The following is a 56,724-nucleotide window of genomic DNA, read 5'->3' on the forward strand; positions in this document are numbered from 1 at the left end:
TTTGTCGAGCGGCTGGAGAACCCGCCGGAGTTTCCGGATGTGGACCCGGCCGGGGGGCTGAAAGCCTTGGTATTCCGTCAGACCTGAGGTTGCCAGTACCGGCCCTATCGCCGGCAAGCCAGCTCCCACAGGGCTCAGCACAACCCTGAATGTTGTGGGGGCCTGTGGGAGCTGGCTTGCCGGCGATAGGGCCGGTGCTGACAGCATCAAGCCCCCAGGGCCTGCAGCGGCAGCGGGTACACCTGGGCAAAACTCACGTTGTCGGTCTGGTCCACCCGCTTCTTCAGCCGCTCGTTGAACGCTCGGCTCACCGCATATTGCCCGCCGGAGATGGTGCGGAACTGCGCCGTCAGCACAAACCCGTTCAAGTCCATGCGGTCCACCCCGAACACTTGCAGCGGCCCTTGCAGGTTGATGCGCAGCAGCGGGTCTTCGCTGATCGACTTGCCCACCTCATGGATCAGCGCCAGTGACGCATCCACATCACTGTCGTAGGTGAACTGCACCGAGAAGAACGCATAGGCGAACTGCCGCGACTGGTTGGTAACCGCCTTGATCTGGCCGAACGGCACCGAGTGCACAAAGCCTTTGCCATCGCGCAGGCGCAAGGTACGGATCGTCAGGCTTTCGACGGTACCGGCATGGCCGGAATCAAGCACCACCCAGTCGCCGATTGAAATGGTGTCCTCGATCAGGATGAACAGCCCGGTAATCACATCCTGCACCAGTTGCTGCGAGCCAAAGCCGATGGCCAGGCCGATCACTCCGGCACCGGCCAGCAGTGGCGCGACGTTGATGCCCAGGTTGGCCATGGTGGTGATGGTGCAGATGACGATCAGGATCACTTTGATCGCATTGCGCAGCATCGGCAGGATGGTCCGTACCCGGGTGCTCGGCTGGCGTGCGCTGCGGCGGCCCACGGGTGGCTTGAGTGCTTCCTGGATGGCCGTGTCGAGTACCACCCACAGCAGCCAGGTGACCAGCAGGATCAGGCCAATGCTCGACAGCGAATTGCTGATCGCCTGGCCCAGGCTGTTGCTCAGGGCGAAATCGACCACCGAGAAGCCCCAGATGCGCCCCAGCAGTTCGATGAACGTCACCGCCATGGCGATGCGCAGTAGCGCATGGGCGAGGCTACGCAGCAGCTCCTTGTAAGGGCGTACCCGCTGTGCCGGGTCGGTTTCGCGCTGGGCCAGCAAGTGTTGCAGCAAGGTGCTGAGGAACACGGTACAGACCAGCAGTACAGTGGTCAGCAAGGCTTTCTGCAGGGCCTTCTGGCTTTCTTCGCCGGCGCCGATCAGGTGAATGGCCGACACCAGGATCATCAGCAGGATCGGCAGATACCACAGCACCGAAAAGATCCGCAGGGTCTCCTGCACGGCGCGATGCTGCACGCGGTCCTTGAAGGCGCGGTTGCGGATCAGGTGCGCCACCGGGCGGCGCAGGCGGATCACCAGGCTGGCGAAGATGAAGGTGGCAATCAGGCCGGTGGCCACCGCGATGCTGGCGGTGATGTTGCCGCCCAGCTGGCGGGCGATCTGTGGGCTGGTCAGGGCGTCGCTCCAGGCCGCGAGGAAGCCGATCATGAACAGCGGACGGGGGGCCAGGCGTTTGATGACCGCCACGGCGTCGCGTTTGTGCCCGGCATCGAACAGGGTCACCAGGCAGAGGATGATCGAAGTCGAGAACAGGCCGCTGCTGGTGGCGTAAGCCAGGCTCAGGCCCAGGGCGCGGGCCACTGACGGGTCGAGAAAGCGGCTGGCGTACAGCGTCAGCGGCAAGCTGGCCAGGGCCGGCAGGGTGTAGGGCAGCAGGTAACCGAGCAGGCTGCTGGCGCGTTTGCGTTCGCGTAGCCAGGGCGTGCCGGAAGTGCGCTTGGCGACCCAGCGGCCGAGGCTGGTGAGTGCCGCGAAGCTGGCGGCCCAGGTCAGGGTGAGCAGGAGGAAGTTGCCGACCAGTTGCAGCGAATCGTCGGACGAGTGCCGGTCGACCAGGCGCTCGACTTCCTTGGCGGCGCGGTCGGTGCGCAGGCGCCAGGCATCGACCAGATGGGCATCGAGGTCGAGCTCCTGGGCGGCGCTGTCCAGGCCGTCGGCCAGGGCCCCAAGCAGTCCGCCTTGCAATACCGGTTCGGGTTCGGCGGGTTGTTCTTCGGCGGGGGTGGGGTCAGCGGCCAGCAGGTGGGTGCTCAGCAGGCAGCCGAGCAGCAGGGTAGAGAGAAAACGCAGCACTGGAGTACTCCTTGGGCCGGGGTGAGCGGGCAGGGTTACTCAAGGAACTGATTGCAGGTTGATGGAGAAAGTTCGAAGAGGTGTGTCAAAACCACTGGCGCTATCGCCGGCAAGCCAGCTCCCACAGGTACTGCACACGCCTAATGGATTGTGCAGTACCTGCCTGCATCAGTTACTGACCGGTATAGATCTGGTCAAACACCCCACCATCGTTGAAGTGGGTCTTCTGCACGGTGCGCCAGTCACCAAAGGTTTTCTCCACTGACAGGAAGTCCACTTTCGGGAAGCGGTCAGTGTACTTGGCCAGTACTGCTGCATCACGCGGGCGCAGGTAGTTGTTGGCGGCGATCTCCTGCGCTTCAGGCGACCACAGGTACTTCAGGTATTCCTCGGCCACAGCCTGGGTACCTTTCTTCGCCACGACCTTGTCGACCACGCTGACAGGGGGTTCGGCTTCGGCCGACACGCTTGGGTAAACCACTTCGAACTGGTCGCGGCCGAACTCGCGGGCGATCATCTCGGCTTCGTTCTCGAAGGTGACCAGCACATCACCAATCTGGTTGGTCATGAAGGTGGTGGTGGCGGCACGGCCACCGGTGTCCAGCACCGGGGCCTGCTTGAACAGCTTGCCGACGAAATCGCGGGCCTTGGTCTCGTCACCGCCTTGCTTGAGCACATAGCCCCAGGCCGACAGGTACGTGTAGCGCCCGTTACCCGACGTTTTCGGGTTGGGCACGATCACTTGCACGCCGTCCTTGAGCAGGTCGGGCCAGTCTTTCAGGGCTTTCGGGTTGCCCTTGCGCACGATGAACACAGTGGCCGAGGTGAACGGCGCGCTGTTGTTCGGCAGGCGGGTTACCCAGTTGTCCGGCACCAGCTTGCCATTGTCGACCAGGGCGTTGATGTCGGTGGCCATGTTCATGGTGATGACATCGGCCGGCAGGCCATCGATCACTGCACGCGCCTGTTTGCTCGAACCGCCGAAGGACATCTGCACGTTGACCTTCTCTTTGTGCTCGGCTTCCCAGTGCTTCTGGAAGGCCGGGTTGTAGTCCTTGTAGAAGTCGCGCATCACGTCGTAGGAAACGTTCAGCAGGGTAGGGGCGGCCTGGGCGAGGTTGCCCAGGGCCAGGCCTGCGGCGAGCAGCGAGGCGGTGAAGAGTTTTTTCACGTTGCTTCCTTGTTATCGAGGTGTTGGCATTTTGCCTGCGACTATAGCGGGTGGGTTTGTGGCGGTTAAAGAACAAAAATGACTTTGGTTATGCCGTCGCCTGTGCTGGCCCTTTCGCGGGTAAACCCGCTCCCACAGGGACCGCGCACTGCCAAGGCCTGTGGTGATCCTGTGGGAGCGGGTTCACCCGCGAAAGGGCCGGCACAGGCAGCATCATTGCTTGGGAAACAACCCATTTCCACAGCGCGAACAGAACGCCGCGCCATGCTCATGCGTCTTTTTGTGACACGTCGGGCAATCATGCTGCAACTGCTCCCCGCGCATGGCATTGGCCAGTTCGGCGGTAAAGATGCCGGTCGGCACGGCAATGATCGAGTAACCGGTAATCATCACCAGCGACGACAGCACCTGCCCAAGCGGCGTCTTTGGCACGATGTCGCCAAAGCCCACCGTGGTCAGGGTAACGATGGCCCAATAAATACCTTTGGGGATGCTGGTAAAGCCATGTTCCGGGCCTTCGATCACGTACATCAGCGTGCCGAACACCGTTACCAGGGTCGATACGCTGACCAGGAACACGATGATCTTCTGCTTGCTACCGCGCAGCGCCTCCATCAGGTAGTTGGCCTGCTTGAGGTACGGGCTGAGCTTGAGCACGCGGAAGATCCGCAGCATCCGTATCACCCGGATGATCAGCAGGTACTGGGCGTCGCTGTAGTACAGGGCGATGATCCCAGGGACGATCGCCAGCAGGTCGACCAGGCCATAAAAACTGAAGGCATAGCGCAAGGGCTTGGGCGAGCAGTACAGGCGGGTGATGTACTCGGCCAGGAATATCGCGGTGAAGCCCCACTCGATGCCGGCCAGCAGGCCGGCGTAGCCTTGGTGCACTTCGTCGATGCTGTCGAGGATGACGGTGACCAAGCTGGCCAGGATTATCAGCAGGAGGATTTTGTCGAAGCGTCTTCCTGCCACGGTATCGGACTGGAAGACGATGACGAAGAGCCGCTCGCGCAGGCTCGCAGGATTATTCATTGGCTCATTCCAAAAAAGCGATGGGCTGAGCCTAGGGGTTGCATTTCAGCTGTGCAAGCGGCTGGCGTTGCGCTGCCTGGGCTGAGCCAGGTGGCTGCCCAGGTGCATCAGCCAGCAGGCGGCGACGAAGGGCGCGGTCAGGCCCGGCACGGGCAGCAGCTTGAACAGCGGTTGCAGCAACAGGGCCAGGGCGATGGCCAGCAGCGTCACCCAGGGTTTTTCACCTTGCCTGCTGAAGGCCACTGCCGCCAGCGCGGCGTTGAAACCATACAAACCCAGCCATGCTGCCTGCGCCTGGTCGGCAATCAACGCCACGCCTCCACCGATCGCCGAGCCGATCACCGCCCACATTGCCGCATAAGGGTTGGCGATGAACATGCCGACGATGATCAGCAAGCCGGCCAGTGGCTGGTCGAGCAGGAAGATCTGGCCTACGCCGCGGGCCAATGCGTACAGCGGGTCAACTTCGACGAAGGCGCTGGGCGAAGGGCTGACGACTAGCAGGGTGCCCCAGCCCAACAGCACGAATGGCGCGGTGTAGGCGACCAGCAACTTGCCGCCGCGCTTGCGCCACTGGTGGGTGATGATGCTGGACAGGCCGCCGGCGGCGATGATCAGGGGGGGCAATATGGCCGACCAGGGCAGCACGGCGCTGATCAGGATGCCGATCAGCACGCCGTTGTAGCAGTACAGCCCGGCCTGGCGGTCGGCGCGGTCGTAGCCACGGGCCTGGGCGGTGAGCAGGCCGGCCAGGGCGCCGAGCAGGGCGCCGCCGACCAGGTTGGGCGCGGTCAGCAGAATGGCCAGCAGGCAGCACAGGCCGCACAGGGGGTTGCGCAGCAGCAGCACCTGGCTGAAGCCGTTGAGTAACGCCGTGGCCCAGTCCGGGCACGGGTTGACGAAATTTTTGGTGTACATGGGGCAGTCAGTGAGGTTGATGGGGGAGCGGTGGGCCTCTTTGGGCCTCGGTTTTCCGCAGTGCAGGTAGATCGGTGTACGGGGAGGGCTGCGCCCTCCATTCGCAGCACAAGGCTGCTCCTACAAAGGAATCGCGAGCTTCTCAGGCTACGCGGTCCCTGTAGGAGCAGCCTTGTGCTGCGAATGGGGCGCAAAGCGCCCCCGGCAATCTCAGATCAAAGTCTCGATCCGCAGCGTGTTAGTCGACCCTGGTTTGCCGAAAGGCACACCGGCGGTGATCAGCAGCGTGTCGCCACGGCTGGCCATGCCTTGCGCCTGGGCAATCTCCAAGGCAGTGGAAACCACCTCGTCCACCTGGCGCAGGCGGTCGTTGACCACCGAATGCACGCCCCAGGCCACGCTCAGGCGGCGCGCGGTGTTCAGGTTCGGCGTCAGGTTGAGGATCGGTGCCCGTGGCCGCTCGCGTGCAGCGCGCAGGGTCGAGGCGCCCGACTCGCTGTAGTTGACCAGCACCGCCACCGGCAGGATGCCGCTGATGCGGCGGATGGCGCAGCTGATGGCGTCCGACACGGTGGCCTCGGCCTTCGGCCGGCCAACGTCGAGCTGGGCCTGGTAGTCAGGGCCGTTTTCCACCTGGCGGATGATCTTGCTCATCATCTGCACGGCTTCCAGCGGGTAGTCACCCGAGGCAGTCTCGGCCGACAACATGACCGCGTCGGCACCTTCGGCCACGGCGTTGGCCACGTCAGTGACTTCGGCACGGGTCGGCGCCGGCGAGAAGCGCATCGACTCGAGCATCTGCGTGGCAACCACCACCGGTTTGCCCAGCTGGCGGCAGGTGTTGATGATGCGCTTCTGGATTTGCGGCACGCTTTCGGCCGGCACTTCCACGCCGAGGTCACCACGCGCCACCATGATCGCGTCTGCCAGTTCGGCAATGGCTTGCAGTTGTTCGACCGCCGAGGGTTTCTCGATCTTGGCCATCAGGTAGGCGCGATCGCCAATCAGCTGGCGCGCTTCGACGATGTCCTCAGGGCGCTGTACAAACGACAGGGCCACCCAGTCCACGCCCAGTTCCAGGCCAAAGGCCAGGTCGCGGCGATCTTTTTCGGTGAGCGGGGAGAGGTCGAGTACCGCTTGCGGTACGTTGACACCCTTGCGGTCGGAAAGCTCGCCACCGTTCAGCACTTCTGTGTCGATGGCGTCGTTGTGCTTGGCGGTGACGCGCAGGCGCAGCTTGCCATCGTCCAGCAGCAGGTCCATGCCGGGCTCGAGGGCTGCGATGATTTCAGGGTGTGGCAGGTTGACCCGGCGGCTGTCGCCCGGGGTCTTGGCCAGGTCCAGGCGCAGCGCCTGGCCGCGTTGCAACTGCACCTTGCCTTCGGCAAAGCGGCCCACGCGCAGCTTCGGCCCTTGCAGGTCCATGAGAATGCCCAGCGGGTAGTTCAGTTGCTGCTCCACTTCGCGGATCCACTGGTAGCGCAGGGCGTGGTCAGCGTGTTCGCCGTGGCTGAAGTTGAGGCGGAAGATGTTCACCCCGGCTTCGACCAGCTGGCGGATGTCGTCGATGCCGTTGATCGCAGGGCCGAGGGTGGCGAGGATCTTTACTTTTTTATCAGGCGTCATGGTTGGGCAGTCTCGAGGATCAGGATGGCGCGGAAGTCGTTGACGTTGGTGCGGGTTGGCTCGGTGACGATCAGCGCATCCAGCGCGGCGAAATAGCCATAGCCGTTGTTGTTGTCCAGCTCGTCGCTGGCCGACAGGCCCAGGGCCTCGGCACGGGCGTAGCTGCCCGGGGTCATGAAGGCACCGGCGTTTTCTTCCGAGCCGTCGATGCCGTCGGTGTCGCCGGCCAGCGCGTATACGCCCGGCAGGCCTTTCAGGCTTTCAGTGAGGCTGAGCAGGAACTCGGCGTTGCGCCCGCCACGGCCATTGCCGCGTACGGTCACGGTGGTTTCGCCGCCGGACAGGATCACGCAGGGTGCCTTCAATGGCTGGCCGTGCTGGACGATCTGCCGGGCAATACCGGCGTGTACCTTGGCCACTTCGCGCGACTCGCCTTCCAGGTCGCCGAGAATCAGCGGGCTGAAACCAGCCTGTCGCGCTTTGACTGCGGCGGCCTCGAGCGACTGCTGGGGTTTGGCGATCAGCTGGAAGTGGCTGCGGGCCAGGGCCGGGTCATCGGCCTTGACGGTTTCCGAGGCCGGGTTGTTCAGCCACTCGATGACTGCTTTGGGCGCTTCGATGTTGTAGCGTTTCAGAATGGCCAGGGCATCAGCCGACGTGCTCGGGTCGGCCACGGTGGGGCCGGAGGCGATCACGGTGGCGAGGTCGCCCGGCACATCGGAAATGGCATAGGTGTAGACCGTGGCCGGCCAGCAGGCCTTGGCCAGGCGGCCGCCCTTGATCGCCGAGAGGTGCTTGCGCACGCAGTTCATCTCGCCGATGGTGGCGCCGGACTTGAGCAGTGCCTTGTTGATATGTTGCTTGTCGGCCAGGGTCAGGCCCTCGGCCGGCAGCGCCAGCAGGGCGGAACCACCGCCAGACAGCAGGAAAATGACGCGGTCGTCTTCATTGAGGTTGCTGACCAGTTCCAGCACGCGCTTGGCCACGGCCAGGCCGGCGGCATCCGGTACCGGGTGGGCGGCTTCGACCACTTCGATTTTCTGGCAGTTGGCGCCGTGGCCGTAACGGGTCACGACCAGGCCGGAAACTTCGCCCTGCCAGCTTTTCTCGACCACTTCGGCCATGGCGGCTGCGGCCTTGCCGGCGCCGATGACAATGACCCGGCCGCTACGGTCGGCGGGCAGGTAGGGTTCGAGGACTTGGCGGGGGTGGGCGGCAGCGATGGCTGTGTCGAACAGCTCGCGGAGAATTTTTTGCGGATCGACCGACATGGCAGGCTCCCAGTTATTGTTGTTCTGCAAAACCAAAAACGCCCCTGGAACTGCCTCCGTGCAGGCCGAACCAGGGGCGGGTGTTGCTCGGTGCTACCGCTGAACCTGTGGTCGCAGGTTCAGCGGTGTTGGCTTCTTCGCGCCGAACCGCCGCGAAGAGGCCGGTAAGGTCTACTACTTACTTGTCGCCGCGGATCGAGAAGTTGGCCATGTGTTCCAGGCCTTTGATCAGCGCCGAGTGGTCCCAGTTGCCGCCACCCAGGGCCTGGCAGGTGTTGAACACTTGCTGGGCATTGGAGGTGTTGGGCAGGTTGATGCCCAGTTCCTTGGCGCCTTGCAGGGCCAGGTTCAGGTCTTTCTGGTGCAGGTTGATGCGGAAGCCTGGGTCGAAGGTGCCCTTGATCATGCGCTCGGCGTGTACTTCGAGGATTTTCGACGAAGCAAAGCCGCCCATCAGTGCTTCACGCACCTTGGCCGGGTCGGCGCCGTTCTTGGCGGCGAACAGCAGTGCTTCGCTGACGGCCTGGATGTTCAGGGCGACGATGATCTGGTTGGCGACCTTGGCGGTCTGGCCGTCACCGTTGCCACCCACGCGGGTGATGTTCTTGCCCATGGCTTCGAACAGCGGCAGGGTGCGCTCGAAGGCTTTAGGGCAGCCACCGACCATGATGCTCAGGGTCGCGGCCTTGGCGCCGACTTCACCACCGGACACCGGGGCGTCCAGGTAGGCTGCGCCGGTTGCCTTGATTTTTTCAGCGAACGCTTTGGTGGCGGTAGGCGAGATCGAACTCATGTCGATCACGATCTTGTTCGGGCCTACGCCCTCAGCCACGCCGTTTTCACCGAACAGTACGGCTTCCACCTGCGGGGTGTCCGGCACCATGACGATGATGAATTCGGCTTCCTGGGCAACCTCTTTCGGGTTGGCCAGGGCCACTGCACCGGCGGCGATCAGGTCAGCTGGCGCGGCGTCGTGGTGGGTGGAAACGAACAGGCTGTGACCTGCTTTTTGCAGGTTTTGGGCCATGGGCTTGCCCATGATGCCGGTGCCGATGAAACCGATTTTAGCCATGAGAATGTGCCTCTTTGTATTTGTGATGTCTCAAGCAAGCCGCGGCCCCTGTGGGAGCGGGCATGCCCGCGAAACAGGCGACTCGGTGGATGGCACCGGCTATGCCGGTGTTCGCGGGCATGCCCGCTCCCACAGGGTCCCGAGTTGTTCCTCAGATTGCGTTGTGGGTTTTCAGCCAGCCCAGACCCGCCTCGGTGGTGGTCTTGGGCTTGTACTCCGCGCCCACCCAGCCCTGGTAGCCAATGCGGTCCAGGTGCTCGAACAGGAAGCGGTAGTTGATCTCGCCAGTACCAGGCTCGTTACGGCCGGGGTTGTCGGCCAGCTGGATGTGGTTGATCAGCTGCAGGTTGGTTTCCATGGTGCGAGCCAGGTCACCTTCCATGATCTGCATGTGGTAGATGTCGTACTGCAGGAACAGGTTGTCACTGCCCACTTCGGCCTGGATTTCCAGGGCCTGCTGGGTGGTGTTCAGGTAAAAGCCCGGGATGTCGCGGGTGTTGATCATTTCCATGACCAGGCGGATACCGGCGGCCTTGAGCTTGTCGGCGGCGTAGCGAAGGTTCTCCACGAAGGTCTTGCGCACGGTGGCGCAGTCCGGGCCTTGTGGGCGAATGCCGGCCAGGGCGTTGACCTGGGTGTTGCCCAGCACCTTGGCGTACTCGATGGCCTTGTCGACACCGGCGCGGAATTCTTCGATACGGTCGGGGTGGCAGGTGATACCGCGCTCACCTTTGGCCCAGTCGCCAGCAGGCAGGTTGAACAGCACCTGGGTCAGGCCGTTGGCTTCCAGCTGCTGCTTGATTTCTGCAGCGCTGAAGTCGTAGGGGAACAGGTATTCGACGCCACTGAAACCGGCGTCGGCGGCAGCCTTGAAGCGGGCCAGGAAGTCCTGTTCGGTGAACAGCATGGACAGGTTGGCAGCGAAGCGAGGCATGAGTTGTCTCCTTGCGATGAAGGCCCCCAAGGCGTGCCTGGGGGCGTCAGGCGATCAGTCCAGCATCGAGATGGCGGTTGGCGCGTCGTTGCCGACCAGCGCCAGGTCTTCGAACTCGTTGACCGCGTTGATCTCGGTGCCCATGGAAATGTTGGTCACACGCTCGAGAATCACTTCGACCACCACCGGCACGCGGAACTCTTCGGCCATCTTCTGCGCCTTGAGCAGGGCTGGGGCGATCTCGGCCGGTTCGAACACGCGAATGGCTTTGCAGCCCAGGCCTTCGACCACTGCAACGTGGTCGACACCGTAGGTGGCGGCGTCGGTCGAGTTGATGTTCTCGAACGCCAGTTGTACACAGTAATCCATGTCGAAGCCACGCTGCGCCTGACGGATCAGGCCCAGGTAGGCGTTGTTCACCAGCACGTGGACGTACGGCAGGTTGAACTGCGCACCCACTGCCAGTTCTTCAATCATGAACTGGAAGTCGTAGTCACCCGACAGCGCCACAACCTTGCGTTTAGGGTCTGCTTTGACAACACCCAGTGCGGCAGGGATGGTCCAGCCCAGCGGGCCGGCCTGGCCGCAGTTGATCCAGTGGCGTGGCTTGTACACGTGCAGGAACTGCGCGCCGGCAATCTGCGACAGGCCGATGGTGCTGACGTAGGTGGTGTCCTTGCCGAATACCTGGTTCATTTCTTCGTATACGCGCTGCGGCTTGACCGGCACGTTGTCGAAGTGGGTCTTGCGCTGCAGGGTGGCTTTGCGCTGTTGGCAATCTTCCAGCCAGGCAGCACGGTCTTTCAGCTTGCCAGCGGCTTTCCACTCGCGGGCCACTTCCAGGAACACGTCCAGTGCCTTGCCGGCGTCTGAAACGATACCCAGGTCCGGGGTGAATACGCGGCCGATCTGGGTCGGTTCGATGTCGACGTGCACGAACTTGCGGCCTTCGGTGTAGACATCGACGGAGCCGGTGTGGCGGTTGGCCCAGCGGTTACCGATACCGAACACCAGGTCGGATTTCAGCAGGGTGGCGTTGCCGTAGCGGTGCGAAGTCTGCAGGCCGACCATGCCGACCATTTGGGCGTGGTCGTCCGGGATGGTGCCCCAGCCCATCAGGGTCGGGATTACCGGCACGCCGGTCAGTTCGGCGAACTCGACCAGCTTGTCGCTGGCATCGGCGTTGATGATGCCGCCACCGGCGACCAGCAGCGGGCGCTCGGCGTCGTTGAGCAGGGCCAGGGCTTTTTCAGCCTGTACGCGAGTGGCGGACGGCTTGTTGACGGCCAGCGGCTCGTAGGCGTCGATGTCGAATTCGATTTCGGCCATCTGTACGTCGAACGGCAGGTCGATCAGTACCGGGCCTGGGCGGCCGGTGCGCATTTCATAGAAGGCCTTCTGGAAGGCGTAAGGCACCTGGCCTGGCTCCAGAACGGTGGTCGCCCACTTGGTCACCGGCTTGACGATGCTGGTGATGTCGACGGCCTGGAAGTCTTCTTTGTGCAGGCGTGCACGCGGGGCCTGGCCGGTGATGCAGAGGATCGGGATGGAGTCGGCCGAGGCGCTGTACAGGCCGGTGACCATGTCGGTGCCGGCTGGGCCGGAAGTGCCGATGCACACGCCGATGTTGCCCGGGTTGGCACGGGTGTAGCCCTCGGCCATGTGCGAGGCACCTTCGACGTGGCGAGCGAGGACGTGATCGATGCCACCGACTTTCTTCAGGGCCGAGTACAACGGGTTGATGGCAGCCCCTGGGATGCCGAACGCGGTATCTACACCTTCACGGCGCATGACCAGAACGGCTGCATCGATTGCTCTCATTTTGCTCATGGGTTGTGCCTCATCGATTTTGTAATTGTATACAACTTGCTTTGCGACAGAGTGTATTCACGGCTGGCGGCTCAGGTCAATGGGTTTTCATCGGGTAGGCCGGGTTTCGTCAAAGCGGCCGTGAAAACGGCTATTTGCGCCATCGCATACGATCGTTTCAAAATATTGTATACAAAAGTGCCTTTCGTTGTGTTCTATTTGCCCTATCAGTTTTCAACTGCCCTCAGGGCTTCTCACAACAAGAAGAGGACCTTTCCATGAACGTCTTGAACCTGAAAGTCGCTGTCAGCCTGGTAAATGCCGCACTGGCGGCGGGCCGCAACATCAATGCCGCGCCACTGACCGTGGCGGTGCTGGATGCCGGCGGGCATCTGCTGGCGCTACAGCGTGAGGATGGCGCAAGCCTTATCCGCCCTGAGGTTGCCACTGGCAAAGCCTGGGGCGCGATTGCCCTGGGCAAGGGATCGCGGCTGCTGGCGCTGGACGCGCAGCAGCGTCCGGCGTTTTTTGCCGCGTTGAACGGGATGGGTGAACGGCCGGTGGTGCCGGCACCGGGTGGTGTGCTGATCCGTGATCAGGACGGCAAGGTGCTGGGTGCGGTGGGGATCAGCGGCGATACGTCGGATATCGACGAGCAGTGTGCGATCAGTGCGATCGAGGAGGTGGGGTTGAAGGCGGATGCCGGGGTAGCGGCGTAACGCTCAAGATAGCCGGGGCCGCTTTGCGGCCCATTCGCGGCACAAGGCCGCTCCTACAGGGGATCGCGTTTGACCTGCGATCGCGATGTCCTGTAGGCGCGGCCTTGTGCCGCGAATGGGCTGCGAAGCAGCCCTACCGGCCCTGTCAGGCTGCTTCAGGCTCACAGCCTTTCAAGACCATGCGAATGATGGTCTCGGCCGCCGCGTCATAATCGCTGTCGGCCAGCTTGGCCTTGCCGGTCACCGCAGAAATCTGCCAGTCAAAGTCGGCATACGTCTGGGTCGCCGCCCAGATGCTGAACATCAGGTGATGCGCGTCCACATGGGCAATCTGCCCACGGTCGATCCAGCGCTGGATGCATTCGATGTTGTGCCGGGCCTGCTCGTTCAGCTGCTCCACCTGGTTGGGCGACAGGTGCGGGGCGCCGTGCATGATCTCGCTGGCAAACACCTTGGAGGCGTGCGGCAGGTCGCGCGAAATGCGGATCTTCGAACGAATGTACGCACTCAGCACTTCCTTGGGGTCGCCGTCGGCATTGAATGGCGTCGACGCCTGCATGATTGGCGCGATGATGCTTTCCAGGACTTCGCGGTAGAGGTTGTCCTTGGACTTGAAGTAGTAATACACGTTCGGCTTGGGCAGGCCGGCCTTGGCCGCGATATCGCTGGTCTTGGTGGCGGCGAAGCCCTTGTCGGCGAATTCCTCGCTGGCCGCGCGCAGGATCAATTCCTTGTTGCGCTCGCGAATGGTGCTCATGGTCAGGGATCTTCCTCGTGTCTGGCCACCTCTAAGAGGGATCGGGCATGGTAGCACCGCGCTCGACGGGCGCTCAAGGCAGCGGCTTTGGGCTAGAATCCGTGGCACACACCTATCTGGATACAGGCAAACATGGCAGGAAGCAGTCTACTGGTACTGATCGACGACATCGCCACGGTGCTTGATGACGTCTCGCTAATGACCAAGGTCGCGGCAAAAAAAACAGCAGGTGTGCTGGGCGATGACCTGGCGCTGAACGCCCAGCAGGTTACCGGTGTGCGTGCCGAGCGCGAAATACCGGTGGTGTGGGCGGTGGCCAAGGGGTCGTTCGTCAACAAGGCAATCCTGGTGCCGGCAGCGCTGCTGATCAGTGCGTTCATTCCGTGGGCGGTTACGCCATTGTTGATGATCGGTGGCGCCTACCTGTGTTTCGAAGGCTTCGAGAAGCTGGCGCACAAGTTCCTGCACAGCAAGGAAGAGGACGACGCGCAGCACAATGCCCGTAAGGAAGCCGTGGCTGACGCCAATGTCGACCTGGTGGCGTTCGAGAAAACCAAGATCAAGGGCGCGGTGCGCACCGACTTCATCCTGTCAGCGGAAATCATCGCCATCACCTTGGGTACCGTGGCCGATGCGCCGCTGAGCCAGCAGATCATCGTGCTGTCGGGCATCGCCATCGTCATGACCATTGGCGTTTACGGGCTGGTGGCGGGCATCGTCAAGCTCGATGATCTGGGGTTGTGGATGACCCAAAAGGCATCGAGCCTGACCCAGGCCGTCGGCAACGGCATCCTGCGGGCTGCGCCCTACATGATGAAGAGCCTGTCGGTGATCGGCACGGCGGCGATGTTTCTGGTCGGTGGCGGCATTCTGGTGCATGGCATCGAGCCGCTGCATCATGCCATCGAGGCGTTCAGCGAGGGGCGTGGCGGGGCGTTGACCGGGGCACTGCTCAATGGCGTAGCCGGGGTGCTGGCCGGTGGCGTGGTGCTGGCGGTGGTGGCGGTTGCCGGCAAATTGTGGCGGGCGATCCGGCCTGCCACATAAGGTTGCATGGCCGGGGCTTTGCCCCGGTTTGCGTAGGAAACGGTGATCATTGTGGGAGCGGGCTTGTCCCGCGAAGGGGGCCTCGCGGTGCATGGCACCGGCTGCGCCGGTGTTCGCGGGACAAGCCCGCTCCCACGGGGCCTGCTTAGGTCAGAAGTGAACCTTGACCAGGAAACTCATGGTGTTCTGGTCAGTCGTAAAGGCATCGCTGTCCTTGATGCCGTACTTGTTCTTCCAGTAGTCGTACTCCACACCCACATACAGCTGCTTCTCGCCCAGGTGCAATGCCTTGCCCAGGTCATACTTGATCTGCGGGTTGAAGTGCAGGTTGGCGTGGTAGGTGCCGCGGCGGTTCTCGTCGTTGTCCACCACCCAGTCCATGAAGCCGTCGATCAGCACGTCGGAATCGCCCACCGGGATGGTGTACGACCATACCGGGGTGATCTGCCATACGTTGTCGCCGGCGCGGCTGCCGTCGGTGGTGCGGTTGTAGAAGTTCAGCTGGAAGTAGTCGAAGCCGGGAATGGCCAGGTCGAACCCTGGGCCGATCAGGTACGACTCGGTGTCACCCTCGCCAAACTCGTAGGTCATCGCCAGCAGCACGTCCTTGACCGGGCCGAACTCCACCTTCTGATCGAAGATCTTGTTGAACGACAGGCGTGGGCTGATTTCACCGTAATAGGTATTCGGGCCATTGCCGGCGTCTTTCTGGCCTTGGTAGAAGATCTTGTCGACGAAGACGAAGTTGTCGCCGTACTTCCAGCCATCGGCGTGTTCAAACGTGACGGTTTGCTGAATCGCCGGGTTGACCTTGAAGTTCTTGCCCCACAGGTAGGTCAGGCTGTTGTTCTGCCATTGCAGCAGGTCGTCGGCGTAGGTCGTGCCACAGGCCAGCAGGCCGCCGGCGAGGATCAGGCTGTTGATGGTACGCATTGCGAGTGTCGCTCCCTTGATTGATCTGTTGTCAGCGCTCGGTATTGGCGCTTTTTTGTTGTCTTGCGAGTCAGCTTTTTTCGATAGGCCACAGCTGTTTGGCAAGGGTTGAGCCAACTTTTCCGGGTTGGCAAAACCTTCCTGCTCGACTTCGTTCTGAACGGATGAAAAGGGTCTTTCAGGCTGGCAACACGTTGGCCAACCGCCCGTATTCATTGACTGAGCGGTCAGTAAACGCAGGCAGAATCCGTTCTGCCCTGATCGAGGGGGCGCGCAGATTACTGGCTTGCGCGCCGCGCCTCAAGTGCTCCGTCCTGGAGCGGGGTGGTTCAAACTTGTGCGTTTGGTCAGTTTCTTAGAAATGCACTTTGATCAGGGCACTGGCGACGCTCTGGTTGCTTTCCAGGTTGCCGCGGCTGTCGATGCCGTATTTGTCCTTCCAGTAGCTGTACTCAAAGCCCACGTAGAGCTGCTTGGCGCCCAGGTTCAGCGCCTTGCCCAAGTCGTATTTGACCTGCGGGTTGAAGTGCAGGTTGGCGTGATAGGTGCCACGGCGGGTCTGGTCGTTGTCGGGGACCCAGTCCATGTAACCGTCGATCAGAATGTCAGACCTGCCCACGGGGATGGTGTACGACCAGCCAGGGGTGATCTGCCAGACGTTGTCACCGGGGCGGCTGCCCTCGGTGTTGCGCACGTAGAAGTTGAGGGTGAAATAGTTGAAGCCGGGGATGTTCAGGTCAAAGCCGGGGCCGATCAGGTAGGCTTCGTTGTCGCCTTCGCCACGCTCGTAGGTCATGGCCAGCAGCACGTCCTTGATAGGGCCGAAGGCAAGCTTCTGGTCGAAGATCTTGCCGAACGACAGGCGCGGGCTGAACTCGCCGTAGTAGGTGGTCACGCCTTTGCTGGCGTCGGCCTTGCCGTTGTAGAAGATCTTGTCGACGAACATGAAGGTGTCGCCGTACTTCCATTTGTTGGCGTGCTCGAACGTGATGGTCTGCTGGATATCAGGGTTGACCTTGAAGTCCTTGCCATACAGGTAGGTCAGGCTTTCGCCATGCCATTGCAGCCATTCGCCTGCATGCGAGGGTAGGGTGGCCAGCAGGCTGCTGCCCAACAACAGGGACGTGGTGATGCGCTTCATGTTGTGATTCCCGGACTTATTGTTTTTGTTGGCGGTTTTTTTGGCGCGCAGGCGCCCCGGGCGACCCATTCCGGCGGGTCGACGGCGTAGCGGTTACTGCAGATGTGAGTAAGGGGCGGCAATGCGCCGCCCCGTTTGGCTCAATGCTGGTGACACGCGTCGTTGTGCACCGCGCGGTCGGCGCCACCAAGGATGTTGAACAGCACGTTCAACACCAGGGCACTGACCGTGGCCATGGCGATACCACTGTGGGTGATGGGTTCCATCCACTGCGGCATCTGGGCAAAGAACTCCGGACGCACCACGGGGATCAACCCGAAGCCGACGCTCACCGCCACCAGCAGCTGGTTGCGGCGGTCGCCGATGTCCGCCTCCTGAAGAATCTTGATCCCGGTGGCGGTGACCATGCCGAACATGGCAATGGACGCGCCGCCCAGTACTGCAGGCGGGATCGAGGCAATCAGGAAGGCCGCCTTGGGCAGCAGGCTCAGCAGGATCAGCAGTGCACCGGCCACGATGGTGACAAAGCGGCAGCGCACCCCGGTCATCTGCACCAGGCCGATGTTCTGGGCGAACGAGGAGTGGGTAAAGGTGTTGAAGAAGCCGGCAATGAACGATGCACCGGCATCGCACAGCAGGCCGCGACGCAGCATCCCTGGCGTAACTTCGCGATCAGTCACCTTGCCCAGGGCCAGGAACATGCCGGTGGACTCGACGAAGATGATCACCACCACCAGGCACATGGACAGGATCGGCGCCAGGCTGAAGGTCGGCATGCCGAAGTGCAGTGGGGTTACCACCTGCAACCACGGCGCGTCTTTCAGGCCAGACAGGTCGACCATGCCGATGGAGCCGGCCAGGATGTAGCCAAGGCCCATGCCCACCAGCACCGATACGTTGACCCAGAAGCCACGCATGAAGCGGTTGATCAGCAGGATGACCGCCAGCACCAGGCCGGCCACCAGCAGGTAGATCGGCGAGCCGAAGGTTTCAGCTTCATGGCCGCCACCGGCCCAGTTGACCGCCACCGGGAACAGCGACAGGCCAATCGAGGTGATCACCGTACCGGTGACCAGCGGCGGGAAGAAACGTACGACCTTGGACATGAACGGCGCGATCAGCATGCCGAAGAACCCGGCGGCGATGGTCGCCCCGAAGATCCCCTGCAGGCCCACGCCGGGCATGCCGGCCATGGCCACCATGCTGCCGACGGCAGCGAAACTGGCACCCATCATCACCGGCATGCGGATGCCCACCGGGCCGATACCGAACGACTGGATGATGGTGGCGACGCCAGCGACCAGCAGGTCGGCGTTGATCAGGAAAGCGACTTCTTCACGGGACAACCCAGCGGCCTGGCCGATGATCAACGGCACGGCAATCGCGCCACCGTACATCAGCAGAACGTGTTGCAGGCCAACCAGGATCAGTTGGAACAAGGGCAAGGGTTCGCGCGGCGGCGCAATGGGGATATACGCCTTGCGTGACTCGGACATGCAGCACCTCGAGTTTTGTTTTTATTCTCGGATCCAAGCGGCAAGCTCCAAGCGGCAGTTTCTCGGTGAAGAGAGACCGGGGTTCCCGCTTGCAGTTGAACGCTCGATGCTTGCTTGTTGCGTGAATCTTCAAGTTTGAGGCCGGGTTAACCGGCCTCTTCGCGGCGCAAGGCCGCTCCTACAGGGGACTCAGTCGCCTTGTAGGAGGGTGTTTCAATTGACCTGGGCACCTTTGGCGATCCAGTCGCCGACGAGCTTGCGCTCTTCGGTGGTCATCTGGGTGATGTTGCCCAGCGGCATGATCTGGCTGGCGACCGCTTGCGCCTGGATGCGCGCGGCCTGGGCCTGGATCTGCTGCGGGGTGTCGAACATCACGCCGGCAGGGGCGGCGCTGAACAGTGGGCTGGTCGGCTTGGACGAGTGGCACACGGTGCAGCGTTCCTGGATGACATTGTGGATCTTGTCGAAGTCGCCACCGCCGGCCTGGGCAGCGGCCTGGGCCGGTGCTTGCGCGGGTGCAGCCGGCGCTTCGGCAGCCTTGGCGGCGTCCTCGGCGCGCTGCTCGGCAGCGGTCTTGCCACCGACGGCAGTCGCAGGCAGCGGCTGGTACTCGACCTTCGCTGCCGCTTGCTCAGGGCTTACGGCCATCGGTTTCGGACCGGTGACGTAGGCCAGGCAGATCATCGCCAAGGCGCCGACCGGCAGGGTCCAGGCGTACTTGTTGCTGTCGTGGCGGGTGTTGAAGTAGTGGCGGATCAGAACCGCGGCTACTGCGATACCGGCCAGGATCAGCCAGTTGTACTGGCTACCGTAGGTGCTCGGGAAATGGTTGCTGATCATGATGAACAGCACCGGCAGGGTGAAGTAGTTGTTGTGGCGCGAGCGCAGCAGGCCCTTGGCCGGCAGCACCGGGTCGGGCGTCTGGTTGTTCTCGATCGCCGCCACCAGCTGGCGCTGGGCCGGCATGATGATGCGGAACACGTTACCGACCATGATGGTGCCGATGATCGCGCCGGTGTGCAGGTATGCACCACGGCCGCTGAACACCAGGCTGAAGCCCCAGCAGGCGGCGATGATCAGCACGAACAGTACACCGCCGAGCAGCGCTGGCTTCTTGCCCAGGGGCGAGTCGCACAGGAAGTCGTAGATGAACCAGCCAGCGATCAGCGAGCCGATACCGATGGCCACGCCTTCGGCACCGCTCAGGCTGCTGCCAGGGGCCAGCAGGTACAGCGCCGGGTTCCAGTAGAACACCACGCACAGCAGGGCGATACCGGACATCCAGGTGAAGTAGGCTTCCCATTTGAACCAGTGCAGGTTCTCGGGCATTTTCGGGGGTGCGAGCTTGTATTTCTCCAGGTGGTAGATACCACCGCCGTGAATTGCCCAGAGATCACCCGACAACCCATCGCGCGGGTTGCTTCGGTTCAGGTGGTTCTCCAGCCAGACGAAGTAGAACGATGCACCGATCCAGGCGACACCGGTGATCATGTGAACCCAGCGAATGCTCAGGTTCAGCCATTCGTGAAGGTGTGCTTCCACAGTATGTACCTCTGCCGATCACCTAACGATGATCGACCTTTTCTTATTGGTGGGGATTGAGGATCAGCATCTGTTCCTCGGTGAAGTAATGCTCATCGCAGTTGTTGCCAGAACCACTGCGATCAACCACCAGGAAATCATCCCGCTTTTCGATCGTGAGCACCGGGTGGTGCCAAACGCCGCGATGGTAATTGATGCCCTGCCTGCCATTACTGCGGAAGGCGCGGACCAAGCCTGATACAGGTGCATCGCCAACGGGCGCGACCACGATCAGAAAGGGGTTGCCGAGCAGCGGGATGAAAGCCTGGCTGCCCAGCGGATGGCGTTCCAGCATGCGTACGGTCAGCGGCATGTCCAGCGCGTCGGCGCGGAAGATGCTGATGATCGCCTTGTCTTCGGGCTCGGCGGTCTCGACCGTGGCGAGCTTGTGGAAGCGCATGGTCGAGCCGTTGTTGATCATGAAGTGGTCGCTGCCGTCGGTTTCGATCACGTCTCCGAACTGGGCGAAGGCTTCTTTGGTCAGGGGCTCGATCATCAGGGTGCGCATGCGGGTCTCTCTTATATGTTCGTTGTACTGAAAAAGGTTCGGCTGTCGCTTACAACTGCAGCAGGCGGAACAGGGCGATCAGGTTGATCTGCGCCAGGGCTTCCTTGAATTCGGCATCTGCATCGTTGTGGATGCGCTTTTCAAAGGCGGCGAGGATCTGGTGCCGGTTGCTGCCCTTGACCGCCATGATGAACGGGAACTGGAACTTGGCTTTGTAGGCGTCGTTCAGCTCGGTGAAGCGGGCGAACTCTTCGGCGGTGCACTGGTGGATACCGGCGCCGGCTTGTTCGTTGGTGCTCGATTCGGTCAGCTCGCCCTGGATGGCGGCCTTGCCGGCCAGGTCCGGGTGAGCATTGATCAGCGCCAGCTGGTCGGCGTGGTTGGCGCTAAGCAGGATGTCGCTCATGCGCTGGTGCAGCGCCTCGATCTCGTCCAGCTCGCCCAACTGGCCCAGGTCGTAGGCTTTTTCGGCAACCCACGGCGAGTGCTCGTAGATGTCGGCGAAGGCCTCGACGAAGGCGTCACGGCTCAGGGCGGAGGGCTTGAGGGTGTTGAAGGCGGTCATCAGGCGTTCTCTTTCTTGTACGGGTGGGTGGCGTGCCAGTGGCGGGCGATATCCACGCGACGGGCGAACCAGACCTGGTCATGGCTTTTTGCGTAATCGACGAAGCGCTTGAGTGCAGCCAGCCGTGCCGGGCGGCCGACCAGGCGGCAGTGCAGGCCGATGGAGAGCATTTTCGGCGCTTCGGCGCCTTCGGCGTACAGCACATCAAAGGCGTCTTTCAGGTACTGGAAGAACTGCTCGCCGCAGTTGAAACCCTGTACCTGGGTGAAACGCATGTCGTTGGTGTCCAGGGTGTAGGGGATCACCAGGTGCGGCTTGCCGGTGGGGTTGTTCGGCTCCCAGTAGGGCAGGTCGTCGTCGTAGGTGTCGCTGTCGTACAGGAACCCGCCTTCTTCCATCACCAGGCGGCGGGTGTTCGGGCCGGTGCGGCCGGTGTACCAGCCCACCGGCCGCTCGCCGGTGAGTTCGGTGAGGATGCGGATGGCTTCGAGCATGTGCTCGCGCTCCTGGGCCTCGTCCATGTTCTGGTAGTCGATCCAGCGGTAGCCGTGGCTGCAAATCTCGTGGCCGGCTTCGGCCATGGCGCGGATCACGTCGGGGTGGCGCTGGGCGGCCATGGCCACGGCGAAGACGGTCAATGGCACGCCGCTGTCCTTGAACAGCTTCAGCAGGCGCCACACGCCAGCACGGCTGCCGTATTCGTAGAGTGACTCCATGCTCATGTTGCGCTGGCCCTGCAGCGGCTGGGCAGCGACCATCTCGGACAGGAAGGCTTCGGACTCTTTGTCACCGTGCAGGATGTTGCGTTCGCCGCCTTCCTCGTAATTGAGGACGAAAGACAGCGCGATGCGAGCGTTGCCCGGCCATTGCGGGTGAGGAGGGTTGTTGCCGTAACCGATCAGGTCGCGAGGGTAGTCAGCGCTCACTGCAGTCTTCCTTCTTGTGCGTTAGTGCGGGTGGTGGGCGGGCCGCGTCGGTATGTCGCACCACCGGATGGGCTGATTGTATACAACTTCTGAAATCTTTTGTAAGCCTGTTTTTCCGCATTTCTTCCCTTTTGTCGCCGCGCGGCGACCTGGAAATACAGTGCAAGAAACCTGCCTGATTGGTCAGCTAATGACGTTTGCCTCGTTATGCTGCCTGTATTTGCGACCGATGGGTCGTTTAGGGGCAGGAAATGCCGGGTGCGACAGATGGGTTTAAAAAATTGTGTACAATCCGGCGATGGAATGTCTTAATGGCGTCATTCCCGCCTGCCGCAGGCGCTATGCTGGTGCGATGGCTGAGTATTTTTTGCCCACAGATTGAACAAGAGGCGACACGCAATGGGACGTTTGACCACACACGTACTGGATGCCGCGCATGGCTGTCCGGGCAGCTCGATCAAGGTCGAGCTGTACCGCGTCGAAGGCCAGCAGCTGGAGCTGGTGAACACCGCCCTGACCAACAGCGATGGCCGTGTCGACGCGCCGCTGCTGCAGGGTGACGACTACCGCACCGGTGTTTACCAGTTGCAGTTCAGCGCTGGCGATTACTACCGCGCCCGTGGCGTGCAGTTGCCGGCCCAGGCGTTTCTGGATGTTGTTGTGCTGCGCTTTGGCATCGACGAGTCGCAGGAGCACTACCACGTGCCGCTGCTGATCTCGCCGTACAGCTATTCGACCTATCGTGGAAGCTAGTTGGTCGCTAGAAGAATCTTCGTAGGTCCTTTGGCCCGCTCTCACACTGGCGGGCTTTTTTTCGTCTGCAGGAAAGTGGTGGGTGATGCGGGGTGTTCGGCGTGGGTTTTATAGCCGAAATGAAATCGAGCGCCGCTCGCGCGGCGCTCGATCTCGAACACACTAAAACTCTATAGCCAGGCTACCGGTGCTTAGAGGAACACGAACTTGGCAATGAAGATGGCGCACAGCACCCACAGGCTGGCCGAGATTTCCTTGTACTTGCCGGTGCCTGCCTTCAACGCGACGTAGGTGATGAAACCCAGCGCGATACCATCGGCAACGGAGAAGGTCAGCGGCATCATGATGACCGTGACAATCGCCGGAATGCTGTCGGTGGCTTCGTCCCAATGGATGTGCGCCATGCTGCCCATCATCAGCATTGCCACGTAGATCAACGCACCCGCCGTTGCGTAGGCCGGAATCATCCCGGCCAGTGGGGCGAAGAACATCGCGGCGATGAACAGCAGGCCAACCACCACCGCAGTGAGGCCGGTACGACCACCTGCGGCCACACCTGCGGCACTCTCCACATAACTGGTCACTGGAGGCACGCCGACCACAGCACCGAATACGCTGGAAGCACTGTCGGCCTTCAATGCGCGTGACAGGCCTTCGATACGCCCGTCCGGCGCTACCAGGTTCGCTCGCTGGGCAACCCCCATCAGCGTGCCAGCGGTGTCGAACATGTGCACGAACAGGAACGCCAGTACCACGCTGATCATGCTGACGTTGAACACCCCGGCCACGTCCATGGCCATCCAGGTCGGTGCCAGGCTTGGCGGCATCGACATCACCCCGCCAAACTTGACCAGGCCCAGGCCCCAACCCGCCAGGGTGACGCCAATGATGCTGATCAGGATCGCGCCAAATACCCGCTTGTAGCTGAGGATGGCAATCAGCAGGAAGCACACGGCCGCCAGCAGCGGCCCCGGCTCATGCAGCGAGCCCAGCTTGATCAGGGTGGCGGGGCTGTCGACGATGATGCCTGCCGTTTTCAGGCCGATCAGCCCGAGAAACAATCCGACGCCGGCCCCCATGGCATGGCGCAGGCTGACCGGGATGCTGTTGAGCAACCATTCGCGCACTTTCGACAAGGTCAGGAACATGAACAGCACGCCCGAGACGAACACCGCCCCCAGTGCCGTTTCCCAGTTGTAGCCCATGGTGCCGACCACGGTGTAGGTGAAGAAGGCGTTAAGCCCCATGCCCGGCGCCAGGCCCACCGGCCAGTTGGCGTACAGGCCCATCAGCAGGCAGCCCAGCGCGGCGGCGATGCAGGTGGCGACGAAAGCGGCACCATGGTCGATGCCGGCGTCGGCCATGATGTTGGGGTTGACGAAGATGATGTAGGCCATGGTGATGAAGGTGGTCACCCCGGCGATCATTTCGGTTTTGACGGTGCTGCCATGTTGCTTGAGTTTGAAAATCCGCTCCAGCCAGCTTGTTTCGAGCGGTGGGGCGAGATCCAGCGTAGGGGCTTCGGATTTGCGGCTTTCCACAGCGAGTACTCCTCAAGTCTTTCTTGTTGTTATGGAGCCAGTTTCCTGCGCAATGCACTTGGCGGCTCCGCGAGGGAAGGCAGACGTCTGACCGTTTTATTGACTCGCGGGTCAAGAAGTTGCTCGGTGGATTATGCTTTTGTGTACAAAGAATGCAAATAATGTTTTATGTTTTGTGTGCGCAATGCGTCGTACAACGGCTATATAGGTAAAACGCCACCTGCGGAATCGCCTCAGCCTGTGTACAATGGCGCCATACTTTCTCTTCGTGCCTCGAGAGCCCATGAACGAACAGCTGCAACCTCTGAAGAAACCTGCACGTGTCGGCAAGGCCGGCCGCAGTGGTACCCAGGACGACATCGTCTACGCGCACATTTTCGAGGCGATCCTCGAGCAGCGCCTGGCGCCGGGCACCAAGTTGAGCGAGGAAGCGCTGGGCGAAATCTTCGGCGTCAGCCGCACCATCATCCGCCGCGCCCTGTCGCGCCTGGCCCACGAAAGCGTGGTGCTGCTGCGGCCGAACCGCGGTGCAGTGGTGGCCAGCCCCACGGTAGAAGAGGCGCGCCAGGTGTTCTTCTCGCGGCGCATGGTGGAGCGGGCCATTACCGAACTGGCCGTGCAGCATGCCACCCTGGATCAGCTCAACGAACTGCGCCAGATGGTGCGCGAAGAGCGCGACAGCTTCTCTCGCGGTGATCGCGGTGCCGGCATTCGTCTTTCCGGCGAGTTCCACCTCAAGCTTGCGGAAGCCGCGGGCAATGCGCCGCTGGTGAGCTTCCAGCGCAGCCTGGTGTCGCAGACTTCGCTGATCATTGCCCAGTACGAAAGCGGCAACCGCTCGCATTGCTCGTATGACGAGCACATGCAGCTGATCGATGCCATCGAGGCGCGTGATGCCGAGCAGGCCGTGAGCCTGATGATGCACCACATGGACCACATCGACAGCAAGCTGAACCTGGACGAGGAGAGCGCCTCGGACGATCTGCACGCGGTGTTCTCGCATTTGCTGAAAAAGCCCAAGGTTTCCGCCAAGGGTTGATCGTTTGCCAAGGTGATTGAAGGGGGCTGCTTTGCAGCCCATTCGCAGCACGAGGCTGCTCCTACAGGCGTTACGCGATCCCTGTAGGAGCAGCCTTGTGCTGCGAATGGGTCGCGAGCGCCCCCCAGTCATTTCTGGCCCTAAGCCAAACGTCTGCTAAATTCTTGTGAGCAAACCTTCATCAAGCAGTTGGGCTTGCGCATTCGCTGCGTTCAACTTCTTGAGGATGGATTCATGAGCATGTCCCTCGGTAAACGCATGGGTGCCGAACTGATCGGCACCTTCTGGCTGGTCCTTGGCGGCTGTGGCAGTGCAGTACTCGCAGCCAGTTCCCCTCTCGGCATCGGTGTGCTCGGTGTCGCTTTCGCCTTCGGCCTCACCGTACTGACCATGGCGTTCGCCATCGGCCATATCTCGGGTTGCCATTTGAACCCCGCCGTGTCGTTCGGGCTAGTGGTGGGCGGGCGGTTTCCGGCCAAAGAGCTGTTGCCCTACGTGATCGCACAAGTGATTGGCGCCATCCTGGCAGCGGGTGTGATCTACCTCATCGCCAGCGGCAAGGCCGGTTTCGAGTTGTCGTCGGGATTGGCTTCAAACGGCTATGCCGACCACTCGCCCGGTGGTTATACGCTGGGTGCGGGTTTCATCAGTGAAGTGGTGATGACGGCGATGTTCCTGGTGGTGATCATGGGGGCGACCGATTCCCGGGCGCCGGCAGGTTTTGCGCCGATAGCCATCGGCCTGGCCCTGACCCTGATCCACCTGATATCGATCCCGATCACCAACACCTCGGTCAACCCCGCGCGTAGCACGGGGCCGGCCTTGTTCGTCGGGGGCTGGGCCCTGCAGCAACTGTGGCTGTTCTGGGTGGCGCCGCTGATCGGCGCTGCAATCGGCGGCGCGCTGTACCGGGGCCTTGCAAAAGAGCCTTAGCGCTGGTGCACGCAACGCCCGGCAGCGTAGGTTTCGCGCACAGTGCGGTCATCGCCCAGGGTGGTGAGCACGAACAGGGTCTCTTCGATGCTGTTGGACTGCTGAATACGGTAGTCCAGCAGCGGCGTGGCCTTGTAGTCCAGCACCACGAAGTCGGCATCGTTGCCCGGGCGCAGGCTGCCGATGCGCTCGTCCAGGCGTAGCGCGCGGGCGCCGCCGAGGGTGGCCAGGTACAGCGACTTGTACGGGTGCAGGCGCGCGCCTTGCAGCTGCATCACCTTGTACGCTTCGTTCAGGGTGTTGAGCAGCGAGAAGCTGGTGCCGGCGCCGACGTCGGTACCCAGGCCTACGTTGACCTTGAAGCGCTCAGCCTGGGGCAGGTTGAACAGGCCGCTGCCGAGGAACAGGTTGGAGGTGGGGCAGAAGGCCACGGCCGAGCCGGTTTCGGCCAGGCGCTGGCATTCGTCGTCGCACAGGTGCACGCCGTGGGCAAACACTGAGCGCTCGCCCAACAGCTCGAAGTGGTCGTACACGTCCAGGTAACCCTTCTGCTCAGGGAACAGCGACTTGACCCAGTCGATTTCCTTGAGGTTTTCCGACAGGTGCGTGTGCATGTACACGCCCGGGTGTTCCTTGAGTAACTGGCCGGCCAGGGTCAGCTGTTCGGGTGTGCTGGTCGGGGCGAAGCGCGGGGTAACTGCGTAATGCAGGCGGCCCTTGCCATGCCAGCGCTCGATCAGCGCCTTGCTCTCGGCATAGCCGGATTCGGCGGTGTCGGTCAGGTAGTCCGGGGCGTTGCGGTCCATCATCACCTTGCCGGCAATCAGGCGCAGGTCCAGGCGCTCGGCCTCTTCGAACAGGGCGTTGACCGATTCCGGGTGCACGCTACCGAACACCAATGCGGTGGTGGTGCCGTTGCGCAGCAGTTCCTTGAGGAAGATTTTCGCCACCTGGTCGGCGTGCGCTTTGTCGGCGAACTGCTTTTCGCAGGGGAAGGTGTAGGTGTTCAGCCAGTCCAGCAGTTGCTCGCCGTAAGAGCCGATCATGCCGGTTTGCGGGAAATGGATGTGGGTGTCGATAAAACCCGGGGTGATCAGCGCGTCCTGGTAGTGCTCCACCGGGATGCCTGCGTCCAGGGTCGGCAGCAGTTCGCTGGCGTGGCCAATGGCGCTGATGCGGCCATCGTCGACCACCAGCAGGCCGTCTTCGAAGTACTCATGGGAAGCCTCCAGGCCCACCTCGGCCGGGTCGGCGATGCTGTGCAGGATGGCGGCACGGTAGGCTTTACGGGTAACGGTCATAACACACTCGTCAAATAGCTTGGCTGCGCCGGGAGGGCGGCAGCAACTGGGCAATGGGGCCGGCATTGGCCGCAGCGTCGTGCTGGCCGAAGCAGGCGTTGTAGGTGGCGATGATCTCGCCGGCGATGGACACGGCGATCTCGATGGGCAGCTTGCCCTTGACCTCGGCCAGGCCCATGGGGCAGCGCATGCGGGCCATTACGGCCTCGTCATAGCCGCGCTCGCGCAGGCGGTGCTCGAACTTGACCCGTTTGGTCTTCGAGCCGATCAGGCCGAACCAGGTGAAATCGTTGCGCTTGAGAATGGCAGCGGTCAGCTCCAGGTCGAGCTGGTGGTTGTGGGTCATGACGATGCAGTAGCAGCCTGGCGGCAGGCCCGCGACTTCGTCGACCGGTTCCTCACTGACGACCTTGGTCACCCCGTTGGGGATGAGCTCGGGGAATTCCTGTTCACGCGAATCGATCCAGCGCACCCGGCAGGGCAGCGCGGCGAGCAAGGGTACCAGAGCCCGGCCGACATGGCCCGCGCCGAACACGGCGATCTGCGCCTGCACGGCGGCCATTGGCTCGAACAGCAGCACGGTGACGCCGCCACAGCACTGGCCAAGGCTGGCGCCGAGGCTGAAGCGCTCCAGGTGCGGGGTGGTGCGCTGCTCTTCAAGCATTTGCCGGGCGATGTGCAGGGCCTTGTATTCCAGGTGGCCGCCGCCGATGGTGTCGAACAGGCCACTGGCGCTGACCACCATCTTCGAGCCAGCGTTGCGCGGGGTCGAGCCGCGCTCCTCGATGATGGTCACCAGCACGCAGGCTTCGCCACGGGACTGGTGGTCGGCGAGGGCGTTGATCCATTGGTGCATGATGCAAATCCTCTTCAGTGCAACGCGGTCGGCTTTGTGTAGGAGCGGCCTTGTGCCGCGAAAGGGCTGCATGGCAGCCCCCAAAATCTTCATTCCTGTGCCGATCCTAGGGCCGCTGCGCGCCCCTTTCGCGGCACAAGGCCGCTCCTACAAGGACCGCGGCGTTACTGAGTCACAGTTTCCAACTCTGGGGCTTCAGGTTGCGCTGCAGCCACCGCCTTGCGCATCTGCTCACAACCCCACAGCACCCGCTCCGGTGTCGCCGGCGCGTCAATGTTCGGCTGCACGCGGTAGTCGGCCAGGCTGGCCACGGCATCCTTGATCGCACACCAGGCCGCAATGCCGAGCATGAACGGCGGCTCGCCCACGGCCTTGGAATGGAACACGGTGTCTTCCGGGTTCTTGCGGTTTTCCACCAGCTTCACCCGCAGGTCCAGCGGCATGTCGGCGACGGCCGGGATCTTGTAGCTGGCCGGGCCGTTGGTCATCAGTTTGCCCTTGGCGTTCCACACCAGTTCCTCGGTGGTCAGCCAGCCCATGCCCTGGATGAAGCCGCCCTCCACCTGGCCAATGTCGATGGCCGGGTTAAGCGAGTCACCCACGTCGTGCAGGATGTCGGCCCGCAGCATCTTGTATTCGCCGGTCAGGGTATCCACGATCACCTCCACGCAGGCAGCGCCGAAGGCGTAGTAGTAGAACGGCCGGCCGCGTGCCTGGCTGCGGTCGTAGAAGATTTTCGGCGTGCGATAGAACCCGGTGCTGGACAGCGACACCTGCGCGAAGTAGGCCTGCTGCACCAGTTGCTCGAAGCTGACGATCTGGTCGCGCATGCGCACATGGCCGTTGCGGAACTCGACGTCTTCTTCGGTCACCTGATAGTGCCGTGCGGCAAACTCGGTCAGGCGCCGCTTGAGGATTTCGGCAGCGTTCTGCGCTGCCTTGCCATTCAGGTCGGCGCCACTGGAGGCTGCGGTCGGCGAGGTGTTGGGTACCTTGTCGGTGTTGGTGGCGGTGATCTGTATGCGGCTGAAGTCCACCTGGAAGATCTGCGCCACTACCTGGGCCACCTTGGTGTTCAGGCCCTGGCCCATCTCGGTGCCGCCGTGGTTCAGGTGAATGCTGCCATCGGTGTAGATGTGGATCAGCGCACCGGCCTGGTTGAGGAAGGTGGCGGTGAACGAAATGCCGAACTTGACCGGCGTCAACGCCAGGCCCTTCTTCAGCACCGGGCTGTTGGCGTTGAAGCGGCGGATCGACTCGCGGCGCTCGGCGTAGTCGCTGCTGGCTTCCAGGTCGGCGGTCATCTCTTCGAGCATGTTGTGCTCGACGGTCTGGTAGTAGTGGGTAACGTTGCGTTCGGTCTTGCCATAGTAGTTGGCCTTGCGCACGGCCAGCGGGTCGCGGCCCAGGTGGCGGGCGATATGGTCCATCACCTGCTCGATGGCGACCATGCCCTGCGGGCCGCCAAAGCCGCGGTAGGCGGTGTTGGAGGCGGTGTTGGTCTTGCAGCGGTGGCCGTGCACGGTGGCATCGCCCAGGTAGTAGGCGTTGTCGGAGTGGAACATGGCGCGGTCAACGATGGAACCGGACAGGTCGGGCGAGTAGCCGCAGTTGCCGGCCAGGTCGAAATTGATGCCGTGCAGCCGGCCGGTGTCGTCAAAGCCCACGTCGTACTCGACGTAGAACGGGTGGCGCTTGCCGGTCATGGTCATGTCTTCGACCCGCGGCAGGCGCATCTTGGTGGGCTGGCCGGTCAGGCGCGCAATTACCGCGCACAGGCACGCCGGGCTGGCGGCTTGGGTTTCCTTGCCACCAAAGCCGCCTCCCATGCGGCGCATGTCCAGCACCACCTTGTTCATCGGCACGTCGAGCACTTCGGCGACCAGTTTCTGCACTTCGGTGGGGTTTTGCGTGGAGCAGTAGACGATCATGCCGCCGTCTTCGGTGGGCATTACCGAGGAAATCTGCGTTTCCAGGTAGAAGTGTTCTTGGCCGCCAATGTGCAGCGTGCCCTGAATGCGGTGTGGGGCGCTGGCCAGGGCGGTAGCGGAATCGCCGCGCTGGTGGGTGTGGCTGTCAAGCACGAAGTGCTTCTTGCGCAGCGCCTCGACCACATCCAGCACCGGCTCCAGGTCTTCGTATTCGACGATCGCGGCCATGGCCGCGCGGCGTGCGGTTTCAAGGTCGCGGGCGGCAACGGCAAGCACCGGCTGGCCGAAGAACTCGACCTTGTCGATGGCCAGCAGCGGGTCGCCGGCCACCACTGGGCCGATGTCTTTCAGGCCGGGGATGTCTTCGTGGGTGATGGCGATGCGCACACCCTCGAAGGCATAGCACGGCGTGGTGTCGATGCGCAGGATGCGCGCATGGGCGCGGTCGGCGGTGCGCGCATAGACGTGCAGCTGGTTGGGGAATTCCAGGCGGTCGTCGATGTACAGCGCCTCGCCGGATACATGCTTGTCGGCGCTGTCGTGCTTGACGCTGCGGCCCACCCCGGTGGTCAGGTCCTGGCTGAACAGCTCGGCCATCTCGGCCTGGCTCTTGGCTACGTGATGGTTAGACATAAGCGGTCACCCGGGTTTCGATGTGCGGCGTTTGCTGTTCGATGAAGTACTTGCGCAGCAGGTTCTGCGCGGTCAGCAGGCGGTATTCCTTGCTGGCGCGGAAGTCGCTGAGCGGTGTGAAGTCCTCGGCAAGGGCCTGGCAGGCACGCTCGATGGCGGCCTGGTTCCACGGCTTGCCGCGCAATGCGGCTTCGCAGGCGCGGGCCCGTTTAGGGATGGCCGCCATGCCGCCGAAGGCGATGCGCACACCACTGACCACGCCGTTTTCGATACTCAGGTTGAAGGCCGCGCATACGGCAGAAATGTCGTCGTCCAGGCGCTTGGACACTTTGTAGGCGCGGAACGCCCAGTCGCTGGTGGCGCGAGGCACGATGATCTTCTCGATGAACTCGCTGTCCTGGCGGGCAGTGATGCGGTAGTCGATGAAGTAGTCTTCCAGTGCCATGGTGCGCTGGCGCTCGCCTTGGCGCAGGACGATCTGCGCGTCCAGGGCAATCAGCAAGGGAGGCGAGTCGCCGATGGGCGAGGCGTTGCCGATATTGCCGCCCAGGGTGCCCTGGTTGCGAATCTGCAGCGAGGCGAAGCGGTGCAGCAGGTCGCCGAAGTCCGGGTACTCCTCGTGGAGTGCGCCGTAGCAGTCGGTAAGCGGGGTGGCCGCGCCGATTTCCAGGTGGCTGGGGGTTTTTTCGATGCGCTTGAGCTCGGCCACGTGGCCGACATAAATCATCACCGGCAAGGTCTTGTGGAACTGGGTCACTTCCAGGGCCAGGTCGGTACCGCCGGCCAGCAGGCGGGCTTCGGGGTGTGAGCTGTACAGGTCGGCCAGGTCGGCCACGGTCAGGGGCACCAGGCAACGCTTGTCGCCGCTGTTCAGCTCGCCCGTCTGGGTCGGCGTAATGGCCTTGAGGCGGCTGATGGTGTGCGCCTGCTGGGCATCGAACTGGTCGCGGCAGGGCTGGCGGCAGCTCTGCTCGGCGGCGTCGAGGATCGGGCGGTAACCGGTGCAGCGGCACAGGTTGCCGGCCAGGGCTTCCTGGGCCTGGTGCAGGTCAGGGCCGCTGCTGTTCTTTTGCAGGGCGAACAGCGACATGACAAAGCCTGGGGTGCAGAAGCCGCATTGCGAGCCATGGCAATCGGCCATGGCCTGTTGCACGCTGTGCAGTTGGCCCTGATGCTTGAGGCCTTCGACGCTGATCAGTTGCTTGCCGTGCAGCGACGAGACAAAGGTGAGGCACGAGTTGAGGCTGCGGTAGCGCAGGCTGTCGTTGCCTTGTTCGTCCTGGGTCAATTCGCCGACGACCACGGTGCAGGCGCCGCAGTCACCACTGGCGCAGCCCTCCTTGGTGCCGGGTTTGCCCAAGTGCTCGCGCAGGTACTGCAGCACCGTCATGTTCGGGTCCAGGGCGTGCTCACTACGCAGCTCCTGGTTGACGAGAAACTGGATCACGGGGATGGCCTCGCAATGGTTTTATTGTTGTTGGGCGGACTCTAAGCAACACCTGTCCAGCAGGTCAATATTTTTCTGACTCAAAGGTCAAGAAATTGCTCATGCCACCGCCCGGCCGAATACATTGCCCATACAACAAGCATAGATCGCGCCGGGCGCACGGCTGTCTGGCTGGTCAAATAAACCGCCAGGCCCCTCTGCGCGATTACCGCCCAAATACGCTACAATCCGCCCCTTGTGCCCAGTTCAATGATTTTGAAGGAAAACCATGACGTTCAAGGCCCCGGACAGCCTCTCCGAGCAGATTGCCGATTACCTGGCCGAACGCATCATCCGCGGCGAGCTGGCGCCAGGCGAGCGTATCCAGGAGCAGAAGGTGACCCTGGCCCTGAATGTCAGCCGTGGCTCGGTGCGCGAAGCGTTGTTGATCCTCGAGCGCCGGCACTTGGTGGCGATCTTGCCGCGTCGGGGTGCCCACGTGACCGTGCTGGACGAGCGCAGCGTGCGCAGCCTCTGTTCCTTGATGGGCGAGTTCTACATCCTGCTGGGCAATGCGGTTGCGCAAAAATGGCGCACCGACGCCGACCTGCGCCCGTTTCTGGATATTCAGCAGCGCCTGCAGCGTGCCCATGACCAGCTCGACATCAAGACGTTTGTCGCCGATAGCTTCGCGGTGATGCGCGCAGCCTATCCGTTCGCCGACAACCCGTTCCTGCAGGAAACCGTGGAAAACCTGCAGCCGGCCATGAGCCGTGCCTACTACCTGTCGCTGGACCAGCGCCAGGCCAACATGATCGACTACCTCGACCTGTTCGCCCGCCTGCTCGACGCCGTTGTCGCACGCGACCTGCCGCGCATTCGCGAGGTGCTTACCGCCTATGGCCAGCGCAGCTGCGAACTGGTGCTGGCGGCGCTGGCCCGAGGCTGACCGATGCGCCTGAAGTGCATTCGCCTGGCCGGCTTCAAGTCGTTCGTCGACCCGACCACGGTCAATTTCCCCAGCAACATGGCGGCCGTGGTCGGCCCCAATGGCTGCGGCAAGTCCAACATCATCGACGCGGTGCGCTGGGTGATGGGCGAGAGCTCGGCAAAAAACCTGCGCGGCGAGTCGATGACCGATGTCATCTTCAACGGCTCCAGCGGCCGCAAGCCGGTCAGCCAGGCCAGCATCGAGCTGGTGTTCGACAACAGCGAAACCACCCTGGTAGGCGAGTACGCCGCTTACGCCGAAATTTCGATCCGCCGCAAGGTCACGCGCGACGGGCAGAACAGCTATTACCTCAACGGCACCAAGTGCCGTCGACGCGACATCACTGATATTTTCCTCGGTACCGGCCTGGGGCCGCGCAGCTATTCGATCATCGAGCAGGGGATGATCTCCAAGCTGATCGAGGCCAAGCCCGAGGAGCTGCGCAACTTTATCGAGGAAGCCGCTGGCATCTCCAAGTACAAGGAGCGCCGCCGCGAAACCGAGAACCGCATCCGCCGCACCCAGGAAAACCTGGCACGCCTGACCGACCTGCGCGAAGAGCTGGAACGCCAGCTGGAGCGCCTGCACCGCCAGGCCCAGGCGGCGGAGAAGTACCGCGAGTACAAGGCCCAGGAGCGCCAGTCGAAGGCGCGCCTGTCGGCCTTGCGCTGGCGCGGCCTGGACGAGCAGGTGCGCCAGCGCGAGTCGGTGATTGGCGACCAGGATGTCTCTCATGAGGCGTTGGTGGCCGAGCAGCGCAACGCCGATGCCAGCATCGAGCGCCTGCGCGATGGCCACCATGAATTGTCCGAACGCTTCAACCAGGTGCAGGGCCGCTTCTACTCGGTAGCCGGTGACATTGCCCGGGTCGAACAGAGTATCCAGCACGGCCAGCAGCGCCTGCGCCAGTTGCAGGACGACTTCAAGGAAGCCGAGCGCACACGCCTGGAGACCGAATCGCACCTGGGCCACGACCGCACCTTGCTGGCCACCCTGGGCGAAGAGCTGGCCATGCTCGAACCTGAGCAGGAAATGACCCTGGCTGCCGCTGAAGAGGCCGCTGCGGCCCTTGAAGAAGCCGAGTCGGGCATGCACGGCTGGCAGGAGCAGTGGGACAGCTTCAACAGCCGCTCCGCCGAGCCACGCCGCCAGGCCGAAGTACAGCAGGCGCGCCTGCAACAGCTGGAAGCCAGCCTGGAGCGTTTGGCCGAGCGCCAGCGCAAGCTGGGCGAGGAGCGCGAGCAGCTGGGTAGCGACCCGCAGGACGCGGCCATGCTCGAATTGGCCGAGCAACTGGCCAGCAGTGAAATGCTGCTGGAAGAACTGCAGCTGTCCGAAGAGCAGGTAGTGGAGCGCCTGGAAGGCGCGCGCGAGCAACTGCAACAGGCCACCCAGGCCCAGCAGCAGGCGCAGGGCGACCTGCAGCGCCTGGGTGGTCGACTGGCCTCGCTTGAAGCCTTGCAGCAGGCCGCCCTGGAACCGGGCGCCGGTGCTGCAGACTGGCTGCAAGGCCAAGGCCTGGAACAACAGCCACGCCTGGCTGAAGGCTTGCGGGTAGAGCCGGGTTGGGAGTTGGCAGTAGAAACGGTGCTTGGCGCCGATCTGCAGGCCGTGCTGGTGGATGATTTCGATACGCTCGATTTCACAGGCCTTGAGCAAGGTGAACTGCGCTTGCTGCAGGCCAGCGGCAAGTGTGCGTCGTTGCCCGGCAGCCTGCTGGAAAAGGTCGAGGGCCGTATCGACCTGGCGCCCTGGCTGGGCCAGGTCAAACCTGTGGACGACCTGGCCCAGGCGCTGGCGCAGCGCGCGTCGCTTGGCGAAGGGCAGAGCCTGGTCAGCCGCGATGGCTACTGGGTAGGCCGGCACTTCCTGCGGGTGCGCCGCGGTGGTGAAGCTGAAGGCGGCGTGCTGGCGCGCGGCCAGGAGATCGAGCGCCTGGGCCTGGAGCAACATGAGCAGGAAGCGGCACTGGAGCAGTTGGAGCAACAACTGCAGGCCCTGCGCGAGCAGCAGCTGGACCTGGAAGAGCAGCGCGAACAGCTGCGCCGCCGCACCCAGGAAGAAAACCGTCTGCATGGCGAACTGAACGCCAGCCTGTCGGCCAGCCGTGCCCGCGCCGAGCAGGTCGAGTTGCGCCGTCGACGGCTGCTTGAAGAACTGGCCGAGCTCGAAGAGCAGCGCGCCCTGGAGCATGAGCAGCTAGGTGAAGCGCGCTTGCTGCTGCAGGAAGCCCTGGAGCTGATGGCCCAGGATACTGAGCAGCGTGAGCAGTTGATGGCCCGCCGCGACACCCTGCGCGAAGGCCTCGACCGGGTGCGCCAGGAGGCTCGCCAGCACAAGGACCACGCCCACCAGTTGGCCGTGCGCCTAGGCTCGTTGCGTGCCCAGCACGACTCCACCCGTCAGGCTCTGGAGCGCCTGGAGCAGCAGGCTGCGCGCCTTACCGAGCGCCAGGAGCAACTGAGCCTGAACCTGGAAGAGGGCGAGGCCCCCCAGGAAGAACTGCGCCTGAAGCTCGAAGAGCTGCTGGAGCGGCGCATGAGCGTTGACGAGGAAATGCGCAAGGCCCGCCTGCACATGGACGAAGCCGACCGCGAACTGCGTGATGCCGAAAAACGCCGCACCCAGGCCGAGCAGCAAGCCCAACTGCTGCGCGGCCAGCTGGAAACACTGCGCCTGGAGTGCCAGGGCCTGGATGTACGACGCAAAACCCTGCAGGAGCAGTTGCTGGCCGATGGCTACGACCTGCAAGGCGTGCTCGCCACCCTGGAGGCCGAGGCCAGCGAGCAGGGCACCGAACAGGAACTGGAGCAGCTTGAAGCACGCATCCAGCGCCTGGGCGCGATCAACCTGGCCGCCATCGAGGAATATGAACAGCAGTCCGAGCGCAAGCGCTACCTGGACGCGCAGGACGCCGACCTGGTCGAAGCCCTGGAGACCCTGGAAAACGTCATCCGCAAGATCGACAAGGAAACGCGCAACCGCTTCAAGGATACCTTTGATCAGATAAATGCCGGATTACAGGCACTTTTCCCAAAAGTTTTCGGTGGTGGCAGCGCTTATCTGGAACTGACGGGCGAAGATCTACTCGATACAGGGGTGACGATCATGGCGCGACCACCGGGCAAGAAGAACAGCACCATCCATCTGCTGTCCGGTGGCGAGAAGGCACTGACCGCTTTGGCGCTGGTGTTTGCCATCTTCAAGTTGAACCCCGCACCGTTCTGCATGCTCGACGAGGTCGACGCACCGCTGGACGATGCCAACGTCGGGCGCTATGCGCGCCTGGTCAAGGAAATGAGTGAAAGCGTGCAGTTCATCTACATCACGCATAACAAGATTGCCATGGAGATGGCGGACCAATTGATGGGGGTGACCATGCATGAACCAGGTTGTTCACGTCTTGTTGCAGTTGATGTGGAGGCGGCCATGGCCATGGTCGACGCTTGATGTGCGACGATGGGGGCACATTCTGGAACGAAATGCCCCCGTCATGTGCGACAGACGGTGTAAAGTTGTCTTTGGTCGTGCTAGCTTAATGTCACTCGTTTTTTGCGTGGGTAAAACGCCTGTCAGAACATAGAGTTGGCGCCACGTGTTAAAGGGCTTTGAACCCTTTGTTTTCAAGCATATTTTTATAGAGGCACGGGATTACATGGAAATCGGTCTGCGCGAGTGGCTGATCGTCATCGGCATCATTGTCATTGCCGGGATTCTTTTCGACGGCTGGCGCCGCATGCGCGGCGGGAAAGGCAAGTTGAAATTCCGTCTGGATCGCAGTTATTCCAACCAGCCGGACGAAGAGGGTGGCAGCGCCGAAGTGCTCGGCCCGTCGCGTGTGCTGGACACCCACAAGGAGCCTGAGCTGGACGAAAGCGACCTGCCGTCGCTCAGCGCTTCTTCGCGTGATCGCGAACGCGAGCCCAAGCCGGCCAAGGCCAGCAAGCGCAACAAGCGCGCCACCGCAGCGGCGGATGTGCAGCAGGGTGACCTGAACCTGAGTGCCGACACGCGCGAGCCGGACCTGTTTGCCGACAGCGATGACGACTTTGCCGCCGACAACACCCGCAGCAGCAGCCCGGCGCCTGCCACCAGCCTCAAGGAGCTGCCACCGGCCGAGGAAGTGCTGGTGATCAGCGTGATCTCCCGTGACGAAGGCGGCTTCAAAGGCCCGGCACTGCTGCAGAACATTCTGGAAAGCGGCCTGCGCTTCGGCGAAATGGACATCTTCCACCGCCACGAGAGCATGGCCGGCCACGGCGAAGTGCTGTTCTCCATGGCCAACGCGGTGAAACCTGGCGTGTTCGACCTGGACGATATCGACCACTTCAGCACCCGTGCGGTGAGCTTCTTCCTTGGCCTGCCGGGCCCGCGTCATCCGAAGCAGGCCTTCGACGTGATGGTCGCCGCGGCGCGCAAACTGGCCCACGAACTCAACGGCGAGCTCAAGGACGACCAGCGCAGCGTGCTGACGGCCCAGACCATCGAGCACTACCGCCAGCGCATCGTCGAGTTCGAGCGCCGTGCGCTGACCCAGAAGCGCTGACAGATCCAGACGAAAGAGCAGCCTGAGGGCGTGCTGGTCGGTTCGGGAGTTACTGCCCGACCCGGCCCTGTCGCCGGCAAGCCAGCTCTCAAAGGTGTATCACTGCCTTCCAGGCTCGTGGTGTACCTGTGGGAGCTGGCTTGCCGGCGACAGGGCCGGGTCAGGCAGTTACCAATCCAGGCCCCAGGCACCACCCCAGGCTGCTCTTTTTGCTTTGCAAGAGACCCTGAAAATGACCGCCGAAACCCGTATCCACGAACTGCGTGCCGAACTCGACCAGCACAACTACCGCTACTACGTGCTCGACGAACCCAGCGTGCCCGATGCCGAGTACGACCGCCTGTTCAACGAACTGAAGGCGCTTGAGGCTGAAAACCCCCACCTGGTAACCCCCGATTCGCCAACCCAGCGCGTCGGCGGCCAGGCTTTGTCCGCCTTCAGCCAGGTGCGCCACGAAGTGCCCATGCTCAGCCTGGGCAACGCCTTCGAAGAAACCGACCTGCGTGAGTTCGGTCGCCGCGTGGTAGAAGGCCTCGACCAGCCCGGTGCGGTCGACTACAGCTGCGAGCCCAAGCTCGACGGCCTGGCGGTGAGCCTGCTGTACCGCGACGGCCAGCTGGTGCAGGGCGCCACCCGTGGTGACGGCACCACCGGCGAGGATATCAGCGCCAACGTGCGCACCGTGCGCAACATCCCGCTCAAACTGCAGGGCCAGGGCTGGCCGGCGGTGCTGGAGGTACGCGGTGAGGTGTACATGAGCAAGGCTGGTTTCGACCGGCTCAATGCGGCCCAGGCCGAAGCCGGCGGCAAGACCTTCGCCAACCCGCGCAACGCCGCCGCCGGCAGCCTGCGTCAGCTGGACTCGAAGATTACCGCCAGCCGCCCCCTGGAGTTCTGCTGCTATGGCGTTGGCCAGGTGTCCGAGAGCATCGGCGACAGCCACATCGGCACCCTCGAGCAGCTCAAGGCCTGGGGCCTGCCGATCAGTCGCGAGCTCAGGCACGCTGCCGGCATCGATGAATGCCTGGCCTACTACCGCGACATTGGCGAGCGGCGCAATAGCCTGCCTTACGAAATCGACGGCGTGGTGTTCAAGGTCAACAGCCTGGCGGCCCAGCGCGAGCTGGGTTTCCGTGCCCGTGAGCCACGCTGGGCGATTGCCCACAAGTTCCCGGCCATGGAAGAGCTGACCGAGGTGCTGGACGTCGAGTTCCAGGTTGGCCGCACAGGTGCCGTAACGCCTGTGGCGCGCCTGAAGCCGGTCAAGGTGGCCGGTGTGACCGTGTCCAACGCCACGTTGCACAACATGGACGAAATCGCCCGCCTGGGCCTGCGCATTGGTGACACGGTGATCATCCGCCGTGCCGGTGACGTGATCCCGCAGGTGATGCAAGTCGTGCTGGAGCGCCGCCCGGAAGATGCCCGCCCGGTACAAGTGCCGAGCGAGTGCCCGGTGTGTGGCTCGCAGGTCGAACGCACCCAGCTGGTCAAGCGCAGCAAAGGCAAGGCAACTACCAGCGAAGGTGCGGTGTACCGCTGTGTCGGTCGCCTGGCCTGTGGTGCCCAGCTCAAGCAGGCGATCATTCACTACGTGTCGCGCCGTGCCATGGACATTGACGGCCTGGGTGAGAAAAGCGTCGAGCAGTTGGTGGATGAAGGCCTGATCGGCTCGCCGGCAGACCTGTACAAACTGGAATTCGAGCAGGTTGTCGGGCTTGAAGGCTTTGCCGAGGTGTCCAGCAAGAAGTTGCTCGATGCCATCGAAGCCAGCAAGCGCCCGAGCCTGGCGCGCTTCATCTACGCCCTGGGCATTCCGGACGTAGGCGAAGAGACCGCCAAGGTACTGGCCCGCTCGCTGGGTAGCCTGGCGCGCGTGCAGCAGGCGCTGCCGCAGGTGCTTACCTACCTGCCGGACATCGGCCTGGAAGTGGCCTACGAGATTCACAACTTCTTCGAAGACGAGCACAACCAGAAGGTCATTGAGCAGCTTCTGGCCAGCGGCATGCAATTACAGGACGAAGGCGAACTGGCTGCCGAATTCGCTGCCAGCACCACCTTGGCCGGGATGATCGCCAAGCTCGACATCGCCTCGGTCGGCCCGACCGGTGCCGAGAAGCTGGTGGCCAAGCTCGACAGCCTGGACAAGATCATCGCCGCCGACGGCATCGACCTGCGCCAGGCCCTGGCCGCCAAGCAGGCTGACGCAGTGCGTGAGTTCTTCAAGGATGAAGCGAATCAAAAGCTGGCGCGGGATATCGAAGCCCAGTTGCTGGCGTTCGGCATGCATTGGAGCAGCGAGAAGAAGGTGGCCGAAGGCTTGCCGCTGGCTGGCCAGACCTGGGTGCTGACCGGCACCCTGGAACGCATGAGCCGCGACATCGCCAAGGACAAGCTGGAAAGCCTGGGCGCCAAGGTGGCCGGTTCGGTGTCTGGCAAGACCCACTGCGTGGTGGCAGGGCCGGGGGCAGGGTCCAAGCTTGCCAAGGCCGCTGAGCTGGGCGTGAAGGTGCTGGACGAAGATGCCTTCGTCACATTCCTGGCCGAACAGGGCATTACTATCTGAAGCCCTGCGCTATCCCCGGCCCCAACATTCTGGCCCGATACCAAGAACCAGAAGCTTGTACGGTCCCTGTAGGAGCAGGCTTGCCGGCGATCACCGGCAAAGCCGGTGCCATCCACGGCGCTGCCTTCTTCGCGGGCGCGCCCGCTCCCACAGGTTTGCGCGCCAGCTCAGCGACCATGCGCCTGACAAGTCATTGAGAAATGATGACTTTTTCTGCCTCAGAGGTTGTATCTGCCCTCAAGACCGGTACAATGGCGCCACTCGCTGCTCAGCGAGGCATGTAGTGGTGGCCCCGTCGGTCCCCCCGCATTGATTACCCGTTAACCTGGTCAGGCCCGGAAGGGAGCAGCCATAGCGGGAACATCGAGTGCCGGGGTGTGGCTGGTGGGGCCGCCTCCATTTCTGGGGTCGGAAAACCTCAATCTGCAACGAACGCCTTCGTTCTTGCCTGCTTCTCGCCCAATGCTCCGGCCGCCGAGAGCTTCATCAGCCGCTGGAATTTCGGGCATGCCAGATGATCTTGTTCAGGACACTGCGCCGCATGCCGCAATCCCTTGCTCATCGCTTGCATCCGCCTGATTCGCGCATCCAGTTCGTCCGCCTTGGCGATCAGCATCTGCCGGTCGACCTGCAGGTCCACCAGCATCGCCCCCACTTCATCCAGCGAAAACCCCGCAGCCTGCCCCAAGGCGATCAGTGCCAGCCGGTCTGCCACATCAGCCGCAAACTGCCGCCGCTGGCCGCGCCCGGCCAGCGACTTGAGCAAGCCTTTCTTCTCGTAGTAACGCAGTGTCGATGCGGGTACGCCTGTGCGTTTGGCGACGTCGGCAATGTCCATTTCCGGTCCTTGACTTGAAGTTGACTTCAACTTCTATGCTGCGCGGCATGGGTATTGACCGTCAACCTTCGAGGGCTTGTTCAATGACGTTAACTGCGATGTTTCTAGCTGCTTTGCCGATTGGCATCGGTGCCACTGTGGTGATGGACCTGTGGGGGCTGCTGCTGAGGCGGTTGGGTGTGGCAACGCTGAACTTTGCCATGGTCGGGCGTTGGGCAGGACATTTGCTAGGCGGGCGTGTGTCGCACCAAGCGATTGCCAAAGCGGAACCGGTGCGAAATGAGTTGGCGTGGGGATGGGTGATTCATTACGCCACTGGCGTGCTTTTCGCGTTGCTGCTGGTTTTGATCGCAGGGGAGAGCTGGTTGCGGTCACCTACTCTTTTGCCAGCAGTAGCTGTGGGTGTGGGTACAGTCGTGGCACCGCTGTGCTTCATGCAGCCGGCGATGGGGGCGGGGTTCTTTGCGTCCAGAACGCCGACACCTGCGCGTAACTGCCTGAAGAGCCTGGCCACGCATTTTGTGTTTGGTGTGGGGTTGTTCTTGAGTGCGGGTTTACTTGCTTTAGTGTGACGGCAGGGAGTTGGGTCAGAGCGAGCGCAAAATCAGCATACCTGCTAACAGCAGTACCCCTGTAGAGGTTGCGCCGATGTAAAAAAGGAGCACACCCGTCCATGGCGAAGACGCTCGAAGGTTGCGCATTTCTTCGGCGAACGCTTCTGCTTCATTCAGTGCTGTTCTGGTGTGATCCTGGGCGGCGCGGTGCATGTGTTACTCCTTGTGCTGGATTAATCGAAGCTCAGAGCTTGCTGGCCACTGCCATTACGCCAACTATGGTTGTTACAACTGCTGAACCCGTTGCGATTGGGTACCAGAACGCCTCCAGCCGGAGCTTACGCGCTTCTGCTACAAATTTCTGTGCTTCGGCCCTTAACTTGCGGCCTTCATTTTGTAACTTCTCAAGTTCGAGATGTTCACGATCATCCTGATGCATCGGGCTGTCTATTCTGTTGCGGCGAAGGTGCCAGGGGCGGGCTTGATTGTGTGTGGTTTGGTTCGGCCGCGAAACCGCCGTCTTCCATTGAGTGTTGTAGTCCAATTGCGATCAAGTTCGTCAGGCACGTCACGTCGGAGTAATTTTAGACGGATCTGATATCAATCGAAGAAAGCTCCTACACGTCAGGTAGGTATAGCGAATTATCCTACGATCTCCGTCGACTCCCGTCTGATTGTCCCGGTCAACCTCGCCCACTAGGCTTTCGCGGTCGCTGTCAGTTCAGCGATCGGGTGTGGAAGCCTGGGCGGCACACGGGACAGTTGTCATTTATGGCGGCTGTGCGCGGGAGGTATTCGTACCTGCCGGGTCTACCGTGTGCCTGGTCTTCCACCCCGCGTACAGTTGCCACCCTAATGCGTGGAAGCAGAAGGGGACAACACAGCCAACACGGAGCTGTCATGAAAAAGCTGGTCCCCGATCCGCCCCACGTCTTCGATCTTCCCCAAGGCAAATCCCTTTCCCGCGCCATCAGCGAAGGCATCGTGCCGATGGAGTTCGCGCTGATGAATGTTTCCCACTACCTGATGTTCGCCTACAGCGATAGCCGTCGGGCGCTTGAGCGCATTCAGGACGAAGAAACCAGGCAATTGCTGGAGCATGGGTTGCGGGCCATGCAGATTGCCTGGGGGCAGGCGGATGCGGTCAGCTTGGCGTTTGAACGCAAAGGCCAGTGATGTTTGGTTTGCATTAGAGATTTTGAGTGTGCCGCACAACTCCGTGGGAGCGGGCATGCCCGCGAAGAACATTACCCGGTGGATGGCACCGGCTATGCCGGTGTTCGCGGGCATGCCCGCTCCCACAGGGTTTGCCCAAGCGTTCACAAGTTGAGAAGGGCAGTAAGTTGTGCCGGCATTATGCTGGGCATTTCAGGGCCGGGCCACAGACATGTTGTCCGGGTCGCCCGCTCCCCCATACCGCTGCACAATCCGCTCGATCTCCCCCGACTGCTTCATTTTTACCAGCGCCCGCAACAGCGCTTGTGTCGGTATCGCCGGGTCGTTGCGCACCATGCACCCCAAATCCTGTTCTTCCAGCACCGCCAGCGCCTGCAATTGCTGCTCGGCTGGCAAGCCTTGGTTGAACCACTGCAAAGACAGCTGGTTGCTCACCGCATGCCGATACCGCCCGGCCTGAAGCTTTTGCAGCACCAGCAACTGGCTGCGGCTGTCCTCACGGTGCAGCTGGCCCTTGTCCAGCAGCGGTTGCAGGGTTGAATAGGTGTAGCCCAGCACCGTGCCGATAGCCTGGGGTGGCAGCTGCTCTGGCGGCATCGGGGTGCTGTCACTGGCGCGGCCAACCAGCACGTCGCGCTGGTGAATCAGCGGGATACTCCACACAAAATTCCCCGGGCGGTCATTGAGCCATCGGGTGCTGACGTAGCAACGCACATCGATGTCGCCGCTGCTCATGGCCTCCTCCAGGCGCAGGCGGGCCATGACGTGATACTCGGGACGAGCGCCCACTTCCTTGGCAACGGCCTGTGTCAGGTCGTAAAGCAACCCCTCCACTGGCTGGTCGCCTTCGAGGCGCACCAGTGGCATGCTCCAGCTCTCTGCCACCGAGAAACGCAGCACCGGCTGTTCCGCCAGGCTGTAAGCGGACCAGAGCATCAGAAGCGCCAGCAGAATTGGCAAAGGCGTATCCTCCCTGAACAACGCGCCTGTCTCAAAGCGTAGACGACGCGCGCAGGGTGCAATTTTGCCCCCGCTCCGCTAGCATTAGCGATCTTCCGCTCTATCAGGCTACGATGGTTTTTCGATGAGTTATCAGGTTCTTGCACGTAAATGGCGTCCGCGCTCGTTCCGCGAAATGGTCGGCCAGGCCCATGTGCTGAAGGCCTTGATCAATGCCTTGGACAATCAGCGCCTGCACCATGCCTACCTGTTCACCGGTACCCGGGGCGTGGGCAAGACCACCATCGCCCGTATTATCGCCAAGTGCCTGAACTGTGAGACCGGCATCACCTCCACGCCATGTGGCACCTGTTCGGTGTGCCGTGAAATCGACGAAGGCCGCTTCGTTGACCTGATCGAGATCGACGCCGCCAGCCGCACCAAGGTCGAGGACACCCGCGAACTGCTGGACAACGTGCAGTACGCCCCGAGCCGTGGGCGCTTCAAGGTCTACCTGATCGACGAAGTGCACATGCTCTCGACCCACTCGTTCAACGCCTTGCTCAAGACGCTGGAAGAGCCGCCGCCCTACGTCAAGTTCATCCTCGCCACCACCGACCCGCAGAAGCTGCCGGCCACCATCCTGTCGCGCTGCCTGCAGTTCTCGCTGAAGAACATGAGCCCGGAGCGGGTGGTTGAACACCTCAGCCACGTACTGGCTGCCGAAAACGTGCCGTTCGAGCCGGATGCCCTGTGGCTGCTGGGCCGTGCGGCCGATGGCTCGATGCGTGACGCCATGAGCCTTACCGACCAGGCCATCGCCTTTGGCGAAGGCAAGGTGCTGGCCGCGGATGTGCGGGCCATGCTTGGTAGCCTTGATCATGGCCAGGTCTATGGCGTGTTGCAGGCGTTGCTCGAAGGCGATGCCCGGGCATTGCTGGAGGCCGTGCGCAACCTGGCCGAGCAGGGCCCGGACTGGGCTGGGGTGCTGGCCGAAATGCTTAACGTGCTGCACCGTGTGGCCATTGCCCAGGCGCTGCCTGAAGCGGTGGACAACGGCCAGGGCGACCGTGAGCGGGTGCTGGCGCTGGCTTCGGCCTTGCCGGCCGAAGACGTGCAGTTCTATTACCAGATGGGCCTGATCGGTCGCCGAGACCTGCCGTTGGCACCAGACCCGCGTGGTGGCTTCGAGATGGTCCTGCTGCGCATGCTGGCGTTCCGCCCGGCCGATACCGACGATGCGCCGAAACCGGTGCTAAAGCCAGTGGGGATCAGCCTAGCCACAGCTGATCCTGCAGCGCCGGTGGCAGCCTCGGCGTCGGCTGAGCCCTCATCGTCTGTCGCGGCAGAGCCTGTAGCGGCCGCCCCACAGCTGGAAGTGCCTGCACCTGCGACAGCCGACCATGAGCCGGAGGCCGAGCCAGACGTTGAGCTGCAGGCCGAGATCGAGGCCATTTCCGTACCCGAGCCAGTTGCGGAGGTGGTCGACCTGCCGTGGGAAGAGCCGGCAGTTGCACCCGCACCGGTAGCCGCTGAACCTGCGCCTGTGCCCGTACCAGCGCCCGAGCCTGTAGCCCCCGCGCCGGCACCACAGGCCACCCCGACCCACGACGAGCCGCCTTTCGACCCCTCCGCCTACGCAGCCGTAGGCATGGATCGCGACGATGAGCCGCCGCTGGACGAAGACTATTACGGTGGTGAAAGCGACCCGGTCGGTTTCAGCTACCTGGACGAGTTGGCCGAACATGTTCAGGAGGACGTGTCCAAGCCTGCGGCCGAACCGCTGCCGGCAGCCAAGCCGGCCACCGGGCTGGCCCTGCAATGGCTGGAATTATTCCCACAGTTGCCTGTGTCCGGGATGACAGGCAACATCGCGGCAAACTGTACGCTGATTGCCGCCGATGGCGACGATTGGCTGCTGCACCTGGACCCTGGCCAGGGCGCGCTGTTCAACACGACCCAACAGCGGCGCCTGAACGAAGCGCTCAACCAGCACCTGGGGCGCACGCTGAACCTGCGGATCGAGCTGATCCTGCCCGAGCAGGAAACCCCGGCCCAGGCGGCGTCGCGCAAGCGCGCAGAGCGCCAGCAGGACGCCGTAACCTCGATCGAGCAGGATCCGTTGATCCAGCAGATGATCAAGTTGTTCGGTGCCAAGGTGCGGCAGGATACTATTGAGCCTGTAGAGGCCCTGGCCAAACAGGGCCAGTAACGGATAACCATGCGGCTGGCCCTGCGCCGGGCCGCATCACATGACCCAATCGAGGTATACCCCATGATGAAAGGTGGCATGGCCGGCCTGATGAAGCAGGCCCAGCAGATGCAGGAAAAAATGCAGAAAATGCAGGAAGAGCTGGCCAACGCCGAAGTCACCGGCCAGTCTGGTGGCGGCCTGGTGAGCGTGGTGATGACCGGTCGTCACGACGTCAAGCGCGTCAGCATCGACCAAAGCCTGATGTCGACTGACGAGGACGACAAGGAAGTGCTGGAAGACCTGATTGCCGCCGCGCTGAACGATGCCGTGCGCAAGATCGAGCAGAGCAGCCAGGACAAGATGGGCGGCATGACCGCCGGCATGCAACTGCCACCGGGCTTCAAGATGCCGTTCTAAGGGCATTGCGATACCGGAAACCGCCGCTGATATCAGCGGCGGTTTTTTTTGCCCAGATTTCAACCCAGGCGCGGTCTGCTTTCATGTGGGAGCAACGGTTTTGCTCAAACTTTGAAATTTTGCACGATAACTGTGGGAGCTTTCCAGTTTTGTGCAAGGCAGTTGCTCTCACATAACTGCAGGCCGCGTAGACTTGGGATGACGTGATTTGACGCCACTGCCCACGCTGGGTATAAACCGCCTCTTATTGATTTGTCAGGCCATCCCCATGAGCTTCAGCCCCCTCATCCGCCAACTGATCGACGGCCTGCGCATCCTGCCAGGTGTCGGTCAGAAAACCGCCCAGCGCATGGCCTTGCAACTGCTCGAGCGTGACCGCAGCGGGGGCTTGCGCCTGGCGCAGGCCCTTACCCAGGCCATGGAAGGGGTGGGCCATTGCCGGCAGTGCCGCACCCTGACCGAGCAAGAGCTGTGCCCGCAATGCGCCGACACGCGCCGTGACGACACCCAGCTGTGCGTGGTCGAGGGGCCGACCGATGTGTATGCGGTGGAGCAGACGGGCTACCGTGGCCGCTACTTTGTGCTCAAGGGGCACCTGTCGCCGCTGGACGGCCTGGGGCCGGAGGCCATTGGCATTCCGCAGCTGATGGCGCGCATCGAGGAGCAGGGCACCTTCACCGAGGTGATCCTGGCGACCAACCCGACGGTGGAAGGGGAGGCGACGGCGCATTACATCGCGCAGTTGCTGAGCGAGAAGGGGCTGATGGCGTCGCGGATTGCCCATGGCGTGCCGTTGGGCGGCGAGCTGGAGATGGTGGATGGCGGGACCTTGGCCCATGCCTTTGCAGGGCGCCGGCCAATTTCGCTCTGACTTGGTCAATTTCGCTCTGACTTGGTATTGAGGGGGCTGCAAAGCAGCCCCAAAAGCCAACTCAGTATTCGCTGAGGGTAAACTCGGTCAGGCAGAAGGTTGGCACACCCGCGGCCTGAAGCCGGCGCGACCCCTCCAGTTCCGGCAGATCAATGATAGCCGCCGCCTCGAACACCTGCGCCCCGGTGCGGCGCACCAGGTTGGCCGCCGCCAGCAGCGTACCGCCCGTGGCAATCAGGTCATCGAAGATCAGCACCGAATCGCCTTCGCACAGGCTGTCGGCATGCACTTCCAGGAAGGCTTCGCCGTACTCGGTCTGGTAACCCTCGCTCAGCACGTCAGCCGGCAGCTTGCCCTGCTTGCGGAACAGGATCAGCGGCTTGTTCAGCTGGTGGGCGATGATCGAGCCAATCAAAAAGCCCCGCGCGTCCATGGCACCAATGTGGCTGAACTCAGCCTCGACATAGCGCTCGATGAACTGGTCGGCCACATAGCGCAGCCCGCGCGGCGATTGGAACAGCGGGGTGATGTCGCGGAAGATCACGCCCGGTTTGGGGAAGTCCACTACCGGGCGGATCAGGGCTTTGAGGTCGAAGGCGTCGCTGTGCATTGGTGCGGGTATCCTGGGAAAACGAATGCCCAAGTATACCCGCTAAACGCAGGCCTCAGGCTTCGATTGCGCCACCGGCCAGCGCGCACAGCTGGATCGGGTCAAGGATGTGCACTTCCTTGCCTTCGGCGCGCAGCAGGCCGTTCTGCTGGAAGCGGGTGAACACCCGCGACACGGTTTCCACTGCCAGGCCCAGGTAGTTGCCGATTTCGTTGCGCGACATGCTCAGGCGGAACTGGTTGGCCGAATAGCCGCGGGCGCGGAAGCGCGCCGACAGGTTGACCAGGAAGGTGGCAATGCGCTCGTCGGCAGTCTTCTTCGACAGCAGCAGCATCATTTGCTGGTCGTCGCGGATTTCCCGGCTCATCACCCGCATCAGCTGGCGACGTAGCTGCGGCAGTTGTACCGACAGCTCGTCAAGCCGCTCGAAGGGGATTTCGCACACCGACGTGGTTTCCTGAGCCTGGGCCGACACCGGGTAAGCTTCTGTGTCCATGCCCGACAGGCCGACCAGCTCGCTGGGCAGGTGGAAGCCGGTGATCTGCTCTTCGCCGCTGTCGCTGAGGCTGAAAGTTTTCAGGGCACCGGAACGTACGGCGTAGACCGAGCCGAAATTGTCACCCTGGCGGAACAGGAACTCGCCTTTTTTCAGCGGCCGGCCACGCTTGACGATTTCATCCAGTGCATCCATGTCTTCCAGGTTCAGCGAAAGAGGCAGGCACAGGGGGGCCAGGCTGCAATCCTTGCAATGGGCCTGGTTGTGTGGGCGCAGTTTGACTGGCTCGGACATTTGAATCGATCCTTGTGGGAAAGCACACATAAGTCGTAAGGGTAACCCACGACACAGGGTGTAGGCCAGCATGCGCGTTGATGGTGCGCCCTGGCGAAACCCCGGCAGACCTCCTGCCGGGAGTCCTTGTGTGCCCATACTGTGCCTGGCAAGGAAGCTTGTCCATGCGGTTGAACGACTCGGTTTTCAGATAACCCGCGAGAAGCGCTGGCGGTTGTGCATCGCCAGGTAGGCGTCGAACACCATGCATACCGAGCGCGCCAGCAGGCGGCCGGCCGGCAGGATGCGGATGCCCTTGGCATCCAGGCTGATCAGGCCGTCGCGCTGCAAGGTCAGCAGCTCTGGCCAGAGGTCGTTGAAGTAACCGCGAAAATCGATGGTGAAGGCCTGTTCGATGGGTTCGAATGCCAGCTCGAAATGGCAGATCAGCTGCTGGATCACCGCGCGGCGTATCCGGTCGTCGTGGTTGCACACCAGGCCGCGCTGGGTGGCCAGCTGGGCGTTGGACAGGCTCTCCTGGTAGGTATTGAGGTCGCTGCTGTTCTGGCAGTACAGGTCACCGATCTGGCTGATGGCCGACACCCCCAGGCCAATCAGGTCGCAGTGCCCGTGCGTGGTGTAGCCCTGGAAGTTGCGCTGCAGGGTGCCTTCTTCCTGAGCGACGGCCAGTTCGTCGTCGGGCAGGGCGAAGTGGTCCATGCCGATGTAGCGGTAGCCGGCGGCGGTCAACTGGTCGATGGTAGCGTGCAGCATCTCCAGCTTGGCGGCCGGGCTGGGCAGGTCGTTGTTGTCGATGCGCCGCTGGGGCATGAAGCGCTCGGGCAGGTGGGCGTAGTTGAACACCGACAGGCGGTCGGGCTGCAGGCGGATCACTTCTTCGACGGTGCGCGCAAAGCCTTCCGGGGTTTGCTTGGGCAGGCCGTAGATCAGGTCCAGGTTGACCGAGCGGAACTGCAGGGTGCGCGCAGCTTCTATCAGTGTGCGGGTCTGTTCCAGGCTCTGCAGGCGGTTGACCGCACGCTGCACGGCCGGGTCGAGGTCCTGCACGCCCAGGCTGACGCGGTTGAAGCCCAGCTCACGGAGCAGGCCCATGGTCGACCAGTCAGCCTCGCGGGGGTCGATCTCGATGCCGTAGTCGCCGGAGTCATCGTCCAGCAGGTGGAAATGCTGGCGCAGGGTGGCCATCAGCTGGCGCAGTTCCACATGGCTGAGGAAGGTTGGCGTGCCGCCGCCGAAATGCAGCTGTTCAACCCGTTGCTTGGGCCCCAGGTGGCAGGCGATCAGCTGGATTTCCTGCTCCAGGCGCTGCAGGTACGGCGCGGCGCGGGCACGGTCCTTGGTGATGACCTTGTTGCAGGCGCAGTAGTAGCAGATGTTGGCGCAAAACGGCACGTGCACGTACAACGACAGCGGGCGCACGGCACGACGGCTCTCGCGCAGGGCGTGGAGCAGGTCGAACGAGCCCACCTCGCTGTGCAGTTGCACGGCGGTTGGGTAGGAGGTGTAGCGTGGCCCGGCCAGATCGTAGCGGCGGATCAGGTCGGTATCCCAACGAAGGTCGTCGAGCATGAGGGCGGTCCCCGGAAAGAGCAGCAGTGTTCCGGAGTCTATGGCTGTCTGTAGGGATGGGTGTTGATTTGCATCAAGGGCATTGGGGCCGCGGAGAGGCCCCCGTCAATGCCCCATCAACCAGTGCTGGTGTGGGCCCGGCATGGTCCAGATACCGAATAGCATCACTAGCACACCGCCCGCCACCCGCACGCTCCGTCGCCGCAACAGGGCGTTTACCCGTTCGGCCGCCAGCCCGGTGGCCAGCAGCACCGGCCAGGTTCCAAGCCCGAACGCCAGCATCAACGCCGCGCTGTACCCGGCGTTGCCTTGGCTGGCTGCCCACAGCAGGGTGCTGTACACCAACCCGCAGGGCAGCCAGCCCCACAGGGCGCCCAGCAGCAATGCCCGGGGCAGGCTGGACACCGGCAGCAAGCGCGACGCCAGCGGCTGGATATGCCGCCACAGCCCGCGCCCCAAGGCTTCGATACGGGTCAGGCCGCTCCACCAGCCGGCCAGGTACAGCCCCATGGCGATCAACAGCAGCGCAGCCACCACCCGCAGCGCCAATGCTGCCGGGCTGCTGGCCACGGCCCAGCCGGCCAGGCCCAGCAACAGGCCGGCGCTGGCATAACTGAGAATGCGCCCAAGGTTGTACGCCAGCAGCAGGCGCAAGCGCCGGCCACGCTGCTCTGGCGGGATGGCCAGGGTCAGCGCGCCCATCAGGCCGCCGCACATGCCCAGGCAGTGGCCGCCGCCAAGCAGGCCAAGGACCAGTGCCGAGCCAAGCAGGGGAAGCAGATCAGGCACGGGGTGGTGGTTCCTTGTCGGCGTCGGCCGGGGTGTCGTCAGGCTTCACCGCAGCCTGGTGGCGCGGGTCCTGGTCGTCGAACAGAATGCTGTGGGCGGGGCCTTCGAGGTCGTCGTACTGGCCGCTGTCCACCGCCCAGAAGAAGATATACACGGCAACGCCGACCAGCAGCAGGGCTGCGGGGATCATGACATAGAGGGCGGGCATGGCGACTTCCTCCCGGGCAGGGGTGCTTCGGTTTTCGGCAGGCTCGATGCCATCGGCATGCGGGTAAGGCGCAGGGCATTGAGCACCACGATCAGCGAGCTGACCGACATGCCGATGGCGGCCCACACCGGGGTGATCCAGCCGAGCGCGGCAAACGGCAACATCAGGCCATTATACAAGGTGGCCCACAGCAGGTTCTCGAGGATGTTGCGGCGGGTGCGGCGGGCCAGGTCGAAGGCCTGCACCAGGGCTGGCAGGCGGTTGGACAGCAGCACGGCGTCGGCGCTGGTCTTGGCAAGGTCGGTGGCGCTGCCCATGGCGATGCTGATGTCGGCGGCGGCCAGCACAGGCACGTCGTTGACCCCGTCGCCGAGCATCAGCACCTTGCGCCCGGCCGCCTGCAGCGCCTTCAGCCGGTCCAGCTTGTCGTCCGGGCGCAGGCCACCAATGGCCTGGTCGATGCCCAGTTGCGCGGCCACTTCGGCGACCATCGGCGAACTGTCGCCCGACAGCAGCAGCGTGCGCCAGCCTCGCGCCTTGCAGGCGGCGAGCAGGGCCGGGGCGTCCTCGCGCAGGCGGTCGTCCAGGCCAAACCAGGCCAGCGGCCCCTGGCGGTCACCCAGTAGCAGCCACTGGCCGCGGGGCTCCGGCACGCCGGGGATCTCCGCACCGCTCAGGGCGCAGACGAAGGTGGCCTGGCCGATACGCAGGCGTTGGCCGTCGACCAGCCCTTCCAGGCCCAGGCCTGGCACGGTCTGTACATCGTCGGCGGGTATCGCGTTACGGCCGAATGCGCGGGCGATGGGGTGTTCGGAGCGGTTTTCCAGGGCGGCGGCCAGGGCCAGGCAGCGGTCAGCGGGTACGCTGCCGAGCGGGCGGATGCTGCGCAAAGTCAGGCGGCCTTCGGTCAGTGTGCCGGTTTTGTCGAAGATTACCGTGTCGATCTGGTTAAGGCCTTCGAGGACATGGCCGCGGGTTATCAGCAGGCCTAGCTTGTGCAGGGTGCCGGTGGCGGCAGTCAGTGCCGTAGGCGTGGCCAGGGACAGCGCGCAGGGGCAGGTGGCTACCAGCATGGCCAGCACGATCCAGAACGCCCGTGCAGGGTCCAGGTACCACCACCACAGGCCGATGGCCATGGCAGCCACCAGCGAGAACAGCAGAAACCACTGCGAGGCCCGGTCGGCGATTTCGGCCAGGCGCGGTTTTTCGGTCTGGGCGCGTTCCAGCAGGCGGACGATGGCCGAGAGCCTGGAATCGTGGCCGAGGGCTTCGACTTCCACGTTCAGGGTGCTTTCGACATTCAGCGTACCGCCGGTGACCCGCTCGCCCACGCGGCGCGGTTGCGGCAGGTATTCGCCGGTCAGCAGCGACTCGTCGATGCTGGAGCGGCCTTCGACGATGCGCCCGTCGGCGGGGATAACCGCGCCGGGCAGCACCTGCACCGTGTCACCGCAGTGCAGCTCGCTGAGCAGAATGCGCTCGCTGCGGCCAAGGGCGTCCAGGCGCAGGCACGAGGCCGGCAGCAGGTTGACCAGCTGCGCGGTGGCCGCAGCCGTGCGTTCGCGGGCACGGCGCTCCAGGTAGCGGCCGGTGAGCAGGAACAGGGCGAACATGCCCACGGTGTCGAAATACAGCTCACCGCTGCCGGTGATCGCGGTCCAGATGCCGGCGCCGAAAGCCAGGGCGATGGCCAGTGACACCGAAACGTCCATGGTCAGGTGGCGTGTGCGCAGGTCGCGTGCTGCGCCTTTGAAGAACGGCGCGCAGCTGTAGAAGACGATGGGGATGGTCAGGAACAGGGCCACCCAGCGCAGGATGGTGTGCAGTTCCGGTGACAGGTCGATGTTGAATTCCGGCCAGGTGGCCATGGTCGCCATCATTGCCTGGAACCACAGCAGCCCGGCCACGCCGAGGCGGCGCAAAGCGCTACGGTTCTCTTGGGCCAGTTGCTCGGCGGCCTTGTCGGGCTGGTAGGGGTGGGCGGCGTAACCGATCTGGCGCAACTCGGCGAGCAGGTGTGACAGCGGCAGTTGCTTGTCGTCCCAGCTCAGCAGCAGGCGGTGGTTGGACAGGTTAAGGCGCGCCTCGGCGACGCCGGGCAGGTTGCGCAGGTGCTTCTCGATCAGCCAGCCGCAGGCGGCGCAGCTGATGCCTTCGACCAGCAGGGTAGTTTCGGCCAGCTCGCCCTGGTGGCGGACGAAGGTTTGCTGCACGTCGCTGCGGTCGTACAGGGCCAGTTCGTCTTGCAACTGCCTGGGCAGGGCCTCGGGGTTGGCGCTGTTGTCACTGCGGTGCTGGTAGTAGTGCTCCAGGCCACCGGCGACGATCGACTCTGCCACCGCCTGGCAGCCGGGGCAGCAGAACTGCCGCGGCTGGCCGAGAACCACGGCGGTGAAGCGGCTGCCGGCGGGGACGGGCAGGGCGCAGTGGTAGCAGGGGGTGGGCTGGGTCATAAGGTAAGCACGACTGCTCAAGCAGAGATGAAACCCTGTGGGAGCGGGCGTGCCCGCGAAAGCGTCAGGCCTGAAAACACCTTTGCCTGAGCTACCGCATTCGCGGGCATGCCCGCTCCCACAGGGATTTGCGATGTTGCTACTGTTGGTGCTCGGCACCTTGCAGGGCTTCGTCACCCAGCTGCAAGGTCACACCATGCTCCACTTTTTCCTCTTCGAACAAGCGCCACACCTGGCCACCTTCACTGCCCAGCAGCTCGACAAAGCGGCGCCCGTCGACCTTGTCCTCCAGCTGCCCCACATAGCGCCCCGCGTCGACCCTGGTGAGCAGTACCTTGCGGTCCTTCTCCGGCTGGGTGGGCGAAATCAGGTTCAGCTCCAGGTTTTGCGGGCCACTGCTGCCAGTAAGGCGAAGGTCCACTTCGCCGGTCAACTCGTCCAGGTGCACGGCGGCCTTCAGGCTCAGTTGCTGCGCCAGCAGTTCGCGGTCCAGCGAGCGGTTGATGCCTTTGCCGGCCTCGTAGTAGTTGTCGTTCACCAGGTTGTCCGGGTTGCGCACGGCAATGCTGACCATTGTCAGGCTCAGGCACACCGAGGTGGTGAGGATGCCGATGATGATCCAGGGCCAGAGGTGCTTGTACCAAGGGCTGGCAGCGGTGGCGGCAGGCATTGTGCGTTATCTCTCTCAGCGGATCTGTGGGCCGATGAAGCGGCTCTTGGCTTCAACCTGGGCGTCGCTGTCGTCGGCGCTTTTGAGGGTGAAGGTGATTTCGTTGGTGGTCGATGGCAGTTTCTCAGGCGCGACCGACAGCTGCACCGGCAGGCTGACGATATCACCGGCAGCCACGCGGATCTCGCGCTGGCCTTCAAGCTTGAGGTCCGGCAGGCCGGCAGCGTCCAGTACGTAGACGTGGTCGCGCTGGTCCTTGTTCATCACTTTCAGGCTGTACACGTTTTCGATCCGGCCCTGGGCGTTCTCGCGGTACAGCACGCGGTCTTTGCTCACGTCGAAGCCAACCAGCGAGCGGGTGGCGAAGGCAGTCGCAAGGCCAATGATCATAACCAGCAGCACTGCGGCATAGCCGATCAGGCGTGGGCGCAGCATGTGGGTTTTCTGCCCGGACAGGTTGTGTTCGGTGGTGTAGCTGATCAGCCCCTTGGGGTAGTTCATCTTGTCCATGATGCTGTCGCAGGCATCGATGCAAGCGGCGCAACCGATACACTCGATCTGCAGGCCGTCACGGATGTCGATGCCGGTGGGGCAGACTTGAACGCACATGGTGCAGTCGATGCAGTCGCCCAGGCCCTGGGCCTTGTAGTCGGTGTCTTTTTTACGTGGCCCGCGGGTTTCACCACGGCGCGGGTCGTAGGACACGATCAGTGTGTCCTTGTCGAACATCACGCTCTGGAAGCGTGCATAGGGGCACATGTACACGCACACCTGCTCGCGCAGCCAGCCGGCGTTGCCGTAGGTGGCGAGGGTGAAGAAGCCGACCCAGAAGTAGGCCCAGCCATCGGCCTGACCGGTGAAGAATTCGATGACCAGCTCGCGGATGGGCGAGAAATAGCCGACAAAGGTCATGCCGGTGACAAAACCGATCAGCAGCCACAGGCTGTGCTTGGCAAACTTGCGCAGGAACTTGTTGCCGCTCATGGGGGCTTTGTCGAGCTTCATGCGCTGGTTGCGGTCGCCCTCCGTGACCTTTTCGCACCACATGAAAATCCACGTCCACACGCTTTGCGGGCAGGTGTAGCCGCACCACACACGGCCTGCGTACACGGTGACGAAGAACAGGCCGAAGGCGGCGACGATCAGGATGCCCGACAGCAGGATGAAGTCCTGCGGCCAGATGGTGGCGCCGAAGATGTAGAACTTGCGCTCGGGCAGGTTCCACCATACAGCCTGGTGGCCGCCCCAGTTCAGCCACACGGTGCCGAAGTACAGCAGAAACAGCACCGCACCGCCGACCATGCGCAGGCGACGGAACAGGCCGGTGAAGGCGCGGGTGTAGATTTTTTCCCGGGAGGCGTAGAGGTCGACGGAATCCTTCCCTTTGCTGGCAGGCGGGGTCACATCATGTACCGGAATTTGCTTGCTCATCATCAAGTCCCACGGCAGTGGAGAAACGCCGCGGCCAGTGCGTGCCGGCCGCAGTCTCGCGCAATCTGCTAGCGCTCTGCGGTCCATGATACGCCGCTGATGGCAGCATGGGGTCGCACTGCGACCTTTAGTCGCGTTGGGTTCGTGGTATGAATCGTGTTATGGCGGGTGTCAATTGATCCAGGTCATCCTGGGTGGCATTTGCCGGCCCTTTCGCGGGGCAAGCCCGCTCCCACAAGTAACCCATTGTTCCGGATTCGGTGGTGTACCTGTGGGAGCGGGCTTGCCCGCGAAGAGGCCAGGCCTGCTTACTCAGCCTTGGCCTGCGCCTGGTCCCGTTGCGACAGGCTGTAAACATAAGCCGCCAGCAAGTGCACTTTGTCATTACCCTGCAGCTGTTCTTGCGCCGGCATCTGCCCTTGGCGACCATAGCGAATGGTCTGCTGCAGCTGGGCAAAGCTCGAACCGTAGATGAACGCCTGTGGGTGGGTCAGGTTCGGTGCACCCATGGCTGGGGTTCCTTTGCCTTCTGGCCCGTGGCAGGCCACGCAGTTGGCGGCGAAGATCTTCTGGCCGTTCTCGGCGTCGGCCTTCGCGCCCTCAGGCAGGGTGCGGCCATCGAGCTTGCTGACTACGAAGGCAGCCACGTCGGCCACGCCCTGATCACCGATTACTTCGGCCCAGGCTGGCATCACGCCGTGGCGGCCGCCCATGATGGTGGTCTTGATGGTTTCCGGCTCGCCGCCCCAGCGCCAGTCGTTGTCGGTCAGGTTGGGGAAGCCGAAGGCGCCCTTGGCGTCGGAACCGTGGCATACCGAGCAGTTGGAAGCGAACAGCCGCGCGCCCATTTTCAGTGCCTGCGGGTCCTTGGCAACCTCTTCGATGGGCATGGCGGCGAACTTGGCGAAGATCGGCCCGAAGCGGGCGTCGGCCTTGGCCATTTCCTTTTCCCACTCGTGCAC

50 protein-coding genes and 1 other RNA gene (2 of these 51 running past the window's edge) are annotated in these 56,724 nt (G+C 62.9%); 16 read left to right on the forward strand and 35 right to left on the reverse strand.

The genetic code is table 11. From position 1 onward, the window contains the following. A protein-coding gene (locus SB756_RS00560; RefSeq protein ID WP_410909973.1) for a class I SAM-dependent methyltransferase crosses the window boundary here: on the forward strand, window positions 1-87 show its end. It extends 840 nt beyond the left edge of the window; only the last 87 of its 927 coding nucleotides appear in the window; its start codon lies off the left edge, out of view; the stop codon is at window positions 85-87. 119 nt (window positions 88-206) lie between these two features. Here SB756_RS00560 and SB756_RS00565 read toward each other — a convergent pair whose 3' ends face one another. The 9 genes from SB756_RS00565 to gcl all read right to left on the reverse strand — a co-directional run bounded on the left by SB756_RS00565 (window position 207) and on the right by gcl (window position 12,088). Further along, on the reverse strand, window positions 207-2,231 hold the full coding sequence (locus tag SB756_RS00565; RefSeq protein WP_410909974.1) for a mechanosensitive ion channel family protein: 2,025 nt from the start codon (window positions 2,229-2,231) through the stop codon (window positions 207-209). Window positions 2,232-2,403: 172 nt separating this feature from the next. Beyond that, window positions 2,404-3,402, reverse strand: coding sequence for a sulfate ABC transporter substrate-binding protein (locus SB756_RS00570; protein ID WP_019471468.1), 999 nt, complete (start codon window positions 3,400-3,402; stop codon window positions 2,404-2,406). A gap of 213 nt (window positions 3,403-3,615) precedes the next feature. After that, on the reverse strand, window positions 3,616-4,437 hold the full coding sequence (locus SB756_RS00575; protein WP_132845359.1) for an ion transporter: 822 nt from the start codon (window positions 4,435-4,437) through the stop codon (window positions 3,616-3,618). Between the two features lie 45 nt (window positions 4,438-4,482). Continuing rightward, complete coding sequence (locus tag SB756_RS00580; RefSeq protein ID WP_410909975.1) at window positions 4,483-5,355, reverse strand: urea transporter; 873 nt, start codon at window positions 5,353-5,355, stop codon at window positions 4,483-4,485. A 210-nt stretch (window positions 5,356-5,565) separates the two neighbouring features. After that, window positions 5,566-6,981 carry a pyruvate kinase gene (pyk, locus tag SB756_RS00585; protein ID WP_410909976.1) on the reverse strand — a complete coding sequence of 472 codons (1,416 nt, stop codon included), beginning with the start codon at window positions 6,979-6,981 and terminating at the stop codon, window positions 5,566-5,568. Continuing rightward, entirely contained in the window at window positions 6,978-8,252 is a 1,275-nt protein-coding gene (locus tag SB756_RS00590; protein ID WP_410909977.1) for a glycerate kinase, read from the reverse strand. The genes pyk and SB756_RS00590 overlap by 4 nt, the downstream gene beginning before the upstream one ends. A 178-nt stretch (window positions 8,253-8,430) precedes the next feature. Further along, the gene (locus SB756_RS00595) at window positions 8,431-9,324 is read right to left on the reverse strand and encodes a 2-hydroxy-3-oxopropionate reductase (RefSeq protein WP_016498603.1); all 894 of its coding nucleotides are present in this window, start codon (window positions 9,322-9,324) and stop codon (window positions 8,431-8,433) included. Window positions 9,325-9,475: 151 nt separating this feature from the next. After that, a complete protein-coding gene (hyi, locus tag SB756_RS00600; RefSeq protein WP_049273327.1) occupies window positions 9,476-10,258 on the reverse strand; it encodes a hydroxypyruvate isomerase in 783 nt (260 codons plus the stop codon). A 54-nt stretch (window positions 10,259-10,312) separates the two neighbouring features. Further along, window positions 10,313-12,088: a glyoxylate carboligase gene (gene gcl, locus SB756_RS00605; protein ID WP_016498605.1), complete on the reverse strand. Its 1,776-nt coding sequence runs from the start codon at window positions 12,086-12,088 to the stop codon at window positions 10,313-10,315. A gap of 257 nt (window positions 12,089-12,345) precedes the next feature. On the opposite strand from gcl, the gene SB756_RS00610 reads away from it, so the two are divergent. After that, entirely contained in the window at window positions 12,346-12,786 is a 441-nt protein-coding gene (locus SB756_RS00610) for a GlcG/HbpS family heme-binding protein (RefSeq protein ID WP_063423152.1), read from the forward strand. Window positions 12,787-12,931: 145 nt separating this feature from the next. On the opposite strand, the gene SB756_RS00615 is transcribed toward SB756_RS00610, so the two are convergent. Then, window positions 12,932-13,543 carry a TetR/AcrR family transcriptional regulator gene (locus SB756_RS00615; RefSeq protein ID WP_010955036.1) on the reverse strand — a complete coding sequence of 204 codons (612 nt, stop codon included), beginning with the start codon at window positions 13,541-13,543 and terminating at the stop codon, window positions 12,932-12,934. 132 nt (window positions 13,544-13,675) lie between these two features. Between SB756_RS00615 and SB756_RS00620 the strand changes: the two genes are divergently transcribed. After that, a complete protein-coding gene (locus SB756_RS00620; protein ID WP_341796390.1) occupies window positions 13,676-14,590 on the forward strand; it encodes a DUF808 domain-containing protein in 915 nt (304 codons plus the stop codon). 150 nt (window positions 14,591-14,740) lie between these two features. Here the strand turns inward: SB756_RS00620 and SB756_RS00625 are convergent, their stop codons facing one another. The 7 genes from SB756_RS00625 to puuE all read right to left on the reverse strand — a co-directional run bounded on the left by SB756_RS00625 (window position 14,741) and on the right by puuE (window position 21,740). Continuing rightward, a complete protein-coding gene (locus tag SB756_RS00625) occupies window positions 14,741-15,523 on the reverse strand; it encodes an outer membrane protein OmpK (protein WP_341796389.1) in 783 nt (260 codons plus the stop codon). Between the two features lie 355 nt (window positions 15,524-15,878). Beyond that, window positions 15,879-16,664: an outer membrane protein OmpK gene (locus SB756_RS00630; RefSeq protein ID WP_023047851.1), complete on the reverse strand. Its 786-nt coding sequence runs from the start codon at window positions 16,662-16,664 to the stop codon at window positions 15,879-15,881. 140 nt (window positions 16,665-16,804) lie between these two features. Next, window positions 16,805-18,160, reverse strand: coding sequence for a nucleobase:cation symporter-2 family protein (locus SB756_RS00635; protein WP_012273436.1), 1,356 nt, complete (start codon window positions 18,158-18,160; stop codon window positions 16,805-16,807). A gap of 213 nt (window positions 18,161-18,373) precedes the next feature. Further along, window positions 18,374-19,702, reverse strand: coding sequence for a urate hydroxylase PuuD (locus SB756_RS00640; protein ID WP_341796388.1), 1,329 nt, complete (start codon window positions 19,700-19,702; stop codon window positions 18,374-18,376). Window positions 19,703-19,745: 43 nt separating this feature from the next. Beyond that, window positions 19,746-20,249, reverse strand: coding sequence for an ureidoglycolate lyase (locus tag SB756_RS00645; protein WP_016488365.1), 504 nt, complete (start codon window positions 20,247-20,249; stop codon window positions 19,746-19,748). A gap of 49 nt (window positions 20,250-20,298) precedes the next feature. Then, window positions 20,299-20,814: a 2-oxo-4-hydroxy-4-carboxy-5-ureidoimidazoline decarboxylase gene (uraD, locus tag SB756_RS00650; RefSeq protein WP_016498613.1), complete on the reverse strand. Its 516-nt coding sequence runs from the start codon at window positions 20,812-20,814 to the stop codon at window positions 20,299-20,301. Then, on the reverse strand, window positions 20,814-21,740 hold the full coding sequence (gene puuE, locus SB756_RS00655) for an allantoinase PuuE (RefSeq protein WP_016488363.1): 927 nt from the start codon (window positions 21,738-21,740) through the stop codon (window positions 20,814-20,816). Before puuE ends, uraD begins: the two co-directional genes overlap by 1 nt. 399 nt (window positions 21,741-22,139) lie before the next feature. On the opposite strand from puuE, the gene uraH reads away from it, so the two are divergent. Further along, on the forward strand, window positions 22,140-22,493 hold the full coding sequence (gene uraH / locus SB756_RS00660) for a hydroxyisourate hydrolase (RefSeq protein ID WP_003254328.1): 354 nt from the start codon (window positions 22,140-22,142) through the stop codon (window positions 22,491-22,493). A 191-nt stretch (window positions 22,494-22,684) separates the two neighbouring features. Here uraH and SB756_RS00665 read toward each other — a convergent pair whose 3' ends face one another. Then, the gene (locus SB756_RS00665; protein ID WP_410909978.1) at window positions 22,685-24,034 is read right to left on the reverse strand and encodes an NCS2 family permease; all 1,350 of its coding nucleotides are present in this window, start codon (window positions 24,032-24,034) and stop codon (window positions 22,685-22,687) included. A 283-nt stretch (window positions 24,035-24,317) separates the two neighbouring features. Between SB756_RS00665 and SB756_RS00670 the strand changes: the two genes are divergently transcribed. Both SB756_RS00670 and aqpZ read left to right on the forward strand, forming a co-directional pair. Continuing rightward, a complete protein-coding gene (locus tag SB756_RS00670) occupies window positions 24,318-25,073 on the forward strand; it encodes a GntR family transcriptional regulator (protein WP_012273431.1) in 756 nt (251 codons plus the stop codon). A gap of 234 nt (window positions 25,074-25,307) precedes the next feature. Then, window positions 25,308-26,006, forward strand: a complete 699-nt coding sequence (gene aqpZ, locus SB756_RS00675; RefSeq protein ID WP_059395748.1) for an aquaporin Z — start codon at window positions 25,308-25,310, stop codon at window positions 26,004-26,006. Here aqpZ and guaD read toward each other — a convergent pair. From guaD to xdhA, 4 genes are all read right to left on the reverse strand, one after another. Next, on the reverse strand, window positions 26,003-27,307 hold the full coding sequence (guaD, locus tag SB756_RS00680) for a guanine deaminase (protein WP_174370607.1): 1,305 nt from the start codon (window positions 27,305-27,307) through the stop codon (window positions 26,003-26,005). The genes aqpZ and guaD overlap by 4 nt on opposite strands. A gap of 10 nt (window positions 27,308-27,317) precedes the next feature. Continuing rightward, window positions 27,318-28,163, reverse strand: a complete 846-nt coding sequence (xdhC, locus tag SB756_RS00685; protein WP_410909979.1) for a xanthine dehydrogenase accessory protein XdhC — start codon at window positions 28,161-28,163, stop codon at window positions 27,318-27,320. Window positions 28,164-28,327: 164 nt separating this feature from the next. Further along, a complete protein-coding gene (gene xdhB, locus SB756_RS00690; protein WP_341796386.1) occupies window positions 28,328-30,727 on the reverse strand; it encodes a xanthine dehydrogenase molybdopterin binding subunit in 2,400 nt (799 codons plus the stop codon). Further along, complete coding sequence (xdhA, locus tag SB756_RS00695) at window positions 30,720-32,174, reverse strand: xanthine dehydrogenase small subunit (RefSeq protein WP_410909980.1); 1,455 nt, start codon at window positions 32,172-32,174, stop codon at window positions 30,720-30,722. Before xdhA ends, xdhB begins: the two co-directional genes overlap by 8 nt. 268 nt (window positions 32,175-32,442) lie before the next feature. Here xdhA and SB756_RS00700 point away from each other — a divergent pair, with 268 nt between their 5' ends. From SB756_RS00700 to ffs, 5 genes are all read left to right on the forward strand, one after another. Continuing rightward, window positions 32,443-33,102, forward strand: coding sequence for a GntR family transcriptional regulator (locus tag SB756_RS00700; RefSeq protein WP_016498621.1), 660 nt, complete (start codon window positions 32,443-32,445; stop codon window positions 33,100-33,102). A gap of 3 nt (window positions 33,103-33,105) precedes the next feature. After that, window positions 33,106-36,594: a chromosome segregation protein SMC gene (smc, locus tag SB756_RS00705; RefSeq protein WP_410909981.1), complete on the forward strand. Its 3,489-nt coding sequence runs from the start codon at window positions 33,106-33,108 to the stop codon at window positions 36,592-36,594. A 205-nt stretch (window positions 36,595-36,799) separates the two neighbouring features. After that, entirely contained in the window at window positions 36,800-37,690 is an 891-nt protein-coding gene (zipA, locus tag SB756_RS00710) for a cell division protein ZipA (RefSeq protein WP_049272885.1), read from the forward strand. A gap of 232 nt (window positions 37,691-37,922) precedes the next feature. Beyond that, complete coding sequence (gene ligA / locus SB756_RS00715; protein WP_341796383.1) at window positions 37,923-40,253, forward strand: NAD-dependent DNA ligase LigA; 2,331 nt, start codon at window positions 37,923-37,925, stop codon at window positions 40,251-40,253. A 293-nt stretch (window positions 40,254-40,546) separates the two neighbouring features. Then, an RNA gene (ffs, locus tag SB756_RS00720) (signal recognition particle sRNA small type) lies at window positions 40,547-40,643 on the forward strand. 28 nt (window positions 40,644-40,671) lie between these two features. Here the strand turns inward: ffs and SB756_RS00725 are convergent. Beyond that, the gene (locus tag SB756_RS00725) at window positions 40,672-41,091 is read right to left on the reverse strand and encodes a helix-turn-helix domain-containing protein (RefSeq protein ID WP_341796382.1); all 420 of its coding nucleotides are present in this window, start codon (window positions 41,089-41,091) and stop codon (window positions 40,672-40,674) included. 83 nt (window positions 41,092-41,174) lie between these two features. Here SB756_RS00725 and SB756_RS00730 point away from each other — a divergent pair, with 83 nt between their 5' ends. Further along, a complete protein-coding gene (locus SB756_RS00730) occupies window positions 41,175-41,663 on the forward strand; it encodes a DUF2938 domain-containing protein (protein ID WP_410910408.1) in 489 nt (162 codons plus the stop codon). 15 nt (window positions 41,664-41,678) lie between these two features. Here SB756_RS00730 and SB756_RS00735 read toward each other — a convergent pair whose 3' ends face one another. Together SB756_RS00735 and SB756_RS00740 are read right to left on the reverse strand one after the other, a co-directional pair. Beyond that, window positions 41,679-41,858: a hypothetical protein gene (locus tag SB756_RS00735; protein WP_410909982.1), complete on the reverse strand. Its 180-nt coding sequence runs from the start codon at window positions 41,856-41,858 to the stop codon at window positions 41,679-41,681. Window positions 41,859-41,889: 31 nt separating this feature from the next. Continuing rightward, window positions 41,890-42,189 carry a hypothetical protein gene (locus tag SB756_RS00740; RefSeq protein WP_410909983.1) on the reverse strand — a complete coding sequence of 100 codons (300 nt, stop codon included), beginning with the start codon at window positions 42,187-42,189 and terminating at the stop codon, window positions 41,890-41,892. 356 nt (window positions 42,190-42,545) lie between these two features. On the opposite strand from SB756_RS00740, the gene SB756_RS00745 reads away from it, so the two are divergent. After that, on the forward strand, window positions 42,546-42,821 hold the full coding sequence (locus SB756_RS00745) for a hypothetical protein (RefSeq protein WP_145913902.1): 276 nt from the start codon (window positions 42,546-42,548) through the stop codon (window positions 42,819-42,821). A 192-nt stretch (window positions 42,822-43,013) separates the two neighbouring features. On the opposite strand, the gene SB756_RS00750 is transcribed toward SB756_RS00745, so the two are convergent. Then, window positions 43,014-43,757 carry a substrate-binding periplasmic protein gene (locus SB756_RS00750; RefSeq protein ID WP_410909984.1) on the reverse strand — a complete coding sequence of 248 codons (744 nt, stop codon included), beginning with the start codon at window positions 43,755-43,757 and terminating at the stop codon, window positions 43,014-43,016. Window positions 43,758-43,905: 148 nt separating this feature from the next. Here SB756_RS00750 and dnaX point away from each other — a divergent pair, with 148 nt between their 5' ends. The 3 genes from dnaX to recR all read left to right on the forward strand — a co-directional run bounded on the left by dnaX (window position 43,906) and on the right by recR (window position 47,242). Beyond that, window positions 43,906-45,972, forward strand: a complete 2,067-nt coding sequence (gene dnaX / locus SB756_RS00755) for a DNA polymerase III subunit gamma/tau (RefSeq protein WP_341796379.1) — start codon at window positions 43,906-43,908, stop codon at window positions 45,970-45,972. Between the two features lie 63 nt (window positions 45,973-46,035). Beyond that, window positions 46,036-46,371, forward strand: coding sequence for a YbaB/EbfC family nucleoid-associated protein (locus SB756_RS00760; RefSeq protein ID WP_041167979.1), 336 nt, complete (start codon window positions 46,036-46,038; stop codon window positions 46,369-46,371). A gap of 268 nt (window positions 46,372-46,639) precedes the next feature. Next, entirely contained in the window at window positions 46,640-47,242 is a 603-nt protein-coding gene (gene recR / locus SB756_RS00765) for a recombination mediator RecR (protein ID WP_016498636.1), read from the forward strand. Window positions 47,243-47,303: 61 nt separating this feature from the next. Here recR and SB756_RS00770 read toward each other — a convergent pair whose 3' ends face one another. The 9 genes from SB756_RS00770 to ccoP all read right to left on the reverse strand — a co-directional run. Continuing rightward, a complete protein-coding gene (locus SB756_RS00770; protein WP_019473383.1) occupies window positions 47,304-47,852 on the reverse strand; it encodes an adenine phosphoribosyltransferase in 549 nt (182 codons plus the stop codon). A gap of 55 nt (window positions 47,853-47,907) precedes the next feature. Continuing rightward, the gene (fnrA, locus tag SB756_RS00775; protein WP_012273416.1) at window positions 47,908-48,642 is read right to left on the reverse strand and encodes a Crp/Fnr family transcriptional regulator FnrA; all 735 of its coding nucleotides are present in this window, start codon (window positions 48,640-48,642) and stop codon (window positions 47,908-47,910) included. Window positions 48,643-48,828: 186 nt separating this feature from the next. After that, window positions 48,829-50,211 (reverse strand): oxygen-independent coproporphyrinogen III oxidase, encoded by a 1,383-nt coding sequence (gene hemN / locus SB756_RS00780; RefSeq protein WP_410909985.1) that lies wholly within the window; start codon window positions 50,209-50,211, stop codon window positions 48,829-48,831. 105 nt (window positions 50,212-50,316) lie between these two features. After that, window positions 50,317-51,000: a sulfite exporter TauE/SafE family protein gene (locus tag SB756_RS00785; protein WP_016498639.1), complete on the reverse strand. Its 684-nt coding sequence runs from the start codon at window positions 50,998-51,000 to the stop codon at window positions 50,317-50,319. Continuing rightward, window positions 50,993-51,208, reverse strand: a complete 216-nt coding sequence (ccoS, locus tag SB756_RS00790) for a cbb3-type cytochrome oxidase assembly protein CcoS (protein ID WP_016498640.1) — start codon at window positions 51,206-51,208, stop codon at window positions 50,993-50,995. The genes SB756_RS00785 and ccoS overlap by 8 nt, the downstream gene beginning before the upstream one ends. Beyond that, window positions 51,187-53,661 (reverse strand): heavy metal translocating P-type ATPase, encoded by a 2,475-nt coding sequence (locus tag SB756_RS00795; protein ID WP_341796376.1) that lies wholly within the window; start codon window positions 53,659-53,661, stop codon window positions 51,187-51,189. Before SB756_RS00795 ends, ccoS begins: the two co-directional genes overlap by 22 nt. A 139-nt stretch (window positions 53,662-53,800) precedes the next feature. Continuing rightward, window positions 53,801-54,331 carry a FixH family protein gene (locus SB756_RS00800; protein ID WP_341796375.1) on the reverse strand — a complete coding sequence of 177 codons (531 nt, stop codon included), beginning with the start codon at window positions 54,329-54,331 and terminating at the stop codon, window positions 53,801-53,803. A gap of 15 nt (window positions 54,332-54,346) precedes the next feature. Next, entirely contained in the window at window positions 54,347-55,762 is a 1,416-nt protein-coding gene (ccoG, locus tag SB756_RS00805; RefSeq protein WP_063423132.1) for a cytochrome c oxidase accessory protein CcoG, read from the reverse strand. 308 nt (window positions 55,763-56,070) lie between these two features. Further along, on the reverse strand, window positions 56,071-56,724 hold the 3' portion of the coding sequence (ccoP, locus tag SB756_RS00810; protein ID WP_016498644.1) for a cytochrome-c oxidase, cbb3-type subunit III. 327 nt of this gene lie beyond the right edge of the window; 654 of the gene's 981 nt are visible here — the last part of the coding sequence; its start codon lies beyond the right edge, outside the window — the gene reads right to left on this strand; the stop codon is at window positions 56,071-56,073.

Origin of the sequence: Pseudomonas sp. SIMBA_068, assembly GCF_046534705.1 — a bacterium.
Classification (GTDB): Bacteria; Pseudomonadota; Gammaproteobacteria; order Pseudomonadales; family Pseudomonadaceae; genus Aquipseudomonas; species Aquipseudomonas putida.

What these genes read in the sequence shown, in the direction of transcription:
- SB756_RS00615 (WP_010955036.1), bottom strand. Translation starts at nt 13,543, where the DNA reads ATGAGCACCATTCGCGAGCGCAACAAGGAATTGATCCTGCGCGCGGCC.
- hemN (WP_410909985.1), bottom strand. Translation starts at nt 50,211, where the DNA reads ATGCTCGACGACCTTCGTTGGGATACCGACCTGATCCGCCGCTACGAT.
- aqpZ (WP_059395748.1), top strand. Translation starts at nt 25,308, where the DNA reads ATGAGCATGTCCCTCGGTAAACGCATGGGTGCCGAACTGATCGGCACC.
- ccoS (WP_016498640.1), bottom strand. Translation starts at nt 51,208, where the DNA reads ATGCCCGCCCTCTATGTCATGATCCCCGCAGCCCTGCTGCTGGTCGGC.
- SB756_RS00770 (WP_019473383.1), bottom strand. Translation starts at nt 47,852, where the DNA reads ATGCACAGCGACGCCTTCGACCTCAAAGCCCTGATCCGCCCGGTAGTG.
- guaD (WP_174370607.1), bottom strand. Translation starts at nt 27,307, where the DNA reads ATGACCGTTACCCGTAAAGCCTACCGTGCCGCCATCCTGCACAGCATC.
- zipA (WP_049272885.1), top strand. Translation starts at nt 36,800, where the DNA reads ATGGAAATCGGTCTGCGCGAGTGGCTGATCGTCATCGGCATCATTGTC.
- SB756_RS00580 (WP_410909975.1), bottom strand. Translation starts at nt 5,355, where the DNA reads ATGTACACCAAAAATTTCGTCAACCCGTGCCCGGACTGGGCCACGGCG.
- SB756_RS00700 (WP_016498621.1), top strand. Translation starts at nt 32,443, where the DNA reads ATGACGTTCAAGGCCCCGGACAGCCTCTCCGAGCAGATTGCCGATTAC.
- xdhB (WP_341796386.1), bottom strand. Translation starts at nt 30,727, where the DNA reads ATGTCTAACCATCACGTAGCCAAGAGCCAGGCCGAGATGGCCGAGCTG.
- uraD (WP_016498613.1), bottom strand. Translation starts at nt 20,814, where the DNA reads ATGACCGCCTTCAACACCCTCAAGCCCTCCGCCCTGAGCCGTGACGCC.
- SB756_RS00795 (WP_341796376.1), bottom strand. Translation starts at nt 53,661, where the DNA reads ATGACCCAGCCCACCCCCTGCTACCACTGCGCCCTGCCCGTCCCCGCC.
- SB756_RS00735 (WP_410909982.1), bottom strand. Translation starts at nt 41,858, where the DNA reads ATGCACCGCGCCGCCCAGGATCACACCAGAACAGCACTGAATGAAGCA.
- SB756_RS00625 (WP_341796389.1), bottom strand. Translation starts at nt 15,523, where the DNA reads ATGCGTACCATCAACAGCCTGATCCTCGCCGGCGGCCTGCTGGCCTGT.
- SB756_RS00635 (WP_012273436.1), bottom strand. Translation starts at nt 18,160, where the DNA reads ATGTCCGAGTCACGCAAGGCGTATATCCCCATTGCGCCGCCGCGCGAA.
- SB756_RS00725 (WP_341796382.1), bottom strand. Translation starts at nt 41,091, where the DNA reads ATGGACATTGCCGACGTCGCCAAACGCACAGGCGTACCCGCATCGACA.
- smc (WP_410909981.1), top strand. Translation starts at nt 33,106, where the DNA reads ATGCGCCTGAAGTGCATTCGCCTGGCCGGCTTCAAGTCGTTCGTCGAC.
- SB756_RS00750 (WP_410909984.1), bottom strand. Translation starts at nt 43,757, where the DNA reads ATGCTCTGGTCCGCTTACAGCCTGGCGGAACAGCCGGTGCTGCGTTTC.
- SB756_RS00645 (WP_016488365.1), bottom strand. Translation starts at nt 20,249, where the DNA reads ATGCGCACCCTGATGATCGAGCCCCTGACCAAAGAAGCCTTCGCCCAG.
- pyk (WP_410909976.1), bottom strand. Translation starts at nt 6,981, where the DNA reads ATGACGCCTGATAAAAAAGTAAAGATCCTCGCCACCCTCGGCCCTGCG.
- SB756_RS00800 (WP_341796375.1), bottom strand. Translation starts at nt 54,331, where the DNA reads ATGCCTGCCGCCACCGCTGCCAGCCCTTGGTACAAGCACCTCTGGCCC.
- SB756_RS00575 (WP_132845359.1), bottom strand. Translation starts at nt 4,437, where the DNA reads ATGAATAATCCTGCGAGCCTGCGCGAGCGGCTCTTCGTCATCGTCTTC.
- dnaX (WP_341796379.1), top strand. Translation starts at nt 43,906, where the DNA reads ATGAGTTATCAGGTTCTTGCACGTAAATGGCGTCCGCGCTCGTTCCGC.
- SB756_RS00620 (WP_341796390.1), top strand. Translation starts at nt 13,676, where the DNA reads ATGGCAGGAAGCAGTCTACTGGTACTGATCGACGACATCGCCACGGTG.
- ccoG (WP_063423132.1), bottom strand. Translation starts at nt 55,762, where the DNA reads ATGAGCAAGCAAATTCCGGTACATGATGTGACCCCGCCTGCCAGCAAA.
- ligA (WP_341796383.1), top strand. Translation starts at nt 37,923, where the DNA reads ATGACCGCCGAAACCCGTATCCACGAACTGCGTGCCGAACTCGACCAG.
- SB756_RS00595 (WP_016498603.1), bottom strand. Translation starts at nt 9,324, where the DNA reads ATGGCTAAAATCGGTTTCATCGGCACCGGCATCATGGGCAAGCCCATG.
- SB756_RS00630 (WP_023047851.1), bottom strand. Translation starts at nt 16,664, where the DNA reads ATGAAGCGCATCACCACGTCCCTGTTGTTGGGCAGCAGCCTGCTGGCC.
- uraH (WP_003254328.1), top strand. Translation starts at nt 22,140, where the DNA reads ATGGGACGTTTGACCACACACGTACTGGATGCCGCGCATGGCTGTCCG.
- SB756_RS00670 (WP_012273431.1), top strand. Translation starts at nt 24,318, where the DNA reads ATGAACGAACAGCTGCAACCTCTGAAGAAACCTGCACGTGTCGGCAAG.
- SB756_RS00730 (WP_410910408.1), top strand. Translation starts at nt 41,175, where the DNA reads ATGACGTTAACTGCGATGTTTCTAGCTGCTTTGCCGATTGGCATCGGT.
- SB756_RS00590 (WP_410909977.1), bottom strand. Translation starts at nt 8,252, where the DNA reads ATGTCGGTCGATCCGCAAAAAATTCTCCGCGAGCTGTTCGACACAGCC.
- SB756_RS00745 (WP_145913902.1), top strand. Translation starts at nt 42,546, where the DNA reads ATGAAAAAGCTGGTCCCCGATCCGCCCCACGTCTTCGATCTTCCCCAA.
- gcl (WP_016498605.1), bottom strand. Translation starts at nt 12,088, where the DNA reads ATGAGCAAAATGAGAGCAATCGATGCAGCCGTTCTGGTCATGCGCCGT.
- xdhC (WP_410909979.1), bottom strand. Translation starts at nt 28,163, where the DNA reads ATGCACCAATGGATCAACGCCCTCGCCGACCACCAGTCCCGTGGCGAA.
- recR (WP_016498636.1), top strand. Translation starts at nt 46,640, where the DNA reads ATGAGCTTCAGCCCCCTCATCCGCCAACTGATCGACGGCCTGCGCATC.
- SB756_RS00760 (WP_041167979.1), top strand. Translation starts at nt 46,036, where the DNA reads ATGATGAAAGGTGGCATGGCCGGCCTGATGAAGCAGGCCCAGCAGATG.
- hyi (WP_049273327.1), bottom strand. Translation starts at nt 10,258, where the DNA reads ATGCCTCGCTTCGCTGCCAACCTGTCCATGCTGTTCACCGAACAGGAC.
- fnrA (WP_012273416.1), bottom strand. Translation starts at nt 48,642, where the DNA reads ATGTCCGAGCCAGTCAAACTGCGCCCACACAACCAGGCCCATTGCAAG.
- SB756_RS00610 (WP_063423152.1), top strand. Translation starts at nt 12,346, where the DNA reads ATGAACGTCTTGAACCTGAAAGTCGCTGTCAGCCTGGTAAATGCCGCA.